This is a genomic window from Rothia sp. HMSC069C01 (assembly GCF_001814655.1).
In the GTDB taxonomy this organism is placed as follows: Bacteria; Actinomycetota; Actinomycetes; order Actinomycetales; family Micrococcaceae; genus Rothia; species Rothia dentocariosa.
The window spans coordinates 687,432-745,102 of sequence record NZ_KV817408.1 but is presented as its reverse complement, the minus strand read 5'-3'; the positions used below and the strand labels follow the sequence as shown (position 1 = coordinate 745,102).

Annotated in this window: 51 protein-coding genes (1 of these 51 only partly in view); 29 read left to right on the top strand and 22 right to left on the bottom strand. The window is 52.4% G+C overall.

From position 1 onward, the window contains the following. The 5 genes from HMPREF2981_RS09920 to HMPREF2981_RS09900 form a co-directional block, all read left to right on the top strand. Positions 1-823 carry the 3' portion of a co-chaperone YbbN gene (locus HMPREF2981_RS09920; protein WP_070662746.1) on the top strand. Its footprint begins 134 nt before the window's first position, so 823 of the gene's 957 nt are visible here — the last part of the coding sequence; its start codon lies beyond the left edge, outside the window; it ends in the stop codon at positions 821-823. 299 nt (positions 824-1,122) lie between these two features. Then, positions 1,123-1,971 (top strand): ABC transporter ATP-binding protein, encoded by an 849-nt coding sequence (locus tag HMPREF2981_RS09915; protein WP_070662876.1) that lies wholly within the window; start codon positions 1,123-1,125, stop codon positions 1,969-1,971. After that, positions 1,947-3,602 (top strand): transporter, encoded by a 1,656-nt coding sequence (locus tag HMPREF2981_RS09910; RefSeq protein ID WP_070662743.1) that lies wholly within the window; start codon positions 1,947-1,949, stop codon positions 3,600-3,602. The genes HMPREF2981_RS09915 and HMPREF2981_RS09910 overlap by 25 nt, the downstream gene beginning before the upstream one ends. A 169-nt stretch (positions 3,603-3,771) precedes the next feature. Continuing rightward, positions 3,772-4,071, top strand: coding sequence for a DUF3039 domain-containing protein (locus HMPREF2981_RS09905; protein ID WP_070619990.1), 300 nt, complete (start codon positions 3,772-3,774; stop codon positions 4,069-4,071). Between the two features lie 238 nt (positions 4,072-4,309). Beyond that, entirely contained in the window at positions 4,310-6,100 is a 1,791-nt protein-coding gene (locus HMPREF2981_RS09900; RefSeq protein ID WP_070449552.1) for a DEAD/DEAH box helicase, read from the top strand. Between the two features lie 17 nt (positions 6,101-6,117). Here the strand turns inward: HMPREF2981_RS09900 and HMPREF2981_RS09895 are convergent, their stop codons facing one another. Together HMPREF2981_RS09895 and HMPREF2981_RS09890 are read right to left on the bottom strand one after the other, a co-directional pair. Further along, entirely contained in the window at positions 6,118-6,744 is a 627-nt protein-coding gene (locus tag HMPREF2981_RS09895) for an isochorismatase family protein (RefSeq protein WP_070449555.1), read from the bottom strand. 41 nt (positions 6,745-6,785) lie between these two features. Then, the gene (locus tag HMPREF2981_RS09890; protein ID WP_305793909.1) at positions 6,786-8,093 is read right to left on the bottom strand and encodes a nicotinate phosphoribosyltransferase; all 1,308 of its coding nucleotides are present in this window, start codon (positions 8,091-8,093) and stop codon (positions 6,786-6,788) included. Between the two features lie 142 nt (positions 8,094-8,235). On the opposite strand from HMPREF2981_RS09890, the gene clpS reads away from it, so the two are divergent. The 7 genes from clpS (at position 8,236) to HMPREF2981_RS09855 (ending at position 14,157) form a co-directional block, all read left to right on the top strand. Beyond that, positions 8,236-8,583, top strand: a complete 348-nt coding sequence (clpS, locus tag HMPREF2981_RS09885; RefSeq protein ID WP_013398899.1) for an ATP-dependent Clp protease adapter ClpS — start codon at positions 8,236-8,238, stop codon at positions 8,581-8,583. A gap of 3 nt (positions 8,584-8,586) precedes the next feature. Beyond that, entirely contained in the window at positions 8,587-9,153 is a 567-nt protein-coding gene (locus tag HMPREF2981_RS09880) for a DUF2017 domain-containing protein (protein WP_013398900.1), read from the top strand. 224 nt (positions 9,154-9,377) lie between these two features. Further along, on the top strand, positions 9,378-10,418 hold the full coding sequence (gene murI, locus HMPREF2981_RS09875) for a glutamate racemase (RefSeq protein ID WP_070662740.1): 1,041 nt from the start codon (positions 9,378-9,380) through the stop codon (positions 10,416-10,418). Between the two features lie 12 nt (positions 10,419-10,430). Further along, a complete protein-coding gene (locus HMPREF2981_RS09870) occupies positions 10,431-11,318 on the top strand; it encodes an MBL fold metallo-hydrolase (protein ID WP_070449564.1) in 888 nt (295 codons plus the stop codon). A gap of 7 nt (positions 11,319-11,325) precedes the next feature. Further along, on the top strand, positions 11,326-12,063 hold the full coding sequence (gene rph, locus HMPREF2981_RS09865; protein ID WP_048780163.1) for a ribonuclease PH: 738 nt from the start codon (positions 11,326-11,328) through the stop codon (positions 12,061-12,063). Between the two features lie 7 nt (positions 12,064-12,070). Beyond that, positions 12,071-12,730 (top strand): non-canonical purine NTP pyrophosphatase, encoded by a 660-nt coding sequence (locus HMPREF2981_RS09860; RefSeq protein ID WP_070662737.1) that lies wholly within the window; start codon positions 12,071-12,073, stop codon positions 12,728-12,730. A gap of 197 nt (positions 12,731-12,927) precedes the next feature. Then, positions 12,928-14,157 carry a peptidase E gene (locus HMPREF2981_RS09855; protein ID WP_070662734.1) on the top strand — a complete coding sequence of 410 codons (1,230 nt, stop codon included), beginning with the start codon at positions 12,928-12,930 and terminating at the stop codon, positions 14,155-14,157. Between the two features lie 88 nt (positions 14,158-14,245). Here the strand turns inward: HMPREF2981_RS09855 and HMPREF2981_RS09850 are convergent, their stop codons facing one another. Further along, positions 14,246-14,458 (bottom strand): DUF7455 domain-containing protein, encoded by a 213-nt coding sequence (locus HMPREF2981_RS09850; protein ID WP_004004462.1) that lies wholly within the window; start codon positions 14,456-14,458, stop codon positions 14,246-14,248. A 227-nt stretch (positions 14,459-14,685) separates the two neighbouring features. Here HMPREF2981_RS09850 and HMPREF2981_RS09845 point away from each other — a divergent pair, with 227 nt between their 5' ends. The 4 genes from HMPREF2981_RS09845 (at position 14,686) to cydC (ending at position 23,924) form a co-directional block, all read left to right on the top strand. Further along, a complete protein-coding gene (locus HMPREF2981_RS09845) occupies positions 14,686-16,788 on the top strand; it encodes a DNA gyrase/topoisomerase IV subunit B (RefSeq protein ID WP_070662731.1) in 2,103 nt (700 codons plus the stop codon). A 495-nt stretch (positions 16,789-17,283) separates the two neighbouring features. Further along, a complete protein-coding gene (locus HMPREF2981_RS09840; protein WP_004004464.1) occupies positions 17,284-18,861 on the top strand; it encodes a cytochrome ubiquinol oxidase subunit I in 1,578 nt (525 codons plus the stop codon). Between the two features lie 20 nt (positions 18,862-18,881). Continuing rightward, on the top strand, positions 18,882-19,955 hold the full coding sequence (cydB, locus tag HMPREF2981_RS09835) for a cytochrome d ubiquinol oxidase subunit II (protein WP_070662728.1): 1,074 nt from the start codon (positions 18,882-18,884) through the stop codon (positions 19,953-19,955). 180 nt (positions 19,956-20,135) lie between these two features. Beyond that, complete coding sequence (gene cydC / locus HMPREF2981_RS09830; protein WP_246825453.1) at positions 20,136-23,924, top strand: thiol reductant ABC exporter subunit CydC; 3,789 nt, start codon at positions 20,136-20,138, stop codon at positions 23,922-23,924. Positions 23,925-24,038: 114 nt separating this feature from the next. Here cydC and HMPREF2981_RS09825 read toward each other — a convergent pair whose 3' ends face one another. Next, positions 24,039-24,509 carry a GNAT family N-acetyltransferase gene (locus HMPREF2981_RS09825; protein WP_013398913.1) on the bottom strand — a complete coding sequence of 157 codons (471 nt, stop codon included), beginning with the start codon at positions 24,507-24,509 and terminating at the stop codon, positions 24,039-24,041. Between the two features lie 208 nt (positions 24,510-24,717). Between HMPREF2981_RS09825 and HMPREF2981_RS09820 the strand changes: the two genes are divergently transcribed. Further along, positions 24,718-25,095 (top strand): nuclear transport factor 2 family protein, encoded by a 378-nt coding sequence (locus HMPREF2981_RS09820; RefSeq protein ID WP_070662725.1) that lies wholly within the window; start codon positions 24,718-24,720, stop codon positions 25,093-25,095. 62 nt (positions 25,096-25,157) lie between these two features. Here HMPREF2981_RS09820 and HMPREF2981_RS09815 read toward each other — a convergent pair whose 3' ends face one another. From HMPREF2981_RS09815 to HMPREF2981_RS09790, 6 genes are all read right to left on the bottom strand, one after another. After that, complete coding sequence (locus HMPREF2981_RS09815; protein WP_004004469.1) at positions 25,158-25,757, bottom strand: tetratricopeptide repeat protein; 600 nt, start codon at positions 25,755-25,757, stop codon at positions 25,158-25,160. Positions 25,758-25,919: 162 nt separating this feature from the next. After that, on the bottom strand, positions 25,920-26,435 hold the full coding sequence (locus HMPREF2981_RS09810; RefSeq protein WP_070662722.1) for a GNAT family N-acetyltransferase: 516 nt from the start codon (positions 26,433-26,435) through the stop codon (positions 25,920-25,922). Between the two features lie 6 nt (positions 26,436-26,441). Next, positions 26,442-27,788, bottom strand: coding sequence for a tetratricopeptide repeat protein (locus tag HMPREF2981_RS09805; protein ID WP_246825452.1), 1,347 nt, complete (start codon positions 27,786-27,788; stop codon positions 26,442-26,444). A gap of 203 nt (positions 27,789-27,991) precedes the next feature. Beyond that, the gene (locus HMPREF2981_RS09800) at positions 27,992-30,010 is read right to left on the bottom strand and encodes a tetratricopeptide repeat protein (RefSeq protein WP_083313889.1); all 2,019 of its coding nucleotides are present in this window, start codon (positions 30,008-30,010) and stop codon (positions 27,992-27,994) included. Between the two features lie 117 nt (positions 30,011-30,127). Continuing rightward, positions 30,128-30,427: a tetratricopeptide repeat protein gene (locus HMPREF2981_RS09795; RefSeq protein ID WP_070662717.1), complete on the bottom strand. Its 300-nt coding sequence runs from the start codon at positions 30,425-30,427 to the stop codon at positions 30,128-30,130. Positions 30,428-30,579: 152 nt separating this feature from the next. Beyond that, a complete protein-coding gene (locus tag HMPREF2981_RS09790) occupies positions 30,580-33,108 on the bottom strand; it encodes a DNA gyrase/topoisomerase IV subunit A (RefSeq protein ID WP_070662715.1) in 2,529 nt (842 codons plus the stop codon). 213 nt (positions 33,109-33,321) lie between these two features. Between HMPREF2981_RS09790 and HMPREF2981_RS09785 the strand changes: the two genes are divergently transcribed. Further along, positions 33,322-33,918 (top strand): DUF5998 family protein, encoded by a 597-nt coding sequence (locus tag HMPREF2981_RS09785; RefSeq protein WP_070662711.1) that lies wholly within the window; start codon positions 33,322-33,324, stop codon positions 33,916-33,918. 1 nt (position 33,919) lies between these two features. Continuing rightward, positions 33,920-35,164: an alkaline phosphatase family protein gene (locus HMPREF2981_RS09780; protein WP_070662709.1), complete on the top strand. Its 1,245-nt coding sequence runs from the start codon at positions 33,920-33,922 to the stop codon at positions 35,162-35,164. A gap of 59 nt (positions 35,165-35,223) precedes the next feature. Here HMPREF2981_RS09780 and sepH read toward each other — a convergent pair whose 3' ends face one another. Then, positions 35,224-36,315 (bottom strand): septation protein SepH, encoded by a 1,092-nt coding sequence (sepH, locus tag HMPREF2981_RS09775; protein ID WP_070662706.1) that lies wholly within the window; start codon positions 36,313-36,315, stop codon positions 35,224-35,226. Between the two features lie 324 nt (positions 36,316-36,639). On the opposite strand from sepH, the gene HMPREF2981_RS09770 reads away from it, so the two are divergent. After that, the gene (locus HMPREF2981_RS09770) at positions 36,640-36,939 is read left to right on the top strand and encodes a DUF4193 domain-containing protein (RefSeq protein WP_004004482.1); all 300 of its coding nucleotides are present in this window, start codon (positions 36,640-36,642) and stop codon (positions 36,937-36,939) included. 66 nt (positions 36,940-37,005) lie between these two features. Here HMPREF2981_RS09770 and HMPREF2981_RS09765 read toward each other — a convergent pair whose 3' ends face one another. Continuing rightward, on the bottom strand, positions 37,006-37,455 hold the full coding sequence (locus HMPREF2981_RS09765) for a DUF3093 domain-containing protein (protein ID WP_070662703.1): 450 nt from the start codon (positions 37,453-37,455) through the stop codon (positions 37,006-37,008). 208 nt (positions 37,456-37,663) lie between these two features. On the opposite strand from HMPREF2981_RS09765, the gene dut reads away from it, so the two are divergent. The 4 genes from dut to HMPREF2981_RS09745 all read left to right on the top strand — a co-directional run bounded on the left by dut (position 37,664) and on the right by HMPREF2981_RS09745 (position 40,369). After that, the gene (gene dut, locus HMPREF2981_RS09760) at positions 37,664-38,110 is read left to right on the top strand and encodes a dUTP diphosphatase (RefSeq protein WP_238382320.1); all 447 of its coding nucleotides are present in this window, start codon (positions 37,664-37,666) and stop codon (positions 38,108-38,110) included. Positions 38,111-38,218: 108 nt separating this feature from the next. After that, positions 38,219-39,082 (top strand): DUF3710 domain-containing protein, encoded by an 864-nt coding sequence (locus HMPREF2981_RS09755; RefSeq protein ID WP_070662700.1) that lies wholly within the window; start codon positions 38,219-38,221, stop codon positions 39,080-39,082. Next, positions 39,082-39,639, top strand: coding sequence for an asparaginase (locus HMPREF2981_RS09750; protein ID WP_070662697.1), 558 nt, complete (start codon positions 39,082-39,084; stop codon positions 39,637-39,639). The genes HMPREF2981_RS09755 and HMPREF2981_RS09750 overlap by 1 nt, the downstream gene beginning before the upstream one ends. Next, the gene (locus HMPREF2981_RS09745; protein ID WP_070662695.1) at positions 39,632-40,369 is read left to right on the top strand and encodes a DUF3159 domain-containing protein; all 738 of its coding nucleotides are present in this window, start codon (positions 39,632-39,634) and stop codon (positions 40,367-40,369) included. Before HMPREF2981_RS09750 ends, HMPREF2981_RS09745 begins: the two co-directional genes overlap by 8 nt. 150 nt (positions 40,370-40,519) lie before the next feature. On the opposite strand, the gene HMPREF2981_RS09740 is transcribed toward HMPREF2981_RS09745, so the two are convergent. Further along, on the bottom strand, positions 40,520-41,173 hold the full coding sequence (locus HMPREF2981_RS09740) for a potassium channel family protein (protein WP_004004494.1): 654 nt from the start codon (positions 41,171-41,173) through the stop codon (positions 40,520-40,522). A 12-nt stretch (positions 41,174-41,185) separates the two neighbouring features. Next, positions 41,186-41,953 (bottom strand): potassium channel family protein, encoded by a 768-nt coding sequence (locus tag HMPREF2981_RS09735; protein ID WP_048751600.1) that lies wholly within the window; start codon positions 41,951-41,953, stop codon positions 41,186-41,188. A gap of 97 nt (positions 41,954-42,050) precedes the next feature. Here HMPREF2981_RS09735 and HMPREF2981_RS09730 point away from each other — a divergent pair, with 97 nt between their 5' ends. The 3 genes from HMPREF2981_RS09730 (at position 42,051) to dxs (ending at position 48,052) form a co-directional block, all read left to right on the top strand. Further along, entirely contained in the window at positions 42,051-44,132 is a 2,082-nt protein-coding gene (locus HMPREF2981_RS09730; protein ID WP_070662692.1) for an APC family permease, read from the top strand. 111 nt (positions 44,133-44,243) lie between these two features. After that, positions 44,244-45,878, top strand: coding sequence for a class I SAM-dependent RNA methyltransferase (locus tag HMPREF2981_RS09725; RefSeq protein ID WP_070662687.1), 1,635 nt, complete (start codon positions 44,244-44,246; stop codon positions 45,876-45,878). 164 nt (positions 45,879-46,042) lie between these two features. After that, positions 46,043-48,052 (top strand): 1-deoxy-D-xylulose-5-phosphate synthase, encoded by a 2,010-nt coding sequence (gene dxs / locus HMPREF2981_RS09720; protein WP_070662684.1) that lies wholly within the window; start codon positions 46,043-46,045, stop codon positions 48,050-48,052. 138 nt (positions 48,053-48,190) lie between these two features. Here dxs and HMPREF2981_RS09715 read toward each other — a convergent pair whose 3' ends face one another. From HMPREF2981_RS09715 to HMPREF2981_RS09680, 8 genes are all read right to left on the bottom strand, one after another. Next, positions 48,191-48,712, bottom strand: a complete 522-nt coding sequence (locus HMPREF2981_RS09715; RefSeq protein WP_048779146.1) for a Rieske (2Fe-2S) protein — start codon at positions 48,710-48,712, stop codon at positions 48,191-48,193. Between the two features lie 190 nt (positions 48,713-48,902). Beyond that, the gene (locus HMPREF2981_RS09710) at positions 48,903-50,177 is read right to left on the bottom strand and encodes an HRDC domain-containing protein (RefSeq protein ID WP_004004500.1); all 1,275 of its coding nucleotides are present in this window, start codon (positions 50,175-50,177) and stop codon (positions 48,903-48,905) included. A gap of 173 nt (positions 50,178-50,350) precedes the next feature. Then, positions 50,351-50,767, bottom strand: coding sequence for a peptide-methionine (R)-S-oxide reductase MsrB (msrB, locus tag HMPREF2981_RS09705; RefSeq protein WP_048779143.1), 417 nt, complete (start codon positions 50,765-50,767; stop codon positions 50,351-50,353). A gap of 22 nt (positions 50,768-50,789) precedes the next feature. Further along, the gene (locus HMPREF2981_RS09700) at positions 50,790-51,359 is read right to left on the bottom strand and encodes a GNAT family N-acetyltransferase (protein ID WP_070662681.1); all 570 of its coding nucleotides are present in this window, start codon (positions 51,357-51,359) and stop codon (positions 50,790-50,792) included. Continuing rightward, the gene (gene ybaK, locus HMPREF2981_RS09695; RefSeq protein WP_013398935.1) at positions 51,340-51,840 is read right to left on the bottom strand and encodes a Cys-tRNA(Pro) deacylase; all 501 of its coding nucleotides are present in this window, start codon (positions 51,838-51,840) and stop codon (positions 51,340-51,342) included. The genes HMPREF2981_RS09700 and ybaK overlap by 20 nt, the downstream gene beginning before the upstream one ends. A gap of 88 nt (positions 51,841-51,928) precedes the next feature. Next, positions 51,929-52,855 (bottom strand): anti-sigma factor, encoded by a 927-nt coding sequence (locus HMPREF2981_RS09690; protein ID WP_070662678.1) that lies wholly within the window; start codon positions 52,853-52,855, stop codon positions 51,929-51,931. Continuing rightward, positions 52,845-53,468 carry a sigma-70 family RNA polymerase sigma factor gene (locus HMPREF2981_RS09685; RefSeq protein ID WP_238382318.1) on the bottom strand — a complete coding sequence of 208 codons (624 nt, stop codon included), beginning with the start codon at positions 53,466-53,468 and terminating at the stop codon, positions 52,845-52,847. Before HMPREF2981_RS09685 ends, HMPREF2981_RS09690 begins: the two co-directional genes overlap by 11 nt. 121 nt (positions 53,469-53,589) lie before the next feature. Continuing rightward, positions 53,590-53,967: a hypothetical protein gene (locus tag HMPREF2981_RS09680; protein WP_246825449.1), complete on the bottom strand. Its 378-nt coding sequence runs from the start codon at positions 53,965-53,967 to the stop codon at positions 53,590-53,592. A 360-nt stretch (positions 53,968-54,327) separates the two neighbouring features. Between HMPREF2981_RS09680 and HMPREF2981_RS09675 the strand changes: the two genes are divergently transcribed. After that, entirely contained in the window at positions 54,328-56,139 is a 1,812-nt protein-coding gene (locus HMPREF2981_RS09675; RefSeq protein ID WP_070662672.1) for a cytochrome c biogenesis protein DipZ, read from the top strand. A 239-nt stretch (positions 56,140-56,378) separates the two neighbouring features. Beyond that, complete coding sequence (zapE, locus tag HMPREF2981_RS09670) at positions 56,379-57,431, top strand: cell division protein ZapE (RefSeq protein ID WP_070662666.1); 1,053 nt, start codon at positions 56,379-56,381, stop codon at positions 57,429-57,431. Positions 57,432-57,671: the final 240 nt, after the last annotated feature.

The following is a 57,671-nucleotide window of genomic DNA, read 5'->3' as shown; positions in this document are numbered from 1 at the left end:
AAGCAATTCGGCGAAAAGCTGGCGTTTCGATGTTGCAACACCTGAAGATTTTCAGAAGTACGTACAACTGTCTACCCAAGGCGCCGTGATCTTTGGGCTATATGCCCCGCATTCTCCAGCGTCGCTTGAAATGCTAGACGCCGTCGAAAACCTAGTCAATGCGGCGGAAGGTGCGATGCTGCTTGCCGCCGTCGATATTACGAAACTTCCGGAGGCTGCCCAAGCGTTTGGCATGGACGGCGTACCGGCAGGCGTGGCCGTTATCGCCGGTCGCCCGGCCCCTCTTTATAACGGTCAGATCAGTCCGCAGGATCTGTCAGAAATGCTGAAGCAGGTCTTGCAGGTTGCTGCGCAGTATCAGCTTCCCGGTGGATTTGAGCCTGCTCCTTCGGATGAGGAAGAGAAAACCCTGCCGCCGCTGCACGCTAAAGCACTGGAGGCGCTTGATGAACGCGACTATGAAGGAGCACGAGCCGCCTACCGCGAGGCTTTGACGGAGAACCCAGGCGATCATGATGCTAAAGTTGGGCTTGCTCAGGTTGATTTATTAGCTCGCGTGGCAGATTTGGATCTTGCCCAAGAGCGTGAAGCAGCTGCATCCGACGCTCTCAATATTGAGGCTGCCTTTAACGTTGCCGATCTTGACGTTATAGGCGGGCATGTTGAAGATGCCTACGCACGACTGTTGCGACTTTTTAAATCTGTTTCTCCGGAAGATAAGAGCCGAGTACGTGAACGTCTTGTGCAGCTCTTTGACGTTGTGGGTGCTACAGATCCGCGAACAGTTAAAGCACGAGCTGAGCTGACGACGGCAATTTTCTAGACCCCATAAAAGAGAAAATAAGGCGGGATGTGTGTATCTTATGGTGCATCCCGCCTTATTCGCACCTTCAACGTGAAGGTAATAAAAAATACTCTAGTAATCCTTATAGTTCATGCTTTAAAAAGTTTAGAGAATTATTGGTGATATAAGCCCAAGATATGGTTCTGAAGTATTCCCAAACTGGTACCGTTGTATGTATGAAAGAACACAATTCTGTGCCTGGGAAGGCCCCTGAGGACTACGGCTATTCACCAGAGAATACACAAGCTGGTACACCGACGTATGATGCTGGCCAGTCAATGACCGATCAGAGTTATGCAAACGCGCAGCCGGGGAGCTTGCCTCAAGTCGCCCGTGAGGCTCTTAGTCACCAACCTGGTGCGCACCTTGTTAATGCCATCGAAATTCATGGTTTGACGAAGGCATTCGGTATGACAGTTGCCGTTAATCGCATTAATCTTGCTATTCCTACCGGCTCTTTTTACGGTCTGGTAGGGCGCAACGGTGCCGGTAAGACGACGACTATCTCAATGGTTTCTGGTATGCTGCAGCCCACCGAAGGCGTGGCGTTGATTAAGGGAACCGATATGTGGCAGAACCCTTTGGAAGCCAAAAAACATTTGGGCGTTCTGCCGGATGGCGTGCACCTTTTCGATAAACTTACAGGTGAACAGCTTATTACCTATTCGGGGTACCTGCACGGTCTCGAACGTGACACTGTTGCCGAACGTACCAAGGACCTTCTGCAAGCTATGGATTTAACCGATGCAGCAGGTCGCGCGGTAGCCGACTATTCAGCAGGTATGACCAAGAAGATCGCCCTCGCAGCAGCGCTGATTCACGCCCCTTCAGTCTTGATCTTGGATGAGCCTTTTGAAGCGGTTGATCCGGTTTCAGCGGCTAATATTCAGGATATCCTCAAAGGATTCGTCGCCTCAGGCGGAACAGTTATTCTCTCATCGCATGTCATGGACTTGGTGCAGCGTTTATGCGATCACGTCGCCATTATGGACGAGGGACGGATTCTCGCTGCGGGTACGGTTAATGAAGTGCGTGGGGAATCTACTTTGGAAGAACGTTTCATACAGCTCGTGGGCGGACGCACCACCTCGGAAGGACTGTCATGGTTGCGCACCTCGTCTCACTAAAATGGCGGTATGTGCTTGCCTCGCTCAAACGTAGTGTGTGGGCGATTATTGGTATTGCTTTTGGCGCCCTGTACCTGCTTGGCACACTGACTGGTTTGGGATTCGCTTACGTTGGTTTAGGGATTGATGGTAGTTTAGATGGTCCTGCACTCGCCCTATTCCTCGGGTTTCTTATATCTCTTGGCTGGGCTCTTATCCCCATTGTCTGGACTGGCCTAGACGGAACCCTTGATGAAAGCCGCTTCGTGTTATTCCCGCTAGAGGCTAAGACGCTGCAGAAGGGGCAATTTTTCGGTGGGTTTATAGGTCTTCCAGGTATAGCGACGATTATCCTAATCCTTCTGGGAACCCTCGGATTTATTGGTAATCCTGTGGGATTAGCAGCCTATCTGCTGAGCATAGTGTTGGGGCTGGCTTTGCTGATGACAGTGGCGCGCCTTGCCAATCAGCTTGGCGTTTATTTGAATGCTAACCCCCGTATGGATCTGATCTTCAAGATTATTCTGGGCGTGCTGTTGGTAAGCTCAGGCTTTATCTTCAGTGGAGCTATATTCTATGTGATAGATCATTTCCAGGAGATCGCTCAGAACGTTCAATGGTTGGGGTATACGCCTTTCGGGTCTGCTTTTGCGATTGCATACCATGTGGCGGCGGGTAACTGGGCTCTAGCAGGTCTAAGTCTGGTACTTTCCCTCATATACCTGGGTGGTGCTTGGGTATTGTGGGGTCGTAGCCTCGAACGCTCAATGCGTAATGTCAGCGGTGAACAAAAACGGGGCAAGGCTAAGAACCTGACGGCAGGAGATATTGGTATTTTTGCGAGGTTCCCAAACACTGGTTGGGGCGCTGTGGCCGCACGTACCATTCATAGCTACTTCAAAGATACGCGCATGACTTTGCTGATCGCCATGACTGCCATGCTCTATGTACTCTTTGCTCTCGTGATGCCGCTCTTCACGGGCAGCATGGGGTCTCGTGGTGCAACGACGGGAATCCAGCTCGCTAATTCCGGGGCTGGACCTGAAACGCTCTTCGGCTTCTGGGTTTATTTCTGCAATGTCTTCACAGGATTCTACATAGCGTATATGGTCTCGTACGATAACACGGCTTTTAGTCTGCACGTGCTCTCGCCTCTGCGTGGGCGTGATGATAGGCTTGGGCGTGCACTCGGACACTCCATCGTAATGCTGCCAATCGTCGTGGTGATGTTCTTTATTATGTGCGCTGTCCACGGGCTTATAGCCTATTACCCGGTCGTGCTTTTGCATCAGCTGGGAGTCTACGCAGGAACTGTAGGGTTCGGATTAATGCTTGATACAGTGCTTTCGCCACCGGTCGCGCCTCCTGGAGCCAACCCCTTCAAAACGCCTAAACAGCCAGACGGCTTTGCGAAGCAGCTTTTGCTGATGGGCAGCATGATTATCTGCATGCTAATCGCTCTTCCCGGTGGGATTGGCTCGTTCATCTACATAGTCGGCGGCAAGGACGACATGGTGCTGATTATCTCTGGCGTTATCCAGCTGGTTATCGGTGCTGCACTATTCATTATCGGAGTTTCTGCAGGGGGTAAACTCTACGATCGCCATAGCTCGATGATGCTTCAGCGGGTTGCAAAGTTCAATACGAACTAGAACCTATAGAGAATATGGGGGGCGGCGTTATGGGACAGTTACACGTATGTTTCCAAGCGTCGCCCTTGTTCTCTATGGAATAACTCGGCATCCCTTCCCGTTGTTACACTAGTCTCTACAATAGAACTAATAGCACTAAGACGGCGAGAGCATACTTGGAGGAGAGAACATGAGCTCCATTGAAGGCGTTGAAGATCCCTTTGGCCCCGAGACGGCGGGCGGTACAGCACTACTTGAGCGGGAAGAAACCCAGCTTTCTGAGCCGGGCGACCATGAACGCTTCTCGCACTACGTGCGTAAGGAAAAAATCATGGAATCCGCCCTTACCGGTGAGCCCGTTCGCGCGCTGTGCGGTAAGGTGTGGACTCCTGGACGCGATCCCCAGAAATTCCCAGTCTGCCCAACCTGCAAAGAAATCTACGAGGGTCTTAAGCCTGGTAAAGATAATTCGGATAACGGCGACAAATAACCGAAGTTTCGCTCCGGAATCTGAAGAGTATGTGCCTGCATCCCCATCATGGGAGCGCAAGCACATACTCTATTTTTGGGCTCAAACAGACTTCGCGTCGGGCAAAATAATTGCGCGAACCCTCGCGGACGTATCACGACACGGTGGTAGAATTTATAATCTGTGTTTCTGTAGGGGCCTTTGTACACAGGAAATACTGAATCAAAGGTAAACCAGAGAAAATATGGGGGAGAAGAGCATGAGCGAGTACGAAGAACCTACATTATTTGACAGTATGGTTAAGCCAAAGCTCTCCCCGGCATACCCTGACCGTGCACCCTGGGGTACTTCCGTCAGTCTGCGTGCCTGGCAGGCCGAGGCGATGAAAAAATATTTTGAGACGAACCCTCGGGACTTTATGGCTGTAGCAACCCCTGGTGCGGGCAAGACAACCTTTGCTCTCACCTTGGCACGCGAACTCTTCGATCGCGGGGTTGTGCGAAAACTTACCGTGGTAGCACCCACCGACCACCTCAAGAAACAGTGGGCGGATGCCGCTGCTAAGGTCGGTATTCCGATCGATCCTAATTTCAAAAACGCCGATGTTCACGTTGGACGCCAATACAAAGGCGTAGCGCTCACATATTCGCAGGTTGCTAATAAGCCGCAGCTACACGCCCGAAATACCGAAAATGACAAGACTCTTGTTATTTTCGACGAAATCCACCATGCAGGTGATGCTTTATCTTGGGGCGATGGTCTGCGTGAAGCTTTCGATGAGGCCACACGTCGCCTTGCGCTGACCGGTACACCATTCCGATCTGATGCCTCACCTATCCCATTTGTTACCTATGAGCAAGACCATGAAGGTATTCGTCGGTCGCGAGCCGATTACTCCTATGGTTATGGCCCTGCGCTGAAAGACCACGTGGTGCGGCCAGTTATTTTCATGGCATATTCCGGACAAATGCGCTGGCGGACCTCCGCCGGCGAAGAAATGGCGGCGAATCTAGGGGAAGGATTCACTAAAGATATTACCGCCCAGGCATGGCGCACCGCACTTGATCCTCAGGGTGAGTGGATTCCCACTGTGCTCTCTGCGGCCGATAAACGACTCACCGAAGTGCGCCGCGCTGTTCCCGACGCGGGAGCGCTCGTCATCGCAACTGACCATGCCGACGCCAAAGCCTATGCCGAAAAACTGCACAAGATTACGGGGGAGAAGCCGACCGTAGTACTTTCTGACGATCGTGAAGCATCCGCTAAAATCGACGATTTTCGTGAAAGCAACAAGCGGTGGATGGTCGCGGTACGCATGGTGTCCGAAGGGGTGGACGTACCCCGCTTGGCGGTGGGTGTGTATGCTACCAGCACCAGCACACCTCTCTTCTTCGCACAGGCGATTGGCCGTTTTGTACGCGCCCGTAAACGTGGGGAAACCGCATCTGTCTTTCTGCCGTCTGTGCCGCAGCTGATGATGCTTGCCAACGATATGGAAGTTGAGCGTGACCACGCCCTCGACCGCCATACCACCGACGACGATATCGATCCAATGGCTGAAGGGCTGGACGATGAAGCGCTCGAAGAAGCAAACCGCGAGGAACGCGCTTCCGAACAACTAACGCGCGGTAAATTCGAGGCGATTGGTTCGCAAGCTTCCTTCCACGGCGTGCTCTTCGATGGCTCCGAATTTTCGTCAGGTGGTCTGGAGATCGGTTCGGAAGAAGAACAAGACTTCCTCGGTATTCCCGGTTTGCTGGACGCCGACCAGGTGGGTACTCTGCTTCGTGCACGCCAGCGTGAACACGCATCCCGCCGCCCAGCGACAGCAGCTCCCGCGATTGTGGACCACCGCCAGCTCAAAGAGATGCGCAATAAACTGGCGAAAAACGTGGCAGCCTGGTCTATCCGTTCAGGCAAACCACACGGCGTTATCCATAATGAGCTGCGTAAAATTTGCGGTGGTCCCGCAGTTGCACAGGCATCCGCGGAGCAAATTCAGGCTCGCCTGGATAAATTGGCGGATTGGTTCGTGGGCAGGAGCTTGTAGAATAATCTCTCCCCTGGCTAAAGCGCTTCTGTGACGGTAATACCGTCATCCTCCATGTCGGCGATAACATCATCCAGTTTGTCTTCATGAACCGGCGCCGTGAGGTCAATCAGAACGCGAGTTTCGTACCCGGCGTCTACTGCATCCTTTGCCGTCGCTAGTATACAGAAGTCGGTCGCGATCCCGACAATATCAACATCTTTAACATCATGTTCGTCGAGCCAATCGGCGAGCGGGGTGTTAGGTGCCTCATCTTCCAACGATGCTTCGGGATCGTGCTCACCGGTCATCACGGAATCTTCGGCAGCTTGAAGACCCTCGAAGCCCGAATATGCCGCCTCATACTTGCCTTTGCGGAAATATGCTTCGATATAGTCGGTATCAAGATTCGGGTGAATCTCTGCCCCTTCGGTGTTGGCGACGCAGTGTACAGGCCAGGAATTCACATAATCTGGATTTTCTGAGAAATGATCGCCCGGATCAATGTGCCAGTCTTGAGTTGCCACAATGGCATCGTACTGGTGGTGGTGTTCCTCAACGTATTCGCTAATTAGCGATGCCACGTTGGCGCCTTGCTGTGTTGCAAGGGCTCCGCCAGGGCAAAAATCATTTTGAACATCGACAATAATAAGCGCTTTTGCCATGTGTATAGTCCCTTTCTTGGCAATATCTGGATGGGCTGTGGCTAGATAAATTCGGTGGGAATAACGGGTTCGCCTTCTGAAAGGCGACGAGCGGATTCGGGAAGCTCCGCTAGGGATGCGCTATGTCGTTTGGTTGCGGTGCGTACCGCCTCTTCGCCAGTAAAACCGGGCAGGAGCTCGCCAGAAACCACAAAATCGCGAATAAGATCGCGAGTATTTTCGAGGGCAGCGGGATTGTTCCCCGTTCCGATAAGCTCAGCAGTAGCGATGCCCAAGGAATTGTGGCGGCGCGCAGCTTGCTTTGCACCACCTAGAGAACGTTTGCCAGCAGAGGTTTTAGCGACGGGTTCCAGCTCGCCAGCAGTATTTTCACGTTCCACCAGCTTGTACACCATTGCAGAGGTAGGGGCACCGGAACCGGTTACCAGCCTGGTGCCCACACCATAAGAATCTACCGGCGCGGCGGCTAAGGAAGCGATAGCATATTCATCAAGATCACTTGTCACTGTAATCTTGGTGTTGTGGTTGCCCAAAGAATCGAGAAGTTCACGCACGCGCTGCGCCGATGCTACCAGATCACCTGAGTCTAGGCGGATTCCGCCGAGCTCTTCGCCCGCGAGTTCCACGCCAAGGCGTACCGCATTCTCGACATCATAGGTATCAGCAAGAAGGGTCGTGCGTGCCCCTAACGATTGCAGTTGCGCTTCAAAGGCTTCACGCTCAGAATCGTAAAGAAGTGTAAAGGCGTGGGCGCTGGTACCGAGAGTGTGAAGCCCATAGCGCCTGCCTGCTTCCAGGTTAGATGTTGCAGTGAAGCCTGCAATAGCAGCGGCACGTGCCGCTGATACAGCGGCACGTTCGTGCGCACGGCGCGAGCCCATCTCAATACAGGGACGGTGGCCCGCCGCCGCAGTCATACGTGATGCGGCAGATGCAACAGCTGAATCATAGTTCAAGATAGACAGCAGGTAGGTTTCTAAGACGCAGGCTTCTGCGAAAGTTGCTTCAACCTGTACAACGGGGGAGTGCGGAAAGAAAATCTCTCCCTCGACATAGCCTCGAATGTTGCCGGTAAACCTAAAGTTCTCAAGGTATTTTAGGGTTTGCGCATTCACAACATTGCGAGAGGCTAGAAAAGATAGATCTTCGTCATCGAAGCGGAAAGACTGAAGCCCTTCGAGAAAGCGTCCTGTACCTGCGAGCACGCCGTAGCGGCGGCCCGCGGGCAAGCGACGTGTAAAGACTTCAAAGGTGCAGCGGCGATGCGCAGTTCCAGAGGCGAGCGCTGCCTGGAGCATCGTAAGTTCGTAATGGTCGGTTAGAAGCGAGGTAGTTGCCATATGTCTCATTTTAGTTGTCTGTTAGGCAGGTTACTACCTTTACGGGATGTGTTGTCCGCGACATAATGTAAATTTGACTTTAAGATATTTATGATTATTTGAACGGAATCAATCCCGCAGGAACAAAGCCCCCACGAGTATAATCTTATGCATGACCAACAAGCTCACCCATCTTTCCAACCACACTGTGACGGCTGTTCTTGCGACCGATACTCTAGATGCCACTGAGCTTGATGCGACGATTGACGAAAATCTTGAAACGCAGACGCCGTGGCAGGTAATCGTCTGGAACGATCCCGTTAATCTTATGACCTATGTTTCTTATGTTTTTCGCGCTCATTTCGGGTTTAGCCGTCGTCGTGCCGAGAAACTGATGCTCCAGGTGCACAATAACGGCAAGGCTGTTGTGTTCACCGGCAGTCGTGAGGATGCGGAAAAGCATACTCAGGCCATGCACGCGTGGGGTTTGATGGCGAGCTTTGAAAAGGCGGAGAACTAATTTATGGCGCAGGGTTTTCGACATACACCGCATGGCTATGCCGCTCGATTTGAGAAGGCTGAATTTGATCTTATTCGAGATCTAGCCGAAGACGTGATTGCTCTTCTGGAATCTCCGGATTCGGAAAATCATGATCCTCTTGAAGCTCTCATCGGTATTGTCGAGAATCCCAGCATCCCAGACGATCCAGCGGTGGCACGAGTACTGCCTGCAGGAAGTAGCGATCCTGAGGCGGCGCTGGAATATCGCCGGTACACCGAACAGGATTTGCGCGCCACGAAGGTGGCAAATCTGAGTCTCCTTGCTTTCGATATTGAAGCGGGAGACATTGTGCTTAGTGATGAGCATGCGCATGCGTGGGCGTCTGCACTTAACGATATCCGTTTAGTTTTGGGAAGCCGTTTAGACATTATCGATGAAGAACGTGCAGACCAGGTGCACCATCTCACGGACTGGTCAAAGGTTGAGAACGACGACGATTATTTGGCGGTCGTGTACAATTTCGTGACCTGGGTACAGGACTCGCTTATGGTTGCGATGCTTGATTCGATGGAAACCCCGCAGTCTTAGAAACGTGCTGATCAGAGACAAGATAAGCGCATCGCACGATGCCTTCCAGATTAACGAATCCAGCACCGCATGCGATATGAAATATCACCGCCCGAACCTTGATGTGGCCCATCCTATAGGGTGGTTTAGGACTCAGAGACGGCTATCTAGAACAGGACAGTATCTGTAACACCTTAGAATGAAAATAAAGTACATCATATGCTGAAGGAAAACAGGTAAAGTTCGTGAGCGATAACTTAGATACCTCAAATCCATATCGTACCCGCACTCCGTGGGGAACCCCCGCGCCACCGGCTGGTCCAACATCAAGTGCACCCATCGGAGTTTTCGACTCCGGGGTGGGTGGTCTGACCGTTGCGCGCGCTATTATGGATCAGTTGCCGCATGAGCGCATTATTTATGTAGGCGACACCGCTCATGGACCCTACGGCCCGCTCAAAATTGCCGAGGTTCGTGCTAATGCCCTGCGCATTATGGACGAGCTTGTTGATTCCGGTGTAAAAATGCTGGTTATTGCGTGCAATACAGCATCTGCCGCCGTGCTTCGGGACGCACGCGAACGCTACACCCGCCACTACGGTATTCCCGTGATTGAGGTAATTCAGCCCGCCGCGCGTCGAGCACTAGCCGCGACCCGCAACCGTAAGATCGGGGTTATCGCCACAGAGGCAACGGTAACCTCACGCGCTTACGAAGATACATTTGCGATTGCCCCGAACCTTATGGTGCAGTCTGTCGCATGTCCTCGATTCGTCGAGTTCGTGGAGAAGGGCGTGACATCCGGACCCGAACTTTTGCGTACTGCCGAAGAATATCTGCAGCCCCTTAAAGATTCGGGAGTAGACACGCTGGTACTTGGCTGCACTCACTACCCTTTGCTGACGGGCATTATTTCCTACATCATGGGGGAGGGCATAACTCTTGTTTCTTCGGCAGATGAGACTGCCAAAGACGTTTATCGGGCACTTCTTACCGAGAATATTGAGAACCCTGACCTTGAAACGAATCCGCATCATGAATTCTTAGCGACCGGCGAATCTGAGACTTTCGAGAACCTAGCGCGCAGGTTCTTGGGTCCAGAAGTTCACAATGTGCGGCACACGGCATCTGTGGCAGAACGATTCCCCACGGGCTCTTTGGCGGCTCTTCCCGCACCAGCAGGCAGCGAAAAGGCCACTACGAAAGACTCCAACTCCAAAGAAGCCTCAGGACTGCCTTCCGTCACGATCGACTCAAGTCTTGCTGCTTTCACACACACCGAATAGGAAACACCCCGTATGCGCTTGACGATTATCGGCTGTACCGGCTCGTTTCCCGGACCAAATTCTCCGGCGAGCTGTTATCTGCTCTCAGCAACCGACTATGCTGGACGCACGTGGCGTGTGCTCATGGATATGGGCAACGGCTCCCTAGGCGTACTTCAACGGTATATTGACCTAGCTGAGATTGACGCTATCCTGATATCGCATCTTCACCCTGACCACTGCATTGACCTCTCCGGTTTGCATGTCGCCGTGAAATGGGATCCCCGAGGCTGGCCCAAAGGTAGGATTCCTCTCTACGGACCTGCTGCCATTAACGAATATCTTTCGGCAACGCACGGGCTTGACCCAGACCCGGGCATGAGTACTGAGTTTGAATATCATACTTGGGACGAAGGGCATAAAGTCGAAATTGGACCTTTCACGGTCGAGCCATTCAGGGTACTCCACCCCGCTAAAGACCCTTACGCCCTGCGTATTACCTGCAATAGCCGGGACGGCAGAACACTTTTTGCTTACTCCGGTGATACCGATACATGCGATGGGCTCATCAAGGCTGCCCGCGGCGCTGATCTTTTCCTATGCGAGGCGGCATACCAAGAAGGGCGTGACGACGCGCTGCGTGGTATTCACCTGACCGGTAAGCGCGCCGGTGAAGCAGCCCAAGAAGCCGGGGTACGCAACCTTTTGTTAACGCATCTGCCCGTGTGGAATGACCCCGATATCGCCCGTGCCGAGGCACAAAGCGCATTTGACGGGCCGGTAGGCGTCGCCGAGGTTGCAGCAAGCTATCGCGTGCATCCTAGGCCAGCGCCCACGCATCCGCCAACCTCAACCCTGAACGTTATCGAACTGCTCGATCCACCCATGTCAAACATATCTCTTCCCCCGGAAGAAGAGTAGGAGAACTATGACTTTTGTAGCCCGTGCCGATGGTCGTGCCCTCAACGAACTGCGCCCTATCACCATCACTCGTGGGTGGTCAAGCCAAGCCGAAGGGTCTGCGCTGGTAGAGTTCGGCGATACTCGGGTGCTATGCACCGCATCCTTCACGGAAGGGGTACCGCGCTGGCTCAAAGGTGAAGGAAAAGGTTGGGTAACCGCAGAGTACGCTATGCTTCCGCGTGCTACAGGAACCCGGTCTTCGCGTGAATCCGTCAAGGGAAAGATTGGCGGTCGTACACACGAAATTTCCCGTCTTATTGGGCGATCCTTGCGTGCCATTATCGATATGAATGCGTTGGGAGAAAATACCATTGTTCTGGATTGCGATGTTCTTCAGGCAGATGGCGGAACACGTACCGCTTCGATCACGGGTGCCTATGTAGCGCTCGCCGATTCTATCGTGTGGGCACAGCGTAATGGTCTGCTTTCACCCAGTGCTAAGCCTTTAAAAGACTCTGTATCCGCTATTTCTGTGGGTATTATCGACGGTACTCCCATGCTTGATTTGCCCTATACCGAGGATGTGCGCGCTGAAACTGATATGAATGTGGTCGTGACTGGTTCCGGGAAATTTGTGGAGGTTCAGGGTACGGCAGAGGGCGCACCGTTTGACCGTGATGAGCTGAATGCTTTGCTCGACCTTGCCTTAGAAGGCACCGCCGAACTTGCTCGGATACAGCGTGAATCTCTTGAAGAGGGGTAATACTTTTATGGTTAAGGTTGTCTTAGCGAGTCGCAATCAAGGTAAGCTGCGCGAACTTCGCGAAATTTTGCGTAACCGTATTGTTGGGCTGAACGTGGATACCGATGTGGTCGACGCCGCCAGCATCAATGCCCCCGATGTTCCAGAGACCGGGGTAACATTTGCCGAGAATTCATTGCTCAAGGCGCGTGCCGTGGCAGAATCTACAGGGTGTATCGCTATTGCCGATGATTCGGGTCTTTCCGTTGAGGTTCTTCACGGCGCTCCCGGCATTTTTTCGGCGCGCTGGGCGGGGGAGCATGGGGACGATACCGCGAATCTCACCCTTCTTTTGGAGCAACTTCGTGATATCAGCGATGAACACCGTGCCGCTAAATTCTGCTGTGCCGCCTCTCTAGCCGTTCCTTCAGCGCTCGGTGGGTATGAAGCAGTTGAGTACGGCGAGCTTCCTGGAACGCTTTTGCACGCACCGCAGGGGGACGGCGGGTTTGGGTATGATCCTATTATGATGCCGGTGGAGCTTAATGGCGACAACGCGCTTTATGATGGAGCCTATGCGGACCAGTCGTGTGCCCAGATTCCGGCGGAGATCAAAAATTCAATAAGTCACCGAGCTCGTGCCTTTGAAGCATTAGTTCCGCATCTGCAGCAAGCTCTTGAGCATTAATAATCATACGTCCTACGAGGTAGACGCATGATCGGAGTGTTTTAGCTCATCAATCGGGTATGTACGACATCTTCTGAAGAAAGAACGTTGCGGTCATCTCTTTCTCAGCTTCGACCGTGAAGATCGTATAAAACGATTCTGGTACAAGGCACAATGGTAAGTAATATATACGGCAACAGATATGCTTTGAGGCCCTGATGATTGTTCTCTTTGCTGTAATGATTATTCTGCTGATTCCCGCGCTGTGGGCATACTCTTATATCTGGCGCGGGCTCAATCGGCGTGTTATCGCCGCTGTTAAAGTAGTTGATCCAGTGATAACTCTCGGGCCCTATGCCATGGGATGCTGGGGGCTCTTAACAGCATGGGTGGGCATCAATATCTGGGCGACAGGTACCGCAGCACTGGTTGGAAGTATCGTAACTCTGAGCGGCGCAGCTTTATGCTTTCTCTGGGCAGGGTTTTGGGTCTTGATGCACTGTTTGGGCGGGCAAACCCCCGGTAAACGGCCCCTTTGGTGGCGCGAAGCAGTTGCCGCAAAATACGCATGGCGCAATCTGGAAAGGATGCCCGCCTACTTCGGCGCACGCACCAGCATTCTTCCGGTGCAGAACCCGCGCATCGTCAAACCCTATTCAGGATCATGGACTCGACCGGTGGGAGCAACTCTGGAAGGTTATCTGCCGGATGGAAAATCCCGTGAGGGTTTTGACGAATATGGGCGGCCTATGCCCCGTATGTACCCTGTAGGACCGGAACCAACTATTTTTGAAGTTGCACGCTGGGGTAAATCGGTAAGCGCCGATAGGTTACTTTACACTTTTCTGCCTACAGCACCCTTTGAACGGTTACGGTTGGCCGGTACTATTCGCGGTCCGTTCACATTTGCGGGAGAAGTTCCTCATGGAGCCGTCACCAAATGGCCGCGTCGTTCCGGCGCAAACCGCGCTTTTGGGAACTACGCCAAGCTGGGGGACATCACGGAACGTCGGGTAGAGCTCTTGATTGACCACCGCCTTATCGCGGCTTTGCAGACAACCCGTGAATGCTATGAGCGCCGACATAGCTGGATGCTCGCGTTCACCGATATTATGCCCAATGATCTTCTTTATTCCACGACCGACGATGGGTTCTTGCAGATTACCTTCGGTACCGTCGCTGAAGGGTACGAGGAACCTTGGATTTTTACCTCGACGCAGAAAGATACACCACGACTTCGCCGTCAAGTAGCGCGCGCCATGCGTGTGCGTAAGATCCTGAAGCAGACAAGCGCCGAACTGATGGACTGGTATTTTGTGCCTAAGATCAGCGAATTTCCACACGGTCCTGTGACTAACGAACTGCCGGAAGAGTTCTATTTCTCGTCTAATATTATGGTGACAAATAGGCATGAAAGCTCAGCGCGGGCGACAGGCGAAACGCATTAGAAACTTCAAGGGTACGACTTCCTTCGTGAAGAGGAAACCGTACCCTTGGTAATTTACTGGCGGATGTCACGCCCTCGGGAATCTCGCCCTAAAGTCGTGACGTCTGGTCGTCCCACAACAAGATGCCTTCAAGCCCTTTGAGTTTTTCTTTGTGGGCACGTCCGTGGTGACCGCAGAAGAACAGTTCGCCCCCGGAAGGCAAGACCGCACGAATATATGCCTGAGAACCACACACATCGCAACGATCGTGGGAATTCAACGTACGCGAATCAACAGATTCGAGAGTTGCATGAGCATTCACTGAAAATCTCCCTTACTGAAGTTCTCATAGGTTCCTAGAATTGTCGTAACTCTATCCAACCACATATACCCTCGGTGCCGTACTTTCGCCCCGAGCCTTTCGCTCTCAGCGTCTAGGGTGGGCTACACATGAAATCGCTAAAGTATCCGTGACGAGAGTGAACACAAGTTACCTGCGGTGCACGATAGAATAGACTTACGAAGAAAACCATTTCGAAAGGGAACATCTTGGCTGCTTCGAACTATACTGCCCGACACCTCTCGGTTCTCGAAGGTCTTGAAGCGGTGCGTAAGCGTCCGGGCATGTATATTGGTTCGACCGATTCCCGCGGTCTTATGCATTGCCTCTGGGAGATTATTGATAACTCTGTTGATGAGGCTCTTGCCGGTTACGGACAGTCAATTCAGATCATTCTCTACCGAGACGGTTCTGTTGAAGTACAGGACGACGGTCGCGGTATCCCTACCGATGTTGAGCCTCGAACCGGGCTTTCCGGGCTAGAGGTGGTTTTCACGAAACTCCATGCTGGCGGCAAATTTGGCGGCGGATCGTACACGGCATCGGGCGGTCTGCACGGTGTGGGCGCCTCGGTGGTGAACGCGCTTTCATCACGTCTTGACGTTCAGGTAGATCGCGGGTCAAAAACCTATCAGATGTCCTTTCGACATGGGCTACCGGGCGTGTTCGATTCCGGGCGCACTCCTAAGCCTGAAGACTCTTTTACTCCTGCAGATGAGAAACATCCTGCGCTTCAGATCGTAGGGCGCGCCAAGCGTGGTGTAACTGGAACCAGAGTACGGTATTGGGCTGATCCGCAGATTTTTACCCCGGATGCGCGTTTTAGCTACGAGGATTTGGTGGCACGTGCCCGCCAAACTTCATTTCTTATTCCCGGGCTGCGCATTGCTATTCGAGACGAGCGGCGCATCCCCGGAACTCCGGGTGAGTTTGGCCCTTACGAAGAGGTCTTTCAGCATGACGGCGGCATTAGCGAATTTGTTGAATTCCTGGCCCATGACTCTGCCGTGACCGATATTTGGCGTTTTAGCGGCAGAGGCTCTTTTACGGAAACCGTACCCGTTCTAGGCTCGGATGGGCGCTCTAAGCTCACCGAAGTTGACCGTGAGTGCGAGGTTGATATTGCTCTGCGCTGGGGCATTGGCTACGAGACGACAATCCGCAGCTTCGTCAATATTATTGCCACGCCCAAAGGCGGAACCCACGCCACAGGGTTTGAACAAGGACTTCTCAAAACATTCCGCAAGCATCTTGCCGACAACGCTCGAAAGTTTAAGGTTGGCAGCGACAAGATCGAGAAAGACGATGCCCTCGCAGGTCTTACCGCCGTGTTGACAGTGCGCCTTGCGGAACCTCAATTCGAGGGGCAGACAAAGGAAATTCTGGGAACGCCGGCTGTGCGGCAGATCGTCTCTAAAGTAGTTGGTGATCAGCTCAAGGCTCGGCTGAACTCTACGGCACGCGCCGAGAAAGCACAGGCTGCAGCTCTGTGTGAAAAAGTTGTGTCTGAGATGAAAACCCGCATCTCAGCGCGCATTCACAAGGAAACTCAGAGGCGCAAAACCGCCTTGGAGTCTTCCTCAATGCCAACAAAACTTGTAGACTGCCGCTCAACAAACGTAGAGCATTCTGAGCTGTTTATTGTGGAGGGTGACTCTGCACTGGGTACCGCCCGCTTGGCGCGATCCTCGGCCTATCAGGCGCTTCTACCGATTCGCGGCAAGATTCTGAACACTCAGCGTGCCTCAGTAACAGATATGCTGGCGAACGCCGAATGCGCGGCCCTAATCCAGGTAATTGGTGCCGGTTCTGGGCGTACATTCGAGCTGGAGGCGGCACGCTACAGCAAAGTCATCATGATGACCGATGCCGATGTTGACGGTGCTCATATTCGTACCCTGCTTCTTACTCTCATGTACCGGTATATGCGCCCGCTCATCGAAGACGGTCGTGTATATGCGGCTGTACCACCGCTGCATCGTGTAGAGGTTATTAACCGAGGTAAACCGAACGAGATGGTGTATACCTATTCAGAACGTCAGCTGCATGAACTGCTGAGCCAGCTGCAGGCTGAGGGTAAGGGCTATAAAGAGCCCATTCAGCGCTATAAAGGTTTGGGTGAGATGGATGCCGACCAACTTGCCGAAACTACGATGGATCCCCGGCATCGTATGCTACGCCGCATCCGAATTGAAGACGCGGAGGCAGCTGAGAAGGCTTTCTCGCTCCTGATGGGAACGGAGGTTGCTCCGCGTAAGGAATTTATTATTGCTGGTGCGCATCAGCTCGATCAGGACAATATTGATATTTAGTTTGCACCTGTGAACAATCTGACACAGGGGAGTTGAAACCTCTTTTTGACAGATTTTTGACGCTGCAAGTATTGGTGATTATACTCACTGTGTCCTTCTTCATAAATCATGCATGACTATAACAAAAAGGTGTCTCTCCTCATAATTTTTTTGGGGGGGGGGGGCACCTAAGTGCGTGTAAACTGCTGACCCTAGATTTCTTGGAAAGTTTTAGGAAAGGCATCACCAAGGCGTGATGCTTATCTTGAAGTTTCTCCCAATATCTACGGGTCAAAGCACATAAAAATCAATAATTGTGTTAACTACCTTTATAGGTTCGTCAAGCCATGCACACCTGAGTGTAAAACTTGCCTGGTTCATGCCGTTTTTAAAACGCGTTACCTTACCTATGTAAGACATCCTGAGATATGTGCACCTGACTTTCGGAGGTGTGCTACGCTCCCGGGCGTGTCTGCCAACAGTAGACTTTACACATTTTAGAAAAGGATCATGTACATGGATCCCCTTGACATTGGGCGGTGGCAGTTCGGTATCACGACCGTCTACCACTTCTTTATGGTGCCCCTAACCCTCGGCTTGGGTATGGTCGTCACCTTCCTGTACCTGCGCTATATCTTCACGAAAAAAGACGAATACAAACGTATGACGAAGTTCTGGGGAAAGCTCTACCTCATCAACTTCGCAATGGGTGTGGCAACCGGTTTAGTGCAGGAATTCCAGTTTGGTATGGCTTGGAGTGAATACTCGCGTTTTGTGGGTGACGTCTTTGGTGCGCCGCTAGCTATGGAAGGTCTTTTTGCCTTCTTTATCGAATCAACCTTCCTGGGGCTTTGGATCTTTGGATGGGACAAACTCAAGCCCAAAGTTCACGCCCTATGCCTCTTCATGGCGGTTCTCGGTTCTTGGGTATCCGCATACTTTATTCTGGTGGCAAACTCCTGGATGCAGCATCCGGTAGGCGTTGAAATGGTCGATGGTCGTCCCCGAATGACCGATATCTGGGCTGTTCTCACGAATAACACCGCACTTCTTACCTTCCCCCACGTGATCTTTGGCGCCATTCAGGTCGCCGGTGGATTCCTGGTCGGTATTTCCTGGTATAAGCTCTGGCGCCGACGCCGTGACGGCATTGACATTGTAGAGGATGGCAAGGTTGTAGTAGGAGATGCCGAAGTTGGCGGTCGTGATAAGACCGACTACAAGGTTTGGTTCCGTTCCCTGCGCATCGGCGCGATTGTGGGTCTCATCGGGTTCTCTGGTGTGGCTCTTAGCGGTCACGCTCAAGCTCAGCTTATGATTCATCAGCAGCCCCTTAAAATGGCGGCTGCCGAGGCGGCATGCCATGACGGCACCGGTTTCTCGGTTCTTTCTATATCTTCTCTGGGGTCTCAAGACTGCGATAAGGTGCAGGCAGTGCTTGAGGTTCCCGGTGCACTCTCATTCCTGGCCCACGAAGATTTCACCACCGAGGTCAAGGGTGTGAAAACCCTCATGCCTGAATACGAAGCTAAATACGGTACGCATCTGGCGGATAACCCCCTCTACGGTGAGCGTGCCGGGCAGAAGATCAACTATTTGCCCCTTATGGAAGTCACCTATTATGGATTCCGCGGCATGATCACGCTTGGTGGTATTGGTGCGCTTTCGTACGTCTACGTACTATGGGTTACTCGTAAAAAAGGAACCGGTACTGTTCCCGAAGCCAAGTGGCTGAAAACCCTGGCTTTGTGGGGAATTTGGGCTCCCTTCTTCGGCAACGCCCTCGGTTGGATCTTCACTGAAATGGGACGCCAGCCCTTTGTGGTGGCGCCCAACCCTGAGGGTGACCCGTCCATCCTCATGTTCACGGCGGCAGCGGTTTCTCCGGGTGTGAGCGGCGAAGAGATACTATTCTCACTCATCGCCCTAGGAACGGTATACGGCATCCTGATGGTGGTCGAAATTTACCTGCTGACTAAATATATAAAGGCTGGCGTGGTAGCCGCTATGCCCGAACTCGTGCGTTCTGAACACGAGCAGGACGGTGAAAAGAGCGGTCACGATAAGCGCGATGTCTTGGAGTTCGCCTACTAGGCGGGTAAGGATTCTCAACGATGACCTTCGACTTTAATATCTTTGCCGGGCAGCCACTGCTGCCAACCATCTGGTTCGTCGCTATCGGTATTTTCTGGATTGGCTACCTTATCCTCGACAGTTTCGATTTGGGCGTAGGCATGCTCATGAGCGTCTTCGCCAAAAACGAGAAAGAGCGACGCCTGCTTCTGAACACGATCGGTCCCGTATGGGATGGTAACGAAGTCTGGCTCGTTACCGGTGGTGCTGCTACCTTCGCGGCGTTTCCGTTATGGTACGCATCCCTCTTCTCGGCACTATATATTCCGTTAACGTTCGTGTTGCTAGCACTGATCTTCCGCGTGATCGCTATTGAGTATCGCGGCAAGAAAAACGATGAACGATGGATTCGCGGTTGGACTATCGCTCTCTCGCTATCATCATTCTTTATCGCTTTACTGGTAGGTGCGCTTCTTGCGCTGACCTCCATCGGCTTACCAATTAATGCCAACGGTGACCGTGTAGGCGGTGCCTTCGCTTGGGCCTCCTGGCCCGTGCTTCTAGGCGGTCTCTCTCTTGTAGGGTTTGCCCTCGTGCAAGGACTTGCCTTTGTTGCCTTGAAAACCGATGGAGATATACGCCACCGCGCACGCACCGCCCTGGTGCGTTGGCTTCCGCTTCTGCTCTTGCCTATCGTGCTCTGGGTACTGTATATGCAGGTTACAACCGGTAACGGTATTTCCTGGCTATGCACTATTCTTGCCGTATTTGCAGTGCTCTTTGCGTGGATAAGCGCCCGAAGCTCACGCGAAGGCCGTGCCTTCGCAGGGCTGAGCCTCTTCATGGCTTTTGGTGCGCTGGCGATTTTCACCGCTCTTTTCCCCAACGTACTACCTTCAACCTTGGACGCGGCTCATTCGCTCACCATTGCAAACGCCTCAAGCTCGGAGTACACACTCGGAGTTATGAGCGTTGTGAGTGGATTTGGATTGCCCGTTATTATCGTGTACCAAATCTGGACATACTGGGTGTTCCGCAAGCGTTTGCGCGTTGAAAATATCCCCGATGCCCACGATGCTAGCGAGCTGGTGACGCACCCTAACAGGGCGTCATAGCCGAGAACATACCCGGTAATTGGGAGGGGACAGGAGTATTTCCGGTGCTTTCAGCAACATATGAAGGCACCGGAAATACTTTAAAACCGAAAGCAGACAAGCCCGCCACCAGTGTCTAAACTAGGAAACACACCGGAGAAAATATCCACACTCACTTTAGCGGTAGGGAAGGAACGAGACGTGAGCCCACGCGCCAATAAAACACAGCGCAACAACGATAAACGTCCTCCGCTAGGACCAGACGCCCGTAAAAACCTGGGGGTTTTCGGGCTTATCACCGGGATACACACACTGGCAACCGTGATCTTCAGCGCGGCGCTCGCATCCCTCATTGCCCGAGCAGCCCAGGCCGGATTTATCGCACTCACCGCCGAGCACGAGCATCTAAAGGCTGCCAGCGATCCAGAAACCTATCGCGCTCTCATCGAATTCTCGGGTAACTCACAAGCGAAACTCGACAGTACCAATGGGTGGCTTCTAGGGCTAGGCAATCTTCTTGGCACTGGAAACGCCATAACATGGGGGCTAATCGTTACGGCGCTGATAGCGCTTGCTGTACGGGCGGGTGCCGATTATGCGCTGTCCGTAAGTGCTCAGCGTGCAGCCGTAGGAGCCAAAGCAAGTATCCGCCAAAAACTTGTGCATCGTGTCTTAGCCACAGGAGGGGCAGATACCCCTGAAGGTACAGGCGCAACCGCCGTTCTGCTGGCGCGGGGACTGAACGCGCTCGATGATTACTACACTAAAACCCTGACCGCCTTTGTCTCGGTCGCCATAGTGCCCGTTCTGCTGTGGCTTATTGTGCTCTCACTGGATATCACAAGTGCCCTCGTCCTAGCGTGCACCCTGCCGCTTATTCCCATCTTCATGATACTTATCGGTAAAACTACACGTGAAGATACAGCCGCCGCTCAAGCCGAGCTGCACCGTCTATCAGACCATATTCTTGAACTCATCCGTGGGCTGCCCGTGTTGATTGGGCTGGGGCGTGAACGTGCACAAACTCGTGCCCTTAGGAAGCTGGGTGAACAATACCGCGAACGTACCATGCAGACGCTTCGCAGCGCATTTATGTCTTCGCTCGCTTTAGAACTTATCACGACCATCTCGGTGGCACTGATCGCCGTGCTCATTGGCGTGCGCCTGGTACAGGGCACACTCGGACTCGATACCGCAATCCTTGTACTCCTGCTTGCTCCTGAATGCTACCAGCCTTTGCGTGATGTAGGTGCAGCCTACCACCAGTCTGAAGACGGCATAGCCGCACTTCGGTCTGTACGTACAGTCCTTGATACTCCCGTACCAGAAGCCTCTGCGGATGCTTCCTGCGAAAAGGTATCGACGATTCCCGAAACACCCGAGCACCTTGTGGTTGAGAACCTCTCGGTCACATACCCCGGACGTACACAGATCTTAGACTCAGTAAACCTGAATATTCCACGTACTTCGAAGCGCCCAAGCGCGGCAGGAAAACAGCGCGGAGCGTTAGTAGGCATTCTGGGAGCATCAGGATGCGGTAAATCAACGCTCCTCGGAGTACTTTCCGGGAGCGTCCGCGACGGACTGGTACCAACCGGCGCATCCGAGCCGATTAAGGTAACCGGACGCATTATAGGTGCCGGAAACACCCTGAGTATTCCGCAGAATCCTATTTTCGCCGCCCCCACGGTCCTGCACGAGATGGCGCTCTATACCTTCAGCACCGATCGCAGCGAAGAGGACTATGCGGCTAAACTTCTCACGGGGGAAACACAGATACGCCCCTCAGATCGTGAACGCCTAGAGAACTATCTGTGGAAGCTTGGGCTCGAAAACCTGAGCGAGCTCAGCCCCGAATCGCTCAGCGCGGGTCAAGCGCGCAGGTTGGCGTGCGCCCGCATCTTAGCTCGCATTGATGCCCTCCACCGTGCAGCTGATCACCATCAAAATCTCCAGATTACCGTTCTAGTAGATGAACCTACCGCCCATCTGGACGCACACGCCGCCCACCTTGTAACTCAGTCCCTGGACGCACTCGCAGAACGCGGAGTAACCGTTCTAATCGTGACCCATGAAACGGAACTTACCGAGTACTGCGATAGTGTGGTGCGGGCATCGGTGGTAGTCGAGGGAGCGCATGCGGAATCACCGCATGAGCAGACATATCGGTGGAGCATCGCCCGGAACGAGGCACCTAAGATTATCCCGACTGCAGACCAGCAGAAGCAGGACTCAGCCGATACCTTTGCTGAGCATCGCCCAACGTTACACAACGCTCCTGAAAAGATGGTTCGAGAAAACACAGAACATGCTGTCGGAGTCGTGAAAACCCTCAAAACACTGCGGAATCTTACGGGACTAGGCATATTACAGGGACTGCCGCCGGTAATTCTTGCCGCTCTCACCTCCCTTGCCGCAATTTCTCTGACCGCGCTCTCAGGATGGCTTATCGTGCGTGCAGCCGAAGGCCCAGCCATGATGTTCCTTATGGTAGCTATCGTGGGCGTGCGCTTCTTTGGGCTAGGGCGTGCCTGTGCTCGATATGCCGAGCGTTTGCTCACCCACGCCAAAGTCTTAACCGCAGCGAATACTCTGCGTGTACGCGCGTGGACCGGTGTCTATCTTGATATTGGCAGTGTGCGTGCCCTACTTCGCGGTGACGCCCTGCTGGAAAGGCTTATTGGCGGAATAGATGAGCTACGCGACAGCATTCCGCGTGTTCTTATTCCACCTGCCGCACATATACTTGTGATGGTAACAGCCCTAATAACCACCATTGTTGTGCTACCTCAGGCTATTGTTCCTGTAGCGCTCGCAGCCTTGACATCAACAATTCTTGTGCCATGGGTTGTTACGCGCGCGGACGCTCACGCTGAGGAAACCACACGGGAAAGTACTGCGGAGCTTCTGCGTTTAGGCACCGGTGTGCTGAGCGCTGCAGAAGATATTCGCGCTAACGGGGCTGCGCCGAGCATTGAGATTGCTACAACACGTTTGAATGACCGCAACGTTGCCGCATTGACTCGCACCTCGTATGCCCAAGGCCTTGGTAGGGCGCTTGTGACCCTGAGCTGGTTCGGAGCAGCACTGTGGTGCGCAATTATTGCGTATCCGTTAGCGATATCGGGAACGGTAGGTGCCCCAGAATCTGCCGCCGTAGTTCTCATGTGTACGGCAATGATAGAAAGTTCCGTGCAGCATATAGAAGCGGTGCGTTCCTGGTCTTCTTTCGCCACCCTGTTGGCACAGATTGCTCCCGGTATTGCGGACGAAAATAGTGTTTCAGACCTTGAGAAACAGGATACATATCATGTTGGGTGTGTTCGCGAACCTCAGGGGCAGGAACCTGCTCTTGAACTTGTTGATGCTGCCGCTCGGTGGCCGAGCATGGACAAGCCTGTTTTTGAGCATCTCAACGCTACGGCGCATACCGGAAAGTGGACGGGAATTACCGGTCCCTCAGGTTCGGGTAAGAGCACCGTGCTGGCGACTCTTTTGGGGTTCCTGCCGTTGGAAGCTGGCGAAATTCGCTCCTACGGAAAAGCGCTGGGGAACGATCAGCTTCGAGGGTATGCGGCATGGTGCCCACAGGCTGCGCATATTTTTGAATCTACTCTTGAAGGCAATTTACTCTTGGCACGCGATCGTGCTGATCACCCGAGCGAAGAACAAATGATAAGGGTCCTGCAACGTGTAGGTTTGGGGGAGTGGTACAGCACCCTGCCGGAAGGTCTGCACACCCGTGTTGGTGCTGGCGGTGGGTTCCTTTCAGGAGGCCAGCGGCAACGTCTTGCGGTGGCTCGTGCCCTGCTCGTGGAATCCCCGGTACTTCTGCTGGATGAGCCTACCGCGCATTTGGATTCTGAATCAGCTGCGGCGCTTATGGTTGATCTGGATACAGCAACCCGCACCAGCGGAATGGCAACTGTTTTGGTCTCGCACCGCCCTGAAGACATTGCCCGCTGCGATGCGGTTGTTACATTGGAATAGGTCTATACATGACGGTGTGAGGGGTTTCAAGAAATGTTAGAACCCGTTTTAGACGTCTTGAGAAGCGTAAGCTTTTGGAAGGATGAAGCTTACGCTCTATGTGCGTCAAGCCAGTTAGATTGCTTTTACCATAATCAGACAGGGAGTATCTTCGCCCCACAAGTCTGTCTCTTCAAGAGGCAAAAACCCTACAGCTTTATAGAAATTTCGGGTGCGTTGGTACGGTTCGTTGAAAAAAGATTCTCCAAGCGTCTTTACCTGTATCAGCCTGATACCACGGTTACGTGCCTCTTCTTCGAATGCATTTATTAGGGAAGTACCAATTCCGTATCTGTGAAAGGCAGCATCTACTGCCAGCAAATGAATTTCTGCCTCAACCGGGTAGTGCTGGACGATAAGCATGATACCCACAATTTCGTGGGTTTCTGGATGAGTTACCGTCCACGTTTCCAGTCGTTCAGCATCATGTATGTATTCGGCATTAGACTCTTCACGTCCAAACCATTCAGGCAGGGTCTTGAGGATACGTGCCACCGCTTGAGGGTTATGAGCGGTTTGAGTTGCAGGGAGCCAGGGGATAGTCATGACTGTTTCCTTAAAAATTATGTTTTATGGGTGATAAAAATAGCCGTGTTCACACTGCGGGGTGTGACACGAATACATGGAACGGAATCGTCATAAGACGATAACTAAACAGTCATGAGACGAGCATACCTGATGAATATGACGGAATGAAACTTTCAGATGCTAGGCTGAGTTTGTACGTATTTCCACGTCAGAGAGCGAGGGCATCATGATTGACGAAACAATGAAAACACTTACCGAAGAATTAATTTCACGCGGTACCAGCTACGATATTGATTTTCTGAAGCGAGTGTATGCCGATAACCTAAAATTTGTGCGGATTCTACCGGATAATACCGTGCAGATTCTCTCGAAACAGGACAACATCGATTTCTTTCAAGCCCTCAAAGACAGCGGCGCCGCACCCCTGAACACAGGGCACACCATACTTTTTGCCGATTCTGACGGTGAAATTGGAACTATTGTGCTCAAACGCAGGATGAGTCAGGGCTCGCAGGAGCAGGATTTTCTATTCACTATCACCTGGAAAAAGCGCGACAAACACTGGCAGATTGTTCAAGAAATCGTGGCGGTACTGAGCGAGTAAACAGCGTGCGCCTTAAAAGCAGGTTGCGGTGATAATACCTCACCGCAACCATTGTCGAACTATTAGGAATCTTCGTCGTTCAGATACGACTGAGCCACCTCATAGAGCTCAGGAAAATCTGGGGAAACACGTTTCCAAGCCTCAAAAGCCTGGTCATTGTGCCCCATCTGCTGGTACAAAACGCCTAAATTCAGCTGTGCTCGCGCATACTGATCGGGAACACTGGCAGGTATTTTCTGATAGGTACTTAGAGCCGTGGTCAAGTTACCATGCAGGTGCAGGAGCACGGCGCTATTGAACTGTGCCATGGAATAGTGCAGAACATCTATTTTAGGAACTTTGCTGTATGCCGCTAAAGCAGACTCATCCTGCTCTAAAGCCTCGTGCACAGATCCGATATTGTACTGTGCTACGGCATAGGGCTGAGTCTCACTTTCGGGAACCTTCTGCCATGCCTTAATGGCCTGCTCATGCTGGCCTTGACCATCGTAGACAATGCCTATATTTACATGCGCGATGGCGTATTGATCGGGAACACTTTCAGGTACTTTCTCCCATGCTTCACATGCCTGATCGAGCAGACCCTGTTCGTAGTATTGTGCGCCAAGATCTACCTGTTCCTGGGCGTAGCGTTGCATCTCTGCATGAGGCTGATCGACCATGATTTCCTTTCCTGCACCAGGTGTTGATAAGCACCTAATTTGCCGGGGCTTGCCTTCAAGCAAAAACTGTTTTCTCTAACTATACGGGAAGGAGCCTCAGCGCGAAGATAAGCGCATCCCTCATATCCTAACCGCCGAAGGGGTTCATGCTAGGCGCAGCGTTCAGACGGCAACAGATTTCTGCATCAGGATATCCGTCTGCTGATCGTTACCCAGCTGAAAAATATGCGTACCGAAGGCGGTGAACCCGTTTTTCTCGTAGAAACGCAGGGCTCGATGATTATGTTCCCAAACCCCTAGCCACACGTAGCTTGCCTTTCGACCTTGTGCCACACTCAAGGCGTGATGGTAGAGGGCCTGCCCAACACCGTTTCCGTGATAGTTGCTCAGCACGTAGATACGCTCAATTTCGAGCGCGTCCGCCGCCTGCGGTTCGGTTTGTGCGTGTACAGTATTGAGCTTGAGGTAACCCACGACGTGCCCGTTTACCTCGGCAGCGTAGAAGAATGAATTAGGGTTGCTGAGCTCCCGGGTGAGCTGATCTTCTGAGAACCGTTCCGCAAGGTAGCGATCCATATCTTCGGCTTTATTTGCCTCTGAAAATGTTTCGGTGAACGTATCACGGGCAATGCCGCGCAGAATCGAGACATCAGTGATAGTGAGGGAGGTAATCCTCACGTTATCTTAGCCTTCCTGCTTTTGCCCGTTATTCTGCTTCTTCTGCTCAGAGGGCTTTTCTTGGTTCTTGGCGCTCTCGTCCTGTTGCTCGGTTTCGCCGCTATCCTTGGTTTTTTCTTGGTTCTCGGCGATGATGCTCAGGTTGGTTTGTGCCATCTCGTACTGCTCCGAAGCAGACTCGGGAATATTCTTCCAGACGGCAACTGCCTCGTCCGTTTCACCCAGTTTGTAGTAGGCCCCGCCAATATTGAATTGGGCTTTGTAGAAGTGCTCAGAAGTATCCTTGGGAACACGTTCCCAAGCCACTAGGGCATCATCGATATTGCCCTGTTCTTCGTAGATAAGTCCGGTATTGTATTGGGCTACGGCGTAGGGTTCGGAGGCGCTGGCAGGAATACGCTCCCAAGCCTCGACTGCTTTCGTCGGTTTGCCCTGCTCCACATATGAAGTACCGATATTGTACTGTGCCGAAGCGTAACGTTCCGGTAAGCTCTCGGGTACACGCTCCCACGCGGCAATAGCCTGTTCTAGCTTTCCTTGGCTGTCGTATACCATGCCCAGATTCATCTGCGCGGTCGCGTACTGCTCGGGAATATCGGCAGAAACGGTCTCCCAAAGTTCGAGAGCCTGCTCTGTCTTGCCTTGGTTGTAATAGGTTACACCCAAGTTGTTGAGAGCCATTGCGTACTGGTCAGGAACGGTGCTGGGTACCTGCTGGTAGGTTTCAGATGCCTGTTCGGCTTTACCCTGCCCTTCGTAGAGCACGCCCAGATTGTTGAGTGCTTTCGCGTATTTTGCGGGGGCGGCATCGGGGACGTTCTTGTAGGCTTCAGCGGCCTCGTCCATTTTGCCCTGCTGTGTGTAGGTGGCACCCAGGTTATATTGCGCGTGCGCATAAAGATTAGTGACATCCTTGGGAACACGCTGGTAAGCTTCAATAGCTTCATCAATGTTGTTTTGTTGCGAATAGGTTACGCCCAGGTTGAACTGCGCCATCGCGTACTGCTTTGGAGCAGCAGAGGGAATATTCTTCCACGCTTCAAGAGCTTTATCAGTTTCGCCCTGTTTAATATAGGCAGAGGCAAGGTTATTGTGCGCCTTGGCGTATAGTTCGGGAACATCTTTGGGAATGCGATTCCAGGCTTCGACCGCCTGCTCTACCTTGCCCTGGTCTCGGTAAACAATACCGAGATTGTTTTGGGCTGTTGCGTAGGCTTGCGGGTTCTCGTCGGCAGAAATCGTGCTCAGCACGTCAATAGCTTTATCGAAAGCACCAGCTTTGTAGTGCTCCTTGCTCAGGTTAAGACGCTCCTGCACGGTCATCTGCTCTAACGGGTTCTCTGCTTCGGTCACGGTGATCTCCATAGGCGGTGTCTGTGGAATTTCGGGCAGGGAACAAGGCTCTGCCTGAAACGCATATATATAAGAGTAACGGTGTGCAACCTCTGTGTGAAGTTTGACGCCCCCGTAGAAAGATGAAGATTAGAATAAGTTTTTGCCGGTAGACATCATGTTTTCATGTGGAGGAAGAACCCTCGTGCAGGCTCCGTGCTCCTTTACTCCTTGTTTCTAAATGGGTTTTGAGAGATACGAACCTTGCTCTCCTTGCCGTTTCGATCAAGCAGGATGCGGAAGTGGTCTTGGTACTTCGCCGCGCCGGGGGAGAGATAGACTTCATCGATATGTGGCAGTACAGGCTCCTCATACTCGACGTACATCCACTGTTTTTCCCAGTCGTGACGGATTTTTTCATCATGAAGATGAGTAATGTACATGATCCGACATTCCTGTTCCTCCTGAAAGGCAATATGTTTAACTAAATATTGCAAAGGGAGAAGGATAAACCGGACGGTTTTAAGAATCTGTTGCTTTTCTTCTTCGGTGTAGGAAAAATCTTTTGAAAATACTTTTTCAAGTATGCGTAGTATAGATGTATTGTCATCAAATAGATATTTTTTAAAATTTTTCTCTTTTTCTAGTATTAAATCTTGATATTTTTCCCATTCTTCCTCCGCTTTTCTTCTGTTATTACGGTAGAAGGTTGATTTATCCCGTCGAGCAAGTGTTAAATATCCAGTTTCGGGGTCTAGATAAATGCACCGGTATAGTTTACATTTTTCTACAAAGAAGGTCTTGTCATTCTTTTTTGGCTGTTTTTTTGTTTTGCTAGTTTTGTTTGGTTCTTCCATAAGCGATGCGTTGTCTGAGGAAGGGTTGGTGATAAACCCTAAATGGTCTAAGTGAATATTGAAGAAATCCTTATTGAAAACTAAACTTATACCCGTTGCTTCCAAGCCATCCTCTTTCCCATAGAGGCGAAATTGGTTAAGGCTGTCATGATTAAAGGTGAAACAGCTAATGAAAGTTGCGGTCTTGTTTATGTGTATAGTCTCTGAGATACCTTGTTGATCCCAATATTTCCCTAGAATCAGTCCTTCTGTCGGGTCGTTAACTCCACGAATAGTACTGAGCCGGAAATTTGACGGTTTCTCATTGTTTTTCTCGTCTCCAAATAGGTTAAAAGCTGTTGATGCTCGGCTGTAATGTGAAACCTTTGATTCAAAATCTAGGTCTATTTGAAGAGAAGTTAGAATTTTGTCGGTATTCGCGGCTAGCTCATGAAGCTTTTTATATAAGGACTTAGGGCAATCAAGGATTCTCCGGGCACGTTCAGACTCGTAGTAAAGGAGATTCCGTGCATTGCGGTATGCTTCTTTTCCTTGCTTATAGTTTCCTCTTTGTGTAAAAACATCACCTAAAGTAAATTGGGCAACAGCGTAAAGCTCAGGGTTATCTTCACAACGGATATTTGACCACGCTGTGATAGCATCTTCCAGGTTTTCTGGGTTTTCTTTGTGAGCGGTCCCAAGATTGAACTGAGCCTTAGCGTAGACTTCGGGGTCATCATTGCGGTGTACGTTTGACCACGCTGTGATAGCATCTTCCAGGTTTTCTGGGTTTTCTTTGTGAGCGGTCCCAAGATTGAACTGAGCCTTAGCGTAGACTTCGGGGTCATCATTGCGGTGTACGTTTGACCACGCTGTGATAGCACTATCCAGATTCCCCAGCTCTTTATAAGCGAGCCCAAGGCCGAGCTGTGCCCAAGCGTAGACTTCGGGGCCATCATTGCGGTGTACATTTGACCACGCTGTGATAGCACTATCCAGATTCCCCAGCTCTTTATAAGCGAGCCCAATATTTAGTTGTGATTGGGCATAGGTTGTGGAACTATCTTTACGGCGTACGTTTGACCACGCAGCTATAGCATTTTCAAGGTTTCCCTCACATTGATAGACCATGCCAAAGCAGAGTTGTGCTCCAGCGTACGCTTCGGGATTATCTTCATAGCGAATATTCGACCATGCAATGGTGGCAGTTTTAAGGTCTCCTATGTCTTTATAAATAAGTCCGAGATTTAGTTGTGCTCCAGCATATATCTCGGGGTTATCCTCGCGACGGATCCTTGACCATACGTTAATAGCCTCATCAAATCTGCCCTGTTCGAGGTAGGACATTCCGAGGCCAAGCCGTTCTAGGGTGCTCATCGGTTCATGGGGCTTATTTGGTTCGGTCACGCCTGTTTCTCCTTGACGCAGTGGTTAGAAAAGTCCAAAGCCTTTGGTCTCACCTAAAACTTCACATTAAAGGTAGCAGTGCTGCCCCCGCCTGCGCAGGAGCAACGCTGTGGGCAGCTAGTGTTTATTCACCAGAGCAAGGTTACGTTGAGCTTCGGCGTAGGACTGCGGGTTGTCTTCTTCGCGGGTGATCTTTGACCAGGCGGTAATAGCTTCATCCAGCTTGCCTGATTCGGCATAGGCGGCTCCGAGGTTGAGCTGTGCCCGTGCGTAGGTTTTGGAGTCGGCTTCTTCGTGGCGGATCTTTGACCACACGGCAATAGCCTCATCAAATTTGCCATCTTTGTAGCGGCTTCTTCCAAGGTCAAGCCGCTCTTGCGCGGTCATCTGTTCCAGGGGCTTATTCGGTGTTGCCACGTTTTTCTCCTCGGGGCTAGTTAGATAAAACTTATGTGTTACCTAAAATCTCACTTTTAAAGGTAGCAGTGTTGCCTCTTATGCAGAGGTAACACTGCATTATTCCCCACAAAAGAATAAAAAAATAACAATAGTGGCATGTCAGCACAAAGCTAGAACAACTTTTCCCCGTCAGACGCCATTTTTGCTTGCTCAGTGATAGCCGCATAGTTAGGGCCTACCGCGCCGATCGCCTGGGTAAGGGGCACACCCGAACCGTCACGTGAACCGTGCTCGGTCGGCAGGGAGCGTGCTACACCGCCCGGTGTGCCAGCCTTTGCGGGGCCAACGCCAACCCACGCCAGAGCCAGCTTCGACTCTCCCGTTAAGAAACGATGCGCCCGCACACCGCCGGTCGCGCGACCCTTCTGCGGGTACTCCGCCAGGGGAGTGACCTTCGCACTCGCCATACCATCCTGCCCGTTCGTGACGGTCACAACCTCTGCGGCAGAACCCGGGGCGGTCACGCCGAGCGCAATTACCGCATCCTGCGCACCCAGCTTAATACCGGCGATACCGCCGCCCGCGCGACCCTGCGGACGAACCTTCGCAGCATCGAAGGTCAGAAGTTTCGCCTCTTGGGTGACTAGCGTTAGGGCATTATCGTCGGAAGAGCACACGGTTGCGGTAATAACCGTATCCTTTGGTTTGAGCTTGATAACGTCCCACTCCGTCTGATTCAGCGGATACTCCGGGTTCACGCGCTTAATCACGCCGTTTGCCGTTGCCAGCGCAAGTACCTCATTCAACGGCACAAGCCCCACCAGCTTCTCACCCTTTGCTAGGGCAACAACCTCGGTAGCTTTGATGCCCGTGGTCAATACGGGAGTTCCCGAAGAATCATCGAACACCACCAAATCCATGACCGACAGGCGCACCATGCGCCCCGTAGAGGTCACCGCACCAATCTCGCCCCGCGCCGTCGTAGGAACAATAGAGGTGAAGACGTCATGTTTAATGCGTTTGCCCGGATCAACTAGAGCCTCACGCATTGGTTTACCCACCGTGCGCCCCATTATGCCGGAAGCCGTCAGCAGCACCCAACAGGGCTCATCGGCAATTTCAAGCGCCAACCCGAGGCTCTTCTTCGCCTTTGAGGCACCGTTTGAGACAGCCTCAATCGCAGACTGCATATCGTCTTTCGTCTTCAAAACGGTACGGCGATCGTTGCCGTACTTCTCGGCAACCTCGGCAAGCTCGTCAGATACCAGCTCACGCAGCGCAGAATCGGAACCCAAAATTCGCTCCAGCTCAGCAATCTCCTGGCGCAACTTATCGCGCTCGGCCTCAAGCTCAATACGGGAATACTTTGTAAGCTGGCGCAGACGCAACTCAAGAATATAGTTCGCCTGAACCTCCGTCAGATCGAAGACCGCCATCAGCTTCTCACGAGCTTGCGCGGTTTCATCCGAAGACCGAATAATCTCAATAACTTCGTCAATATCAACAATGGCAATCAACAGACCATCCACCAAATGCAGACGATCCTTATGCTTACCCAGACGGAATTCGGTGCGGCGGCGCACCACCGACAGGCGATGATCGATATACACCCGCAGAAGATCAAGTAGCCCCAAGGTCTGCGGCTGCCCATTCACCAGCGCCACATTATTGATGCCGAAAGAATCCTCCAACGGCGTGTGCTTATACAGCGAGGCCAGCACAGCCTGCGGATTAAAACCGTTCTTAATCTCGATAACAAGGCGCAGCCCGTGCTTACGGTCGGTCAAATCGACCACATCAGAAATACCGGTTAGCTTCTTAGCGTTAACGCCGTCCTTGATCTTTTCAATAACCTTTTCCGGGCCCACCATATACGGCAGCTCAGTCACCACAATGCCCTGTTTACGGGGAGTCACCTGCTCAATAGAGACTTTCGCACGGGTCTTGAACGTGCCGCGCCCGCTTTCGTAGGCATCCTTAATGCCGCTCAATCCCACAATCGTGCCGCCGCTGGGCAGATCGGGGCCGGGAATGAACTTCATAATCTCTTTGAGCGTGGCATCAGGGTGCGCAATCAAATGCCGCGTACCCGCAATAACCTCGCGCAGGTTATGCGGAGCCATGTTCGTTGCCATACCCACCGCGATGCCGGTTGTACCGTTGACCAACAGGTTAGGGAACGCCGCTGGCAGCACGCCCGGCTGCATGAACTGGTTATCGTAGTTCGGCACAAAATCAACAACGTCTTCGTCAAGATCCGCAGTCAGCGCCGTCGCTGCGGGGGCCATACGTGCCTCCGTATAGCGGGCAGCCGCCGGGCCGTCGTCAAGCGAACCAAAGTTGCCGTGCCCATCTACCAGCGGCAGGCGCATCGCAAAAGACTGCGCCAAACGTACCATCGCATCGTAAATAGCGGCGTCGCCGTGTGGGTGCAGTTTACCCATGACCTCGCCGGTCACACGGGCACTCTTCACATGCCCCTTATCCGGGCGCAGCCCCATCTGCTGCATCATGTAGAGGATGCGCCGCTGCACCGGTTTCAGCCCGTCACGCGCATCTGGCAGAGCACGCGAATAAATAACCGAGTAGGAGTACTCCAAAAAGCTGGATTCCATCTCGGCAGAGACATCAATATCGACAATATTTTCGACAATATCAACCGGGTAATCTTCAACGGCGGACTTGCTGCGGCGTGCCATTTCTCTCCTTGAGGCGCACAATAATGCGCCCAATGTGGGGTGGGCGTATTCGTAATTCTATTCTACAGGTAGCGCAGAAAAATCCGCCCAAATGCCCGTCAAAGTAGCACAGGCGGCATGTAAAGCACTAAGGTATAAACTACAGTGTCTAACAACGGCACTACACATGCGCACACGAATCTGCCTTATTACCTATGACCCTAAGGAGTCTTCATGACAGCGACCGCATATGATCCGCGGGAAAAGCTCACGGCCGATATCGAGCGTGCAGGTTTCTACCCAGATCTAGTGCGTGACATTGTTGATGAAGCCCTTGCTGGTTTAGAACCAGAATCCCATTTTGTGCAGGTTGAAACGCATTTTAGCCATAATAATTTGCACCGCCATATCACGGTTTTAGTTGTTAGTGGATCTCTGTTGATTCTGGCGCATTTAGACGACCAGCATCTTGAAGAAGAGGGGCAGCAGACCGTAGCTCATGTGGGCGTTGAAGCGGTTAAACTGAGTTCTCTGCGCGCCGTCACCATTAGTTACGGGTACGATAATCCGCAGGCATATAAGCCCGGAACGGTCCCCACTGAACTTTCGATGCGGATAGCATGGACGGGCTCGCTGCACCTGGAACTGGCACCCGCTACCTGCCCCGATCCGCACTGCACCGCAGATCACGGGTATAGTGGTGACGCCAGCCGAGAAGATTTAGCCCTGCGCGTCTCGGCAGCAGCGGACGGTCCCGAAGCTATCCTTCAAGCACAGCAGTTCGCCCGCGCCCTACACCGCGCACATATTCAGGTGAGCGAAAGCCGCTGATATGTCAGAATACCTCGATTACGCTGGAAATCCGGTCCCCCCGCCACCTGGCTATGGAAGCAACAGCGTGGCAGATGTTTTCGAATCGGCCGCATCATTGGTAGCGCAAAGAAGCTTACCGCGTATTCAGCACCCCTTGGACGATGAACAAGATTTCAGTCTGGATGCAGACCCGCTCAACCTGGCACAGCGACTAACTGAAGCTGGGGCTGACCCTAACAGATTCCGTAATATCTGCCTGATCATGGTCGATGGTCTGGGAGAACAACTGCTGCAAAGCTACGGATCTTATGCGCCTTATCTAAAGAAAACAGTCTCTTTAGGGGCATTGGATGCGGCATTCCCCACCACGACTGCAGCGTCGCTGGGTTCGTTGGGCACCGCCTCCGCACCGGGGGCTCATGGGATTGCTGGCTATGAGGTTCGCAACCCCACGACGAATACCGTAATGAACCATCTTTCGGGGTGGGATAAGAATGTTGATCCGCACGCCTGGCAACCCCTGCCCACCGTTTTCGAGCGGTACTGTACCGATAGGCGCGTGGTGACGATTTCACTGGAGAAATACCGGGGGAGCGGACTCACCGAAGCAAACTTGCGCGGCGGCGAATTTGTGGGCGCAGCCGACTATAACGCTCGTATCACTTATGCCTGCGAACTTCTGGCCTCGCGCACACCGACCTTGATATATCTTTACTGGGGAGAGCTTGACCAAGCGGGGCATCGCTACGGTGCGGGAAGTAACGAATGGCTTGAACAACTTGAAGAACTTAATCTGGCACTGCGCCGCCTTGCCGAACGTTCCCCGGCGTGGGCTGGTATTTTCCTCACGGCCGATCACGGCATGGTAAATGTTCCGCAGGAAAACCGCATCGACTATTCGGCGACCAAAGAACTTCTGGAAAATGTTGCTATGACGGCAGGGGAACCGCGAGCAGTACAGCTCTATCTGCACGATACTTCACCGGATGCCCGCCGCCAGAGCGCACAATATTGGGTTCGGCACTGGGGTGAGCACGCTTGGGTGCTAGACTCGCATGACCTGTATGAGCGGGGCTACTACGGCCCGGTAATTCGTGATGCAGCGCGAGAACGAATTGGCGATCTGATCGTTTGCGCTCGTGATGATTATGCGCTCTACGATATGCGCCGCCAGAAGGGACGCGCACTCGCTATGGTGGGGCAGCACGGTTCGCTGACCGATGCGGAGCGTCTTATTCCTCTGCGGTATCTGCCGACCTCGTAACGTCAAGGACGACAGGCTAAATTGTCTGTGTCTTCAGGAATCCTAGTAAGAAATTACTACTATTTGCGCCCGCCGAAAAGGATATCGTCCCATGCGGGAATGCTTCGGCGCTGCTTCTTCGAAGAACTGGTCTTGTTCCCATCACGATTGTTTTGGTGATGCTCGCCTTTGGGCTCCGGAGTGTGATGAGCATGCTCGGGCTTTGAAGCCACAGAGTCGTCGTTGTCATGCTCATCAACGGATTCAACTGACTGCGGGGTATCTGGTTCAGGTTCATACACTTCCGGCTCTTCCACTACGGGAGTAACTGGGCGTACCGAGCGGGCGCGTTCGAGAAGCTCATTGAGTTTACGTTCGTCACGGCTTTCGCCCTTCAAAGAAGAGGTAGGCGCATTAACGTGTACCGGAGTCGTATGAGTAGTCACAAGCCGCTGCTGCACCGGGGCGGTTGCCTCCGGATGCTCTTCGTGCTCTTCATCTTCGCCGTCTAAAGAAGTTTTCTTAGCCGCAGCTGCCACCGCAGCCGGGCTTCCCATCAGGAAGTATGCTGCCTCATTTGATGCGTACAGCCCTTGATTAGCCGGGTTGTAGGTCCAACGAGCGGGGAACCGTACCTTTTCAGGCAGGTGGGAGCGTGCCTCGTCGGAGACCGCAAAGTCGGCTTCAACCCGCCACTGCCCGTTTTCTTTCTGCCGAGTTTCCCAATCCTGGGTGGCATCCTCAAAACCGTGCTGGTGCGCAATCTCAGCAATACGAGCCGCGAGAGTGACAGGAATTTGCCCTATGCCAGAAGCTGAATCACGCCGTCCCACTTTCACGTTTTGAGCGGCGCGAATAATGTGCGAGCGCTCCGCCACGATAGGCCACTCGTACCTGCGCACGCGCTCTGGTTCCCAGCCGGATTCTTCAGCAATTTCTTCTACGCTTGCACCCTGTCGGAAACGAGTTTGAATATCACGCGGACCGAAAGACCCCTTAGTACCTCGCCCGCGAAGCGGCTGGATGCGTCGTGCCTTAGTGATGCTTGTGCGCAGATTCGCGTCAATTGGAAGGAGAAACCTAGTGCCGTCAGCAGACTCAAGCACCAGATTTTCACCGTCATCATGTACGCCAATCAGACGCAATTCAAGCATAAGAACCTCCAAATTCATGGGTGGGGCAACACCACAACCATGCCGTTATGCCGGTTTAAAAAACATAAAGTTACCTACCAAGGGTACCGTGAGAGCCGCAAAAAACGGTAGTAAAACCCCCAAAACATCGTGAAAAAATCCTAAATTGATATCTTTCAAGAGGCCTTTATGACGGCTAAAAGTTCACTAACTGCGTCCCGATTAGACAAAATGGGTATCAATAGTGAACAATACCTGCATGCCGCCGTCGCATAACACGCCGATATGTGATGGGGTACTACCTATTTAGACCACCGTGGGCGGTAGGATTTCAGCCCACCAAAAACGACGGAGCGTGATAGTTTGGCAACTGATTACGATGCACCCCGCAAGCAGGATGACGAACAGAACGAAGAATCCTACGAAGAGCTGAACGCGCACCGTTCGGAGATGCAGTCCGGGGCGGTGGATGAGGATGAGAATACTGCGGCAGAAAGTTTTGAGCTGCCCGGTGCAGATCTCTCCAATGAAGAGCTCAACGTAGTGGTTTTGCCCGCACAGGAAGACGAATTCACCTGCGCATCCTGCTTCCTGGTTCGTCACCGCTCGCAGATTGCGCGTGAAGAAGACGGTCTGTTGTACTGCGTAGAATGCGAAGGATAAGAAGCTAAACCATACGACTCAAGGGCGGTTTCCTCAGGGAGACCGCCCTTTTAGCTGCAAAGAAAACTAGCCGTTTAGAATTTCGGCTATTTTTTCGGGATTACGGGTTGAGGCAATCCAGTAGGGGGTTGGATCGGCAGGGTCGGTAATATCGAGGCGGATTTTTGGTGTAATCCAGCCGCGAAAACACATATATGCGCGCCCATCAAGGTCGGGACCAGCCGCAATACGGGCCTGTTCGCCACGAAATGCTTGTGTTTCACCCACATAAGCACGCTCAATACTTGCTCGCCCCACACGAACCCAATCCTGCGATATTTCGATAGTGGGCGCGGAGAAATATAAAATCCACCCGAGAAGAAGCGTAACAACGACAGCAGCAATAATACCCACCGGAATACCAATAGGGGCGCCCACCAGATAAGATGCACCTCCGGCACACAGCGTGAGAAACCACATGCCAGGTCCAGGAGAAAGACGCTCATAATAGAGCGTATGAGGTGACGAAGAAGCCATCGTAATAGTCCTTCTAAGCTTGTTGGGTACCTGTTCAGATGGCGTCTAGAAAAAGAGTGTGTGCACCATCTGGGCAGAAAATCATATTCAACATTCTAACCGAGGTTATTTTCTGCGCACTCCAGCACCGTGCAGTACTTATGTGAAACTCCTGTACGCTAAGGGGGTAGAGATGACGTAGCCCCGTATGTTCGGTAGAGTGAAAGACATGATTAATCCCATTGATGTCCAGATTAAAATGCTTGATGCAGAGCTCCCAGCACCGTCTTACACCAATCCTGGCGATGCGGGCGCAGACCTGCGTTCACGAGTGGATTTTGCACTGGCGCCTGGAGAGAGAGCACTTGTACCTACCGGTATTGCTATTGCTCTTCCCGAAGGATATGTAGGGTTGGTGCATCCGCGTTCGGGGCTTGCTACTAAACACGGCATCACAATTGTTAACGCACCGGGAACTGTCGATTCTGGGTATCGCGGTGAACTTATGGTAACGCTATTGAATACGGATCGTGCAAAGTCTTTCCAAATCAAGCGTGGTGATCGTATTGCCCAGCTTGTCATTCAGCGTTATGAACACGCTAATTTTGTGGTGGTAGAGAACCTTGACGAAACCGAACGAGGATCTCAGGGATTCGGCTCAAGCGGCTTGAAATAATCTTTTACCGCGTAATTCGGCAGATAATAGACTTTAATCGCACAAAGAAATATACAATATCTGCATACAATATGAGACGCACTAACATCTACCAGTAAGGGATATTCAGTGTTTGGTTTTGGCAAGAAAAGCTCTGACGATGAGCGTAAGAAAGCAGAAGAGAAAACTACTAAGGTTACTTCTAAAGACTCCAAGAAAGAAGATGCTGAGCTAACCAAAGCTAAGTCTAAGTCCAGCCTTAACAAGGTTGATCGTGATGATGAAGAGCCCGAGGTAGTTGTCTACGACCGTTCTGAAGGCCCTCACGATATTGGTGAGGTTGATGATACTGAAGAATACATCGACCTTGGTGCTCTATATATTAAGATGCTTGACGGTCTAAACCTGCGTCTTGAGATGGACGAAGGTACGGGAGCTGTAATTGCCGCAACCTGTATTCGTGCTGGTGGAACCCTCCAGATTCAGGCGTTTGCAGCGCCTCGTAGTACTGGCATATGGGACGATATTCGGCATGATCTTGCCGAGTCTGTAGCATCGCAGGGTGGAACCGCCGAAATGTATACGGGTGAGTTCGGCGCCGAGATGCTGACCCGCCTTCCCGCTACGACTGAGGACGGGAAACGAGGGGAGCGCATCGCACGATTCGTTGGCGTCGATGGCCCTCGATGGTTCTTACGCGGTGTTATTTCTGGCGAAGCCGTTCTAGGTAATGAAGAAGCTGCTGAAGCGATTGAAGAGGTCTTCCGTACCGCTATTGTCAATCGTGGCGACGACCCCCGCCCGCCACGTGAGCTATTACCCATGACGATGCCGGAACAGATATATGCCTTAGACGACTCAGGTGATGAAGAGCAGGAACCTGAGGAGCAGGAGAGTAGTCGAGAGACTGAAACGAAGAAAAAGAAGAACGAGGATAAACGCGAACTACGCCCAATGCCTCGTCGCGGACCCGAGATTACAGAGATTGGGTAATGCCGCGCATAGATAACAGCCACGCTGCACCCGGTTCGGGGACTTCTTCTCAAGTTGAGGCGGAGTACCCCGAACGTTTTCGTGTTCGCCTAGCTGGCCGTATCGATCAGGTGTGGATTCCTGCTGTTCACGATAAACCGCTCTACCAAGCAGAACTTATCGTGGCGAAATCAAAACCGCTTCAATGGGCCAGTCCTCTAGCTCTGATTGGCATGCCCATTGTTGAGCCTCCTGGCGAAGACTTTGACGATGAGCAGGAAGACTCGCAGAATGCTGAGACCATTATGTCTGATGGAGACCAGCAACAATCAGTTTTGGGGAAGAACCCCATGACGGAGAGTTTAGAAGTGCGGTTCCCCTCACGTCCGCCGTTTTCTGTGGGAGAAAGAGTAACCCTTATTTGGCATGGGCAGCGTGTGGTTCCTGGTTTACTGGCGGGGTGCCTGCTGCGGTGCTCTGGGGTTATCTCAACGCACACGTACCCACCCGTGATGTACAACCCCCGATACGAGATTGTTCCCCAATACTTCTTAGAAAAGGATCCGCGACGTGGTTAATACTCCACATGACCCTCAGCATTTGAATAACCAGTATGCCTCTGATGCCCAGAGTGCAGAGACAAACTCGATATCGGGGCAAGAAGCATTAGGTAAGAGCCTGGGTGTTTCTTTGGGAGGCAATATCCGCCGTACAGAGTCAGGTCATGTGGATGTGCTCCATGCAATTGGCGGGTGGCGTGGACTCGTAGAAACCTCTCTGCCTTCATTACTCTTCCTTATCTTCTTCACGGTCACCAAAGATTTAAACTTGGCATTGGTTATCGCGGTGGCAGCTGCAGGTATTTTTACCGTGCTGCGCCTTGTACAGCGCAGTAAACTCATACCTGCGGTGTCGGGTATTGTGGGTGTTGTAATTTGTGCTTTCACTGCTTTTCGCACGGGGAACGCCGCCGACTACTATTTGCCGGGGTTTTGGACGAACGGTATTTACAGTGTTGCGTTCATAGTTTCGATTATCGTGGGTTGGCCTCTGGCGGGGCTCATTTTCGGGTATATCAGGGGAGAGCAGCTTACCTGGCGACATAAACCCGAACGTTTGAAAGCCTATAAGTTGGCAACGTGGATTATGGCGGCTGTCTTGCTGTTGCGACTTGCGATCCAAATACCGCTTTACTATATGAACGCTACCGAAGTTTTAGGTGCTATGCGCATCGTTATGGGGCTGCCTCTGTACGCGGCGGGTATCTGGCTGGCGTGGCGAGTATCTGATCCAGCTGAAACATCATAGGTAAGTGCCACTGGGCACATATTGCTATAGGCTCAGAAGACAAACGACCTGCGTAAGCAAAAGGACGCTATAACCCGCTCCTATATTTCGCGCGTTTCAGCTGAGAAATAGCTCGTTTTCGTTGGTTCTCTAGGAGGGGAGAGAGATAATCTAGGCGAAGAGCGCCCGAATCTGATCTTCTCCGTCAAGCGTTGTGATGAAGAAAAGTTCGTCGCCGCCCTCAATAACAACATCGGCGGAAGGGGCCACCGGAACGCCATCGCGCAAGATGGCGGTGAGTACCGTATCGGTTGGCCACTGCACATGGTCTATCCTGTAGCCAATCACAGGATGATCGAGCGGTACCGTATACGCCGCCAACGTCGCCCCGCCGGCCTGAAGCGTAAGCAAACGCACCACATCGCCCACCTCGACGGCTTCCTCCACGAGAGCTGTCATCAAACGCGGAGTGGAAACTGCCACATCCACGCCCCAGGCATCATCGAAAAGCCACTCATTCCGGGGATTATTCACACGCGCTACAGTGCGTTGTACACCAAACTCGCTGCGGCACAGTAGAGACACCATCAGATTAACTTTGTCGTCACCGGTGGCGGCAACAATCACATCAGCAGTATTCGGGTGAACCTGGCGCAAAACAGATAGCTCACAGGCATCACCAATATGCCAGCGCACCCCCGGCAGGTCGGTACGTTTTTTCATCTCAGGCTTGGAATCAATAATAGTGACCGTGTGCCCATTCGCCTTGAGCTCCTTAGCGATAGATGCTCCCACGGAACCGGCCCCAACAATAAGTACCTTCATGTTATAAGCTCCTTATGCTTTCGGGCGACGGCGATCGCCGGGGTGCTGCGCCGGGTCTATCGGCTTCGCATGGAACCAATCCAGCCGCGGATCGGTACTGTACTCGACGTCTTCATCAGTACGAGGCGACCGCGAAAGAATCCGAGAGACTTCGTTAATATCGTCCGTGCGCATCATAATGTGTACGGTATCTCCCTGCTGATAGGCGGTATCTGGGCGTGGCAGCATGCCTTCACCGAATCGGGTAATGTAGGCGATGCGCACCCCGGCAGCACGCTCAATATCCACGAGTGCATGACCTGCCCATTGTTCATGCAGTGGAATCTCAGTAAGCATGAGCCTGCCCGATGGCTCCCGAAAATCCCCCTTGAGTGCCTGCTCCGGTAACAGACGACGAAGCACCTGATCCGTTGACCACCGAACGGCGGCTACCGTGGGAATACCTAGACGCTGAAAGAATTCAGCACGATTTGGGTCGTAGACTCGGGCAACAACATTTTTTACTTTGAAAGTCTCACGCGCCACGCGGGCGGCAATAATATTTGAATTATCTCCCGAAGATACAGCAGCAAAAGCGTACGCGTCCGAAATACCCGCCTGTTTGAGCGTTTCTTGGTCAAAACCGACACCAGTCACCAACTGCCCGCTGAACCCCTTACGCAAGGGCTGGAAAGCTCGCTCATCCTGATCGATAACGGCTACCGTATGCCCCGAAGCCTCTAGAGTACGGGCAAGCATAACTCCCACACGACCAGAACCCATAATGACGAAATGGGGCATGTGCTTTCCTCCTCAACAGACGACCGGTTTTCCTGTTAAGTGTACCGAGTAAGACCTCTAAACGCCCGATGACCTGCGAAACACGCGGCAAATAAAATTGAGCTTTACCCCGCAGGCGGATAGCCTTAAACCTGTGAAATATCGTTGGGAAAAAATTCGCAGCGCCTTCACCGGTAAGCCGGTAGATTCGCGTCAAGTAGCGGCCATGTCGCTGCCTAAGCGTTTTGCCCTACCCCTTTTCGGCTCTGACGGTATTTCATCTGTCGCATACGCCGCCGACGAGATTATTCTGATGCTCGCCGTTGCGGGTAACGCAGCCATTGTCTATGCCCCTTGGGTTGGGTTAGCGGTCGCCGTCGTAGGTCTTATGATCGTAGGAACCTACCGATACAACATTAATCAGGTTGCTGCTGAAGGCGATTTTGAACTAGTGCACCGGCGGTTGGGCAGTAAACCCGCCGTTATTTTGGGAGCCTCGGTACTTCTTGATTTCGTGCTTACGGTTGCCGTTTCCATGTCGTCGGCTGCAACATTCCTGGTGGCACTTTACCCAGAATTACAAGATCATCGCAGCGCCATCGCAATACTGCTCATCATTATTTTGACCGTAGTGTCTCTGCGCGGTCTACAACTCATGGGAAAGATAGCACACTGGCCGCTCTATATTTTCCTCGCGATCCTAGGCGTTACGCTGTGCATTGGAATTATCAAATCCTGGATGGGTGTGCTCGCTAAAGCAGAATCGGCAAACTACTCGGTACTCCCCGAAAACGTCGATTCACAGCTGATTGGCATAGCGTTCTTCTTTTTGATCTCACGGTCTTTTTCAGCGGGTGCCGTTGCGCTCTCCGGAGTTTCCACGATCTCAAACTCCGTGCGTTTCTTCCGGCGCCCCAAAAAACATAATGCCGCCCTCACCCTCATGATTATGGGTACCATAACGGGTGTGCTTCTCGTCAGCATACTTTACATAGCCCAAGTTACCGGCGTTACTATGGTGCATGACACCACACAATATTTGTTGATTGAGGGGCGCGAGCCGGGCGAATTCTTCCACCAGAAACCCGCGCTCTATCAGATAGCACTCGCTATCTATGATGGTGCCCCGCTCATACCTCAGCTGCTTGTTTTTGCCACCGTTGCAGTGCTGACCATAGCGTCTTTTACAGCTTTTATTGGTTTTCCGTTGAGTTCATCTGCTCTCGCTGATCGCAGGTATCTGCCAGTTCAGCTACGGAGTATCAACTCTGTGGGCCTCTACCGTAACGGGGTTCTCTTGCTGGCCGTTATGGCAACATGTCTAACGTTGCTTTTTGGCTCGGATATTTTCTCGCTCATTCAGCTCTATCTCGTGGGTATGTTCCTCTCGATGCTGCTCACTCAAGGATCGGTAGTGAGCTACCGCATCCGAAAACTGCGCATTACACTGGCATTTACTTCGCGCCGACACCTGATCCGTGACTTAGCCGTCAGTATCATCGGGGTTATCGTGACCGCCGCTGTACTCATTACCGTTGTTGTCACTAAGTTCATGGCAGGTGCCTGGCTTTCGCTTCTTATAATCGCTACCTTGTTCGGGGGCATGATGATAACCCGTAAACACTACGATGCCGTAATCAAAGCAGCAGAAATACCATATGAAGATCTAGAAACCGCCGATCTATCCTCGCTGCCTTCACGGGTGCACGCCATTGTTTACACGAAGGACCTCAACAAACCCGTGCTTCGTGCCCTAGCCTATGCGCGCGCATCCCATCCTTCAACGCTGGAAGCTCTGACCGTTAATAACGACCAGGCCACTCTTGACGATGTGAAGACTCGCTGGGATCGCATGCGGATTCCTGTACGACTCTCGGTGATTGACTCACCCTACCGCGATACCGTCCAAGCCGTACATAACTATGTGCGCCGTATTCAGAACAATACATCGCGGGATGTTATTGCTGTTTACATTCCAGAGTTTGTTCCGGAACATTGGTGGCAGCGCCTCATTCATCCGCGAACTGTCAAACAGCTTAAGAAAGTTTTAGAGCAAGAACCTAATGTTATTCTTGTGACTGTTCCGTGGAGCATCCATGAGAATGCAACGCCCATTGATACCGAGGACATTGATACCTCCGTTCACTCCCATAAAAACGATACGATGTATCGGGGCTCAACCCACACAGAAGAAACGTGATATTCCATGAGAACCCTTGAGATTTTCTCATGCTTATGACAGGGTTGAACGGTTATTTAAAAATAAGCGGTGTAGAATGCTTCACATCAGAATTCTGTAAGGAGAAGACGCGTGAACACCCCTGAAACCAGCACAGTACGTGACTCCGGTGCGGATAACGTTACCTCGGAGCAGGGGTACACTATAGGCGATCTAATCCAGGTAACCTGTGAGACACCCGCCCACGGAGGTGCACTCGTTGCACGTACGCACGCCGGGGTCGTTTTCGTACGGCACGGTGTAGTGGGTGAAGAAGCCCAAGTTCGGATTACCGCAATAGGCCCAAAAAACCGTTTCTACTTTGCAGATGTTGTAGCCGTCAAAGTGCCTGCACCAGTGCGCCGTAAGCATCCCTGGGCGCAGGCAGATGCCCTCAAAACCCCCGAAGAACGTCAGAAACTCACCGGCATAGCAGAGCTTCTTGGTGGGATGGAATATGGACACCTAGAACCCTCTGAACAACGGCGTTACAAAGCCGAGATCGTACGAACTCAGCTTCATCGCCTAGGCGGCATCCCTCTAGAATCACCACTCTTAACAAACCTTATCGTTGAGTCTATGCCTAATCGAGACCTCGTCGAAGGCGACCTCTCCTGGCGATCTCGTATACGGTACACCACCGCTAAAAGCGTTGAAGACGGTACCACGTATTGGCGCATCGGCATGTACCCCTACCACAGCTCGCAGCCGGTACCCGTCGTTGATTTTCCCCTCGTGGCACGCGAATTACGTGATCTAGAACTTCACAAGCTCAACCTGCGGGGCGTTCGAGAACTGGAAGCAACACTGTCTTCACGTGGGCGTATTCTGCTCCAATTCATGGTTGACCCCCGGTTTGAGACAACCCATGTCGCCAAAGAGATTGAAAGGCAGTGCATCCAGCTTTGGGGCGAGCTTGCTAAGCGTAAAATCTCGCTTTTCTTCACCCCCTATAGCGGATCGAAAGCAAAACCGAGCAAGCGTTCGGGGCAGCCCAGCGTGCATAGCCCTTATCGGCGTGTGCGTCAGGGAGATATACTCCTTGGCGGTGGGTTACGTTCCGTAACCGAAGAAGTAAGTTTTGGTCCGCGAAGGTTCAGCTATCAGGTCTCCGCAGGTGGCTTCTGGCAGATTCACCGCTGTGCCCCCTCAACTCTCATGGGCACCATGTTAACCATGCTCCGCCCAACCTTAGGCGAATGCGCCCTCGACCTATACGCCGGTGCTGGGCTATTTACAGCAGCGCTCGCGGATGCTGTCGGATCAGAAGGAACGGTTATCAGCGTTGAAGGTTCCCCGGTAACGCACCGTGATGCGCGTTCCAACTTCGCGCCGGATGGTCCTTCCCGAAGCGATAACTCCAAGGAAACCCGTGTTGAGGTTATTCGCGGAGACGTTGCACAAAGCCTTCAAGATCTTAAAGCAGCACATAGCCTTGGTCAGATACCTACCCCGGATGCCGTGGTACTTGACCCATCTCGCGAAGGGGCAAACCGCAAAGTTTTGGAACGCCTCAACGAACTCAAGCCCGGGCGCATTCTATATGTGGCATGTGATCCTGCAGCCTTGGGACGCGATACAGCTATTTTGCGTGAACTAGGCTGGGATCTCGTACAGGTACGGGCATTTGATATGTACCCTAATACGCATCATGTTGAGACACTCGCTCTTTTTCACCGTGCGCCTGCGCGTATTCGTCCAGCGCGTCTGTCAAAACGTCATAAGTAAATTCTCGTAGAGACAGCAAAACTGTATGTACCTAAGATGGCGAACACGGTAACCATGACTTTTTTCGGCAACCTTCAAATGGGTATATATAACCTAACCCGTTAGAATTTAACTGTTAGACCTAGAGGTACATTGTTGACCTCAACCGTGCAGAAGGAGAGTGTATGTCTGCTGAGAACGAGGCGAACAAGGAATCCTCAGGGCTCTTGTCCGATATTCGTGAACCTCGGGATTTGCGCCCCCTCAGCTACGAGCAGCTGCGTGAACTCGCTGAAGAGATCCGTCAGTTTATCGTAACGAATGTTTCTGCAACGGGTGGTCATTTAGGCCCCAATCTTGGCGTTGTTGAGCTGACTCTTGGTATCCACCGTATTTTTGATTCGCCCCACGATTCTATTCTCTTTGATACAGGGCATCAGTCCTATGTACACAAGCTGGTGACCGGTCGTCACGCCTTTGACACCCTGCGCCAAAAGGGTGGGTTGTCGGGGTACCCGGATCGTGGCGAGTCTGAACACGATATTATTCAGTCCTCGCACGCTTCATCATCAATTTCCTGGGCTGATGGTATTTCACGCGCCTACGCTCTCAGCGGAGAAAATGACCGCTATACGGTGGTTTTAATCGGTGATGGTGCGTTGACCGGGGGCATGGCCTGGGAAGCCGTGAATAATATCGCCGCTGACCGTAGTCGTAAAGTCGTTATTGTAGTCAATGACAATGGTCGATCGTATGCGCCTACTATTGGCGGTTTTGCTAACCAGCTGACGGCACTTAAGCACGAGGTGCAGCAGCAGGTTGACCGTATGCGTCTTGACCATCGATATGATCGGGCGCTTGATGCTATGCGCCGTGGTCTGCAGCGTGGTGGACCGCTGGGGCAGATGATTTACCGGGGGCTGCACGGTATGAAGGTTGGTATTAAGGACGTTGTGGTTCCCAAGGGTATTTTTGAAGACCTCGGCATGAAATATGTTGGTCCAATTGATGGGCACGATCAAGAAGCTGTTGAGACCGCCTTGCGTGCCGCTAAGAGCTACTGCGGACCGGTGATTGTGCACGCTATTACAGAGAAAGGGCACGGTTACGCTCCGGCACGTGCGAATGATGATGATCAATTCCATGCGGTAGGACGGATTGATCCTCTTACCGGCAAGCCTGTCTCAACCAGCACCGAAGAGTCATGGACGAGTGTTTTCGGTCGTGAGATCAAACAGATCGCGGATGAACGCGAAGACATTGTGGGCATTACCGGTGCCATGCTCATTCCTGTTGGCCTACGTGAATTCGCGCAAGCGCATCCGAACAGAGTCATTGATGTTGGTATCGCAGAACAGCACGCCGTTGCGATGAGTGCGGGCTTGGCATATGGCGGTATGCATCCTGTGGTGGCACTCTATGCAACATTCTTAAACCGTGGCTTCGACCAGCTCTTGATGGATGTTGCTCTTCACAAGGCGGGCGTGACTCTGGTTCTTGACCGCTCCGGCATTACTGGACCTGACGGTGCAAGTCACCACGGCATGTGGGACTTATCGCTTCTGCAGTTTATTCCTGGGTTAAACTTGGCGGCCCCACGCGATGCTGCGACGCTTCGTGAAGCGCTTCGTGAAGCCGTTGCTATTGATGATGCGCCGACCGTTGTTAGGTACCCAAAGGGGTCGGTGGGTGAAGATATCGCTGCCCTGGAACGCCGCTCTGACGGGGTGGATGTGCTGACCCGCACCGGGCGGCCGCATCCTGAAACTGGGCAGCGCGATGTGCTGTTTGTTGCCGTTGGCGCTATGGCACGGGTAGCGCTCGAAGTGTCTGAGCGCCTTGCCGAGCAGGGCATCCATTCGACGGTGATTGATCCGCGATGGGTTATGCCGGTTCCGCATTCGGTGGTGGATTTTGCGCGAGACCACCGCATCGTTGTGACTCTCGAAGATGGTGTGCGCGCGGGCGGTGTGGGTTCACGCATTCGCCAAGAGATGCGTGCGGCTGGCGTGGACACGGCGTTGAGTGAGCTCGGCTTACCGGCAGAATTTATACCGCATGCGTCACGTGAGGAAATCCTGGAAGATGTTGGTTTGTGCGCGGAAACCATTACTGCCGATATTCTCGCCCAGCTTGCGGGCGATAAGGTTCCCTTCGCACGCGAAGAAGGGCAAAAGCCTCGGCATACTCAGTAATTTTTTGTGGTACTTGACCGAGTGCAAAAAAATAAAACGTTGGGGTGTGTAGATTTTCACACACCCCAACGTTTTTATTGACATGAAATCTAGACGTTAAAAACTAACGTGCCGCCAATACTAATGTGTGAAAGATACCTAGCCCCCAACAATGATCCTACCGTCTTTCACCTCTGCCTTATAGGATTTTAACGGTGACTCGGCCGGTCCGCCTTTGACTGAGCCATCGGCGAGCGCAAACTGAGAACCATGGCAGGGGCACACAATTTGGCTGCTGTTTTGTACGTTGAGTTGGCAGCCCTGGTGGGTGCAGGTGGAGCTAAAAGCCTTGAAGACACCGTCTTCAGGCTGAGATACGATAACGGTAACACCGCCTTTGGTAAGTTTCGCCGCTTTGCCGACGGGTACCTCCGAAACTGCCGCGATATCGGTGGGGGACTCTGGCCCGGCAGCACCGTTACCGCCGCCTCCTCCACCACCGCTGGAACCTTCGGCACAGGCGCTTAAAGCAAGAGCCCCTGCGGTAGCTGTGGCCCCCGCTACGAGTGCATTTCGGCGCGAAAGTTTATGCTCCAGCTGCTGAACGCTCTGAGAGTTTGGCTCGTGCGCAGAAATTTCTAATTGTGCGCACGAACAGGTGCACGATGGTACTTCGTTCATCGTTCCTCCTTGAATTCCCCGGTGTGTGAAGCCGGGCTTGTGTGATGCTGAGGCGACCGTACCTGTGGGATAGCTGCGTCGCTCTCTTATAAATCTAGAGGATAAGTCGTATGCACGCGAATAAGCCGTTTTGTTGTGTGGCGCGCGCCTCCATATTTTTCTTGGGTTGAGAGATCCATGTGTTAAGGCATTAGCCAAGGTGTCGCTGGAAAACTTCATGAAGATCCGGGGCGAGGATTTCAATCTGCCACGGGCGCACATCATGCGAGCGAAGAGCCTCAAGAAGGGCCTCTTGAGAGTAAGGCTCGGGCGGATCCCAGCACAGACGCCGTATGCAGTCAGCGCTAATAATATTCTGTGCTGGAATATTGAGCCGCTCTGACTCCCGTTGTACTATCTTCCGCACTTCGCTAAGAATCTCTAGTGAAATAGGGCGTTTCGTTTCCCAAGCCTTAAGCGGGGGAGGAGCGGTTGCCGGAATGGTGTAGGGCGCCGGGTCCTCACCCCGAGAAGCTGATACTATCGCACGCACCCAGCGGGGACCTTCACGTTTCAACAGTCGAGTACGGAACCCCGGAATCGCCATGATAGCTGGTACATTACGAGGCATTTTCTGCGCAGCCTCAACGAGCGCGGCATCTGAGAGTAAAGCCTTAGAATCTATATCTTTCTTCTGCGCTAATTTATCGCGCTCGAACCAAAGATTCCGCAGGGCTGTTAGTTGCGGTACAGACCGGAGTGTGTTCCGCCCCTTCGTTTTCCTCCACCGTTCGGCTTTCTTCGCGGCAGGGTCAGCGGGCGGCAGCGAACAGAGATAGGCAAATTCCTGTCGGGCATACTCAAGTTTTCCCTGGTCTTCTAAAACCTCTTCCAAGGCATCGCGTAAATCTGCCAGTACATCAACATCAAGGCATGCATAGTTGAGCCAAGACTCTGGCAAAGGACGTTGTGACCAGTCTTCTTGGGAGTGCTTTTTCTCAAGTTTGTACCCCAGAAGCTCTTCGACAACAGCTCCCAGGTTCACCCGTTCCAGGCCCGCTAAACGTGCACCGAGCTCGGTATCAAAGAGAAGACGCGGTCGCATTCCAAGAAGATCCAGACTTGGAAAATCCTGGGTTGCCGCGTGAATAATCCATTCGGCATCTGCTAGAGCATCGTTGATGATCCTAAGGTCAGAAAAAGCTTCGGGATCGATCAGGTAGAGCTTATCTTCGCGTTTCAGCTGCACCAAGAAAGCCCTGATCCCGTACCGTATACCCTGTGCGCGTTCCGTATCGACTGCAACCGGACCGGATGCAGCACGCAAAGATTCAGCAGCACGTTCAAGCGCCCTCTCCGTGTTGATAATGGAGGGGACCGGAACTGACGGGGTAGTTAGCGGAATAACATCAGGAACCGTGAAATCAGCAGGTAATCCGAGCATAGGGGGGAGTTTGATAGGCTCGGTACTCGGGCTGAGACTCATCTGAAAGTGGTTCCTTGAATATCCGTTTCTGGTAGCTCCCTCGACGGGGCTGAAAACAATAACTCCACCATTCTACCCGTTGCCGCTGTGCGTTACATGTTTCTTCAAATATACCGAAAACCCAAGGACCGGCACCGGGCTAACAGCAGTATTGTCTCGTAAATAGCTCTAGCTTACGACTTCTGCGGTTCCAATGTGAGACAGACAGAATTGATGCAATACCGCAGATCAGTCGGAGTATCGTATCCTTCGCCTTCAAACACGTGACCCAGATGCGAATCGCAGGCGGCGCAACGTACCTCTACTCGGCGCATCCCTAACGTGGTATCTTCCAGATACCGCACACGATCTTCGGCGAGTGGAGCGAAGAAAGAGGGCCAGCCGCAGTGCGACTCAAACTTCTCAGCAGAGCGGAAAAGCTCGGTACCACAGGCTCGGCACGAATATACACCCTCGGTTTTCGTGTCCCAGTATTCGCCGGTGAAGGCTCGTTCGGTGCCGCCTTCACGCAGCACCGCGTATTCTTCGGGTTTGAGAACTTCACGCCAATTCTTCGCAATTTTACCGGCACCCGGTAGTGAGTTTCCCACTGCTACTCCTTCAAATCTTCTCTTATGAGCTGTCGTCGTTATAACGGTTCTGGCTCGGGTTTTGTTCCCGATGGTACAGGTCCGTGACCCACTCGGTGATGGCCAGGGTCAAGCCGTTTATCCGCACCTCGTAGCTGCTGCGCTGACGCATCCCTAAACGTTGGGCCACCGCCGCTGATGCCTGGTTGTGGGTATGAACAACAGCGAAGACTTGCTGATGCCCAGCTTCCGCAAGCTCACCCATTACCTGCTGGGCGGCGCGGGTGGCGATGCCCTCACCCCAGAAAGCGCACCCAAGCCGCCAAGCCAGCTCAATCTCTCCGACCGGACCCCAATCATTCAACCACCGGTGGGCTCCGGTGAAACCAGCCACCTCACCGTTGGTCAGCACCGTGTAGAGGCAGAAACCTTCCCGCTCGTATTCGGTGCGAGTCCGCACCACCATATCCTCATAGTGGGCGAGTGAATCTGCGGGGCGCCCCAAATACTCCATGACGCGCGTATCCCTGAACAGCGCATACCATTCGGCGGCGTCCTCCGCTGCAGGGATCCGCAGCTCAAGACACGGCTGCTCAGGCGCGAAGAGGCGCATAGTTGCCGCCAGTGAGTTTAAGCAAGTCGGCGGGGGAGAGCTCAATATCAAGCCCGCGTTTACCGCCAGAGACCAAGATAGTTTGATACTGCTCAGCGCTGGCATCCAAAAGCGTGGGGGAAGGAGTTTTCTGCCCTAACGGCGAAATACCACCCACCACATATCCAGTGCGGCGCTCGGCAACCTTCGGATCGCACATGGAGGCGCTCTTCCAACCAAGTGCGTGTGCCGCCGCTTTCAGGTTTAGCTGCCCACTCACCGGCACTACCGCCACCGCAAAATCTTTGTCATGAACAATAAGAAGCGTTTTAAATACCTGCTCAGGATTGGCGCCAAGTTTCTGCGCGGCCTCCAACCCAAAGGAGGTTTCTCCCTCCACATGCTCGTACTCACGAATCTCAAAAGGAGTCTTAGTTTCCTTCAAGAGCGCGACCGCAGCGGTGGAGGCACCTTTCTTGCCGCCTTTATTCTTTTTAGCCATGAAGACTATTCTACGAAAACGTGAGGTGAACCCCTAAGGTATGTATCACCTTTACCTGCGTAGGGATGGGATGCCTGCAAGCGTTAGGCTACACAACGTTTTCCAGCATAGCGGGTTTCTGACTAGGAGAATTAGCCGATTCATCTTCAATTGAGATACCAAAGTTGGTGACCGTACTCAGATCGTGCTCTGTCATGGTTGTGATCCCGGCACCGCGGCCAGCAGAATTGAGGATTCCAGATCCCACAATATTGCCCTGAGCATCGTAAAACCAGAGTTTATAGACCTTTCCTTCGGGCAGCGCAGGCAGATTTGTCGTTGAAACACCCGCCATGTTGTGGGAAGGGGAGTACATGACCGATACTGGCATACCGTTGACTTTACCTTGGGCCATTGAAAGGTCAGGAGCCATGCTGATCTGCTCGACGATCGACTGGTCGCCGGGTCGTGCAGTTGCCGGATGCGCTGGGGTCGAAGAGGACACCCTCGCGGCTTGAAGCTCCTGGGAGGTACGTTCTAGTTGCTGATGCTGCGTGAAACCCCATATGCCCAGACCAGCAGCGATAATAATACTTGCCGCAGCCGTCATGCGAGATGGTGAGAATTTACCCTGAGCCCCGAACCAACGCCGTTTAGCTCGTGCATAAGCGGAATCCTCTGAGTCTGCGATAGCTTGAGCGTTGTCTGCATTATCTGATGCAAAGTAACCTTCGGAATTGGCATGATAACTCTTATGCTCGGCATTCACATCATCTGTACCTAGCTCATTAGCTGACTGGATTTGCTCGGTATGCGCAACCTGCGCCATCACACGAGCTTTAAGCTCAGCGGACGGCTCATGCGGAGTGAGTGAAGCACCAAAAACCTCAGAGAGGACCGCAGCATCGGCCTTAGCATCTTCGCGTTCGTGTTTGGGGGCCCACGATTCAAACGCTATACGTTGCGTTGGTGAAAGCGTGTGGAGGGCGTAGTCGAGTTTATCGGGGAAATCTTCGGGATAGTCTTTAGTGCTCACGGGTGCCCTCCAATCGTTCACGTAGTTTCTGCATGCCAGCGCGCATGCGGGTTTTGACAGTTCCTAGAGGAATGCCCGTTTCATCGGAGATCTCGCGCTGTGATTTACCTCCGAAATATGCCATAGTGAGCAGCTGCGCTTGTTCGCGTGGAATACCCGATAGAGCATGATGAACCTCCTCCGTATCCATAAAAGCAGCTATTGCGTCATCAACATGATGATAAGATTCGCGATACTCCTCAAGACCGCGTGTGAAATCACGTTCTGTGGAGGCTGCAACGGAGCGCACCCGATCAACCGCACGGCGGTGAGCAATAGTTGCAGCCCACGACAACACAGTACCCCGTTCTGCACGGTATAAAGGCGCTTTTTGCCATATTTCTAGAAAAACTTCTTGAGTAACTTCTTCCGCATGCGTTCGGTTATGAAGAATGCGGTTAATAAGCGCGTACAGACGCGGAACGAGGGCATCGTATAGAGCTTCAAAACAGTGTTCGTTTCCTGCGGCAGCACACTCCATCAACGCAGTTAAGCGCTGATATTCCTGAGGAATTTGGGTGGCTTTTTGAGCTTCTTGATACGCCGAAGTCACCTGACGATCCAAAAAAGTCATGGTCATATCATCTCACGCCCTATGATGACATTGGATTATTGTGTCGGTGATAAGCGAAGTTTAGGTATGTTTTACACCCTAGAAAATATTCCAGGGTGTAAAGCAGCATACCGGCAAAATATTACTTCGACATGGCGGAAGCCGAAGGAGACATCATGGCGTCTTTGTTTTCCATCTTGCCTTCTTTGTCACCGTCCATCTTATTGTCATCATGCTTCATGCTGTCATGATCTCCCTGCATTTTATCGCCGTCCATCTTGCCGTGGTCGCCTTCCATCTTGTCCCCAGACATGGCAGACTGGCTTGGCATAGCTGAAGGCGACATCATAGCCTCTGAACTCATCATGGCAGAAGAAGAGGGGGTGGATGATGCAGAAGAGCTCGACGATGCGCTCGGCGATGAGTTCTGATCAGAAGCGTTAGAAGAACATGCAGAAACACCAGCAACGAGGGCTAGAGAAACAGCTGCAAAAGATGCAGTGCGAAGAATAACGGACATACGTAACTCCAATCTTATATCGGCACAGGTAACGCGGAGGAGCGCCCGTACCATTGCAAAATATTCAGAATCCTAAACTGGACTCATTAGGTATTCGGAACATTCAGCCCGCTCGGATTGCAAAACCTCAGAAAAATTTTTAAATGATGTATCCGACTACCTCTCGCAACACCTTGAGAAAAACATCCATGAGCTTGAATATTGCGCAGTAAAAGGCCTCATCAAGATGCTGTCAATTGTGCAGGCATCGCTATAAAAATAATTTCAACCAAACCGAAACCACAGTTCGTTCCGAATATAACCATGACAACACGCGGGGCAGCATCGCCTCGCATTACCAATCCATGAGGAAGAATAACTATGCTGTTATCGCTCATCATCCTTGGCATACTCGGTGGTCTCATCACTGGGATCTCGCCCTGTATCCTGCCTATCTTGCCCGTTATTCTCGTCACTGGCGGTGCAGATTCAGCGCGCACTGCATCTACCGAATTTGGACAAACAGGCATAGCAAAAGATTCTGCGGACAATATGCAAGCCTTATTCTCGCGCAGAAGCGCAGTTATCGGAAACGCAGCTCCAGCACCCATGCAGCGTACTGCATCACGCTGGCGTCCCTATCAAGTTGTAGGCGGGCTTGTTCTGAGCTTCAGCCTCTTTACCCTGCTCGGTTCGGTTATTCTTGCTGCCCTGCACTTGCCGCAAGATACGCTGAGGATTTTAGGTATCACCTTCCTCATTATTGTTGGGCTGAGCATGCTTATACCCCCGTTGGAGCGCATGCTTGAAAAACCTTTCGCGAAATTCTCAAAGTTCGGAGCGAAACGCAGCACCACACGTGGCGGCTTCCTCATGGGGCTTGCTCTCGGTCTCGTCTATGTGCCCTGTGCGGGTCCGGTTCTTGCAGCTATTACCCTTGCTGGCGCAACTGGAAACATCGGTATCGAAACCGTAGCACTCACCCTATCTTTTGCTTTCGGAACAGCTATTCCGTTGTTGATCTTTGCTCTTGCGGGGCGGAGCATTGCAGAACGAGTTAAGACGTTCCGCACCCACCAGCGTGGAGTGCGCACCGCCTCGGGTATACTCTTGATCGCTCTTTCAATCGGACTAGTATTCAACGTTCCCGCCCAGCTGCAGCGCGCAATTCCGAATTATACGGAAGGGATTGAGCAGACTATCAGTCAAGATACGCAGAATAATATTATTTCTTCTTCCACCGGTGGGTCGATAAGCTCGTGCCGACCCGATGAAGAAAAATTGCAGGACTGCGGCTCTGCCCCGGAATTAGCAGGTGGCACGGGTAACTTCAACACTGAGAATCAGCCAAGTCTCGCTCATATGCGTGGAAAGGTTACACTCGTTGATTTTTGGGCATACTCGTGCATTAACTGTCAGAGGACGGCACCGCACCTGAATGAACTCTACGCCAAATATCATGATTATGGTCTAGAAATAGTGGGAGTACACACGCCGGAATATGCGTTCGAACACGAAGGTAAGAACGTCCAGGCAGGCATTGAGAACCTAGGTATTAAATACCCGGTAGTTCAAGACAACGACTATGCTATTTGGCGTGCTTACAGCAACCGCTATTGGCCTGCACACTATCTCATTGATAGTGAAGGTAAACTTCGTGCTGTTCACTATGGTGAAGGTGGGCATAAGGTGACTGAGGCACAGGTACGCGAACTTCTCAAAGCTGCAAACCCACAAGTGCAGCTTCCAGACCCTATTCACAAGGATGATGTACAAGAGGAAACACAAAACGCGCATGATGCGCGAACCCCTGAAACGTATCTAGGCTCTAAACGCGCAATGTACTTTGCGGGGCAAGAAAGCTACGCTAACGGAACCCGAACCTTCAAACCAGCAGATCGTCTAGCTGTTGACCAATACGACCTCAACGGTACGTGGTCCATAACCCCCGAACGTATTGAGCCTCAAGGAAACGACGGCACTTTGCGGATTAACTATCGTGCCCACGGAGCGCAGGTTGTTGCCGGCGGCAGCGGTACCATCGAAGTGCGGCGCAATGGTACAACGGAAAAGATTCACGTAGACGGCGCTCCCAACGCCCACCACATTGTGCGCGGCGATGAGCAAAGTAGCGGAGTTATTGAGCTCAAGGTCTCGCCCGGAGTGCAGCTGTACTCGCTCACCTTCTCATAAGTCTCTGCCGAATCTCACACAGAATTCACCCCTGACGACTAAACCCGGGACTGTGTTTTCAAGGTTTTAGATCACACATGACTAAAACCACGTAAAACGCATAGTCCCGGGTTTTACTGTGTTTTCACCGCATCTGTACCCGAGGGAGAGAGCACTCCGAGTACCGGGCTGCGGCAAGCGCAGCACATCCGTACTAAACTTAAGACAAGTAACATAGACGTCACTCAGAAAGTTATATCGTGCCCGTCACCTACGAACACCTTACCGAACGTATCCCAAACGTCTCAGCAGAAGAGCTTCTCGCTGGATTTCGTCCCTCAGAACGATTCGGTGAAGTGTCATTCGACAGCTATATTCCCGATCCAAACCAGCCCTCCCAAGCTGAAGCAGTACAAAAACTCAAAACCTTCGGCGATAAAATCAACAAAGGAGGAAGTTCCAGCGGGTTCTTCGGCAAACTTTTTGGCGGTAAAAAGAAAGACTCCGCAAAATCCGGGCTCTATTTAGACGGCGGCTTCGGTGTTGGGAAAACCCACCTTCTAGCCTCCCTATGGCACTATGTTGACGGACCCAAAGCCTTCGGTACCTTCGTCGAATACACCAACCTGGTTGGTGCCCTCACCTTCCGCAAAACCGTAGAAGCGCTCAGTGGGTACAAGCTCGTCTGCATTGACGAATTCGAGCTTGACGACCCCGGCGATACTGTCCTCATGTCCCGCTTGATGCGCGAACTCGCAGATGCTGGCGTCAAACTCGTAGCAACCTCCAACACTCTACCCGGTGCCCTCGGCGAAGGACGCTTTGCCGCCGAAGACTTCAAACGTGAAATCCAAGTACTCGCCGAACAATTCGAAGTGCACCGTGTGGATGGTGAAGACTTCCGTCATCGCGGTCTTCCAGCTGCACCGGAACCCGTAACTCCCGACGCGTTCGACGCTAAGGTTGAGGAAGTATTCTATGGAAAAACCGTGGGTATCGATACCTTCTCAGAGCTTGTCGAACACCTAGCGAAAGTGCACCCTTCCCGTTACCGCCAGTTTATCGACGGTCTGCAGGGTATCGCTTGGCGCGATGTACACCCGATTACCGAGCAAGCGGTAGCGCTGCGCTTTGTTGTGCTCGCTGACCGTCTTTACGACAAAGACCTGCCGATCGTCTCATCCGGTGTACCCTTCGACCAGGTCTTCACACCCGAAATGCTTGCTGGCGGTTACCAGAAGAAGTACTTCCGTGCCGTCTCGCGTCTGACGGCGCTCGCTCGTGAAGGCTTGCTAGGGGAATCAGACGCTTAGACTTCATGGCATTGCGGTATAGCGTAGAATGCTGTGCTTGATATTTGCGACCTTATTTGTGTAGAAGGTCATAAGGTTTTTGGTACTGACGCTCGGCCTAAAAAGTGTGGCAAAAGATTTGGCAAACGATGAAAAAACCCGTATAGTATTTATCTGTCAGTGTGACGGGTAAAGCCTGTTGTTGATGCTTGAAAAGCACCTGATAAGCGGTTGTAGCTCAGTTGGTAGAGCACCACCTTG

What these genes read in the sequence shown, in the direction of transcription:
- HMPREF2981_RS09765 (WP_070662703.1), bottom strand. Translation starts at nt 37,455, where the DNA reads ATGGCTTCTTCGTCACCTCATACGCTCTATTATGAGCGTCTTTCTCCT.
- HMPREF2981_RS09840 (WP_004004464.1), top strand. Translation starts at nt 17,284, where the DNA reads ATGGATCCCCTTGACATTGGGCGGTGGCAGTTCGGTATCACGACCGTC.
- HMPREF2981_RS09750 (WP_070662697.1), top strand. Translation starts at nt 39,082, where the DNA reads ATGCCGCGCATAGATAACAGCCACGCTGCACCCGGTTCGGGGACTTCT.
- HMPREF2981_RS09880 (WP_013398900.1), top strand. Translation starts at nt 8,587, where the DNA reads ATGGCGCAGGGTTTTCGACATACACCGCATGGCTATGCCGCTCGATTT.
- HMPREF2981_RS09890 (WP_305793909.1), bottom strand. Translation starts at nt 8,093, where the DNA reads ATGAGACATATGGCAACTACCTCGCTTCTAACCGACCATTACGAACTT.
- HMPREF2981_RS09790 (WP_070662715.1), bottom strand. Translation starts at nt 33,108, where the DNA reads ATGGCACGCCGCAGCAAGTCCGCCGTTGAAGATTACCCGGTTGATATT.
- HMPREF2981_RS09735 (WP_048751600.1), bottom strand. Translation starts at nt 41,953, where the DNA reads ATGCCCCATTTCGTCATTATGGGTTCTGGTCGTGTGGGAGTTATGCTT.
- HMPREF2981_RS09685 (WP_238382318.1), bottom strand. Translation starts at nt 53,468, where the DNA reads ATGACTTTTTTGGATCGTCAGGTGACTTCGGCGTATCAAGAAGCTCAA.
- cydB (WP_070662728.1), top strand. Translation starts at nt 18,882, where the DNA reads ATGACCTTCGACTTTAATATCTTTGCCGGGCAGCCACTGCTGCCAACC.
- HMPREF2981_RS09715 (WP_048779146.1), bottom strand. Translation starts at nt 48,712, where the DNA reads ATGAACGAAGTACCATCGTGCACCTGTTCGTGCGCACAATTAGAAATT.
- HMPREF2981_RS09780 (WP_070662709.1), top strand. Translation starts at nt 33,920, where the DNA reads ATGTCAGAATACCTCGATTACGCTGGAAATCCGGTCCCCCCGCCACCT.
- HMPREF2981_RS09855 (WP_070662734.1), top strand. Translation starts at nt 12,928, where the DNA reads ATGATTGTTCTCTTTGCTGTAATGATTATTCTGCTGATTCCCGCGCTG.
- clpS (WP_013398899.1), top strand. Translation starts at nt 8,236, where the DNA reads ATGACCAACAAGCTCACCCATCTTTCCAACCACACTGTGACGGCTGTT.
- dxs (WP_070662684.1), top strand. Translation starts at nt 46,043, where the DNA reads ATGTCTGCTGAGAACGAGGCGAACAAGGAATCCTCAGGGCTCTTGTCC.
- HMPREF2981_RS09710 (WP_004004500.1), bottom strand. Translation starts at nt 50,177, where the DNA reads ATGAGTCTCAGCCCGAGTACCGAGCCTATCAAACTCCCCCCTATGCTC.
- HMPREF2981_RS09910 (WP_070662743.1), top strand. Translation starts at nt 1,947, where the DNA reads ATGGTTGCGCACCTCGTCTCACTAAAATGGCGGTATGTGCTTGCCTCG.
- dut (WP_238382320.1), top strand. Translation starts at nt 37,664, where the DNA reads ATGATTAATCCCATTGATGTCCAGATTAAAATGCTTGATGCAGAGCTC.
- HMPREF2981_RS09900 (WP_070449552.1), top strand. Translation starts at nt 4,310, where the DNA reads ATGAGCGAGTACGAAGAACCTACATTATTTGACAGTATGGTTAAGCCA.
- HMPREF2981_RS09860 (WP_070662737.1), top strand. Translation starts at nt 12,071, where the DNA reads ATGGTTAAGGTTGTCTTAGCGAGTCGCAATCAAGGTAAGCTGCGCGAA.
- HMPREF2981_RS09820 (WP_070662725.1), top strand. Translation starts at nt 24,718, where the DNA reads ATGATTGACGAAACAATGAAAACACTTACCGAAGAATTAATTTCACGC.
- HMPREF2981_RS09915 (WP_070662876.1), top strand. Translation starts at nt 1,123, where the DNA reads ATGACCGATCAGAGTTATGCAAACGCGCAGCCGGGGAGCTTGCCTCAA.
- HMPREF2981_RS09815 (WP_004004469.1), bottom strand. Translation starts at nt 25,757, where the DNA reads ATGGTCGATCAGCCTCATGCAGAGATGCAACGCTACGCCCAGGAACAG.
- HMPREF2981_RS09895 (WP_070449555.1), bottom strand. Translation starts at nt 6,744, where the DNA reads ATGGCAAAAGCGCTTATTATTGTCGATGTTCAAAATGATTTTTGCCCT.
- HMPREF2981_RS09825 (WP_013398913.1), bottom strand. Translation starts at nt 24,509, where the DNA reads ATGACTATCCCCTGGCTCCCTGCAACTCAAACCGCTCATAACCCTCAA.
- HMPREF2981_RS09700 (WP_070662681.1), bottom strand. Translation starts at nt 51,359, where the DNA reads ATGCGCCTCTTCGCGCCTGAGCAGCCGTGTCTTGAGCTGCGGATCCCT.
- HMPREF2981_RS09870 (WP_070449564.1), top strand. Translation starts at nt 10,431, where the DNA reads ATGCGCTTGACGATTATCGGCTGTACCGGCTCGTTTCCCGGACCAAAT.
- HMPREF2981_RS09675 (WP_070662672.1), top strand. Translation starts at nt 54,328, where the DNA reads ATGCTGTTATCGCTCATCATCCTTGGCATACTCGGTGGTCTCATCACT.
- rph (WP_048780163.1), top strand. Translation starts at nt 11,326, where the DNA reads ATGACTTTTGTAGCCCGTGCCGATGGTCGTGCCCTCAACGAACTGCGC.
- HMPREF2981_RS09905 (WP_070619990.1), top strand. Translation starts at nt 3,772, where the DNA reads ATGAGCTCCATTGAAGGCGTTGAAGATCCCTTTGGCCCCGAGACGGCG.
- ybaK (WP_013398935.1), bottom strand. Translation starts at nt 51,840, where the DNA reads ATGGCTAAAAAGAATAAAGGCGGCAAGAAAGGTGCCTCCACCGCTGCG.
- HMPREF2981_RS09740 (WP_004004494.1), bottom strand. Translation starts at nt 41,173, where the DNA reads ATGAAGGTACTTATTGTTGGGGCCGGTTCCGTGGGAGCATCTATCGCT.
- HMPREF2981_RS09680 (WP_246825449.1), bottom strand. Translation starts at nt 53,967, where the DNA reads ATGTCCGTTATTCTTCGCACTGCATCTTTTGCAGCTGTTTCTCTAGCC.
- sepH (WP_070662706.1), bottom strand. Translation starts at nt 36,315, where the DNA reads ATGAATTTGGAGGTTCTTATGCTTGAATTGCGTCTGATTGGCGTACAT.
- HMPREF2981_RS09785 (WP_070662711.1), top strand. Translation starts at nt 33,322, where the DNA reads ATGACAGCGACCGCATATGATCCGCGGGAAAAGCTCACGGCCGATATC.